Source organism: Agrobacterium pusense (assembly GCF_013285525.1).
In the GTDB taxonomy this organism is placed as follows: domain Bacteria; phylum Pseudomonadota; class Alphaproteobacteria; order Rhizobiales; family Rhizobiaceae; genus Agrobacterium; species Agrobacterium pusense.
In genome coordinates, this window is sequence record NZ_CP053857.1 from 978796 (window position 1) to 1035479 (window position 56684).

Consider the following 56684-nt stretch of genomic DNA (forward strand, 5'->3'; position numbering starts at 1 on the left):
TTCCTTCGAAGCGGGAGGTGGATTTTTTCGGGGATACCCATGGCCAACGACAAGCTTTCGACCTACAGGCAGAAACGCGATTTTCAGAAGACGCAGGAGCCAAGCGGAAAAACGAAGCTGAAAGCTTCAAACCGCCGGCGCTTTGTCATCCAGAAACATGACGCCACGCGGCTCCATTATGACCTGCGCCTCGAACTCGACGGCGTCTTCAAGTCCTGGGCTGTAACCAAGGGACCGTCTCTCGATCCCCAGGACAAGCGCCTGGCCGTGGAGGTGGAAGACCACCCGCTGGACTATGGTGACTTCGAAGGCACGATTCCCAAAGGCCAGTATGGCGGCGGCACGGTCATGCTCTGGGACCGCGGCTACTGGGAGCCGGAAGGCGACAGGACGCCCGAGCAGGCTCTCGCCAAGGGCGACTTCAAATTTACCCTTGAAGGCGAGCGGCTGCATGGCAGCTTCGTCCTGGTGCGGATGCGCAACGACCGTGACGGGGGCAAACGGACGAACTGGCTGCTGATCAAGCATCGCGACGACTTCTCGGTCGATGAAAACGGCGCCGCCATCCTTGACGAAAACGACACGTCGGTTGCCTCGGGCAGAACCATGGCCGCCATCGCTGCCGGTAAAGGAAAGAAACCAAAACCGTTCATGGTGCAGAGCGGCGATGTGCAGGCCGACGCCGTCTGGGACAGCAATCATGGACTGGCGGCAGACAAACGTGCGGGGGATGCGAAGAAAAAGCGCCCGGCAGCGCGGAAAGCAGTGAAGTCCGCGATGCCCGACTTCATACCTCCGCAGCTTTGCGAAACGCTCGAACGCCCACCCTCGGCCGATGGCTGGATCCACGAGATCAAATTCGACGGATACCGTATTCAGGCGCGCATTGAAAACGGCGAAGTCACGCTGAAGACGCGCAAGGGGCTGGACTGGACGGCCAAGTATCCGGCGATTGCGACGTCGGCCGCAAGCTTGCCTGATGCCATCATCGACGGTGAGATCTGTGCGCTCGATGAAAACGGTGCCCCGGACTTCGCCGCACTTCAGGCGGCGCTGTCAGAAGGTAAAACGGATGCGCTCGTCTATTTTGCTTTCGACCTGCTGTTCGAGGGGAGTGAGGATCTAAGGCAACTACCGCTCACGGAACGCAAGAAAAGGCTCGAAGCGCTGCTGAGTAAGGCGGGGGGAGATCCGCGCCTGCGGTTCGTCGAACACTTTGAGACCGGCGGCGATGCAGTATTGAAATCGGCGTGCAAGCTCTCGCTGGAGGGCATTGTCTCGAAGCAGGCGGATGCCCCCTATCAGTCGGGGCGTACCGATACCTGGGCGAAATCCAAATGCCGCGCCGGACATGAGGTTGTCATTGGCGCTTACGCCAAAACCGACGGCAAGTTTCGTTCACTTCTTGTCGGCGTCTTCAGGGACAATCACTTCGTCTATGTCGGGCGGGTCGGGACCGGCTATGGTGCCAAAACGGTGGATACAATCCTGCCGAAGCTTCGGGAACTGGAAACCTCAAAATCGCCTTTTACCGGAATAGGCGCTCCGAAAAAGGAACCCAACATCGTCTGGGTCAAGCCCGAACTGGTGGCCGAGATCCAGTTCGCTGGCTGGACCGCGGATGGACTGGTCCGTCAGGCAGCCTTTAAGGGTTTGCGCGAAGACAAGCCGGCGAAGGAGGTCGAGGCCGAAACGCCGGCATCGCCCGGGAAAACTGAAACGCCAACGCCGGCCCGGCCAAAGCCGTCGCGACCGGCACGCGGCAAGAACACCAAGGCAGAAGTTATGGGCGTGATGATCTCCAGCCCTGACAAGCCACTCTGGCCCGATGCAAATGACGGTGAGCCGGTCACCAAGGAAGATCTCGCGCACTATCATGAGGCCGTTGGTCCATGGCTGATCGACCATATCAAGGGACGGCCATGCTCTATCATCCGGACACCTGACGGCATCGGCGGTGAGCAGTTCTTCCAGAGACACGCGATGCCGGGAACGTCGAACCTGCTCGAGCTTGTCAAGGTGTTCGGCGACAAGAAACCCTATCTGCAGATTGATCGCGTTGAGGGCCTTGCCGCCATCGCCCAGATCGGCGGCGTCGAACTGCATCCCTGGAATTGCGAGCCCAACGAACCGGAGGTGCCCGGTCGTCTTGTCTTCGACCTTGATCCGGGTCCGGACGTACTCTTCTCCACCGTGGTCGAAGCCGCGCGGGAAATGCGCGACCGGCTGGAGGAGCTTGGCCTCGTCAGCTTCTGCAAGACCACCGGCGGCAAGGGCCTTCACGTCGTCACCCCGCTTGCGGTACCGAAGGGAAAGAAGCTGAGCTGGCCGGAGGCGAAAGGCTTCGCACACGATGTCTGCATGCAGATGGCCCGTGACAACCCTGACCTTTACCTGATCAAGATGGCGAAGAACCAGCGCAACGGCCGGATCTTCCTCGACTACCTGCGCAATGACCGAATGGCGACTGCTGTTGCGCCGCTGTCACCGCGCGCCCGGCCAGGCGCACCAGTATCGATGCCACTGACCTGGAAACAGGTAAAAGCGGATCTTGATCCGAAACGCTTCACCATTCGCACCGTACCGGCGCTTTTGTCGAAGACAACCGCCTGGGAGGATTACTGCGACGGGCAGCGTTCGCTGGAGCAGGCCATCAAGCGGCTGACGAAGTCGATGAAACAGGCCGCCTGAGAGCGGCCTGGATCAAGACCCGTAGCGCCGGTCAAGGTCGCTCAGCGCAGCCTGAACCTCATCGATTGGACAGGTTCCGGCGTTCCAGGCATATGGCGGAACGCCGGCCTTGAGTCGATCGTGTAGGGGTCCGAAGCCCAGGCGGCCAAAATGGTCCTTTTTTCGTCGACTTGGAGCGTGGTTGCATCCACCACATCGACCGGCCGCGCAATTTTCATACCCGTGGACAGGATTGTCGTGCCCATCAGTGCGATATCGCTCGCGGTAAGCTGCGGATTCTCATGCATGTCGGCTTCCTCAGCGAACGTGCGGATCCTTGTCGTGCGGGTGACGGGGCGCGGAGATGACATCAACGTCCGGGGCCAGCAGATCGTGTTTGGCGGCAAAGGCTGCAAACAGACCCCGGGCGGTGTCCGCTTCGATCTCACCGCGCAATGCCGCGCTGCAGGCCTTCAGCGCCATTGAATGCGCCGTATCGCGCATCGATGCCGGCCATTCCGCCAGATGCCGGTAAGCGTCGATGACGCTGCGAACCTCGGTCGGAAATCCAAGGCCGATAAGGATGGTTACGGGCTCTTTGAACATATCGGGTTTCATCGCGATCTCCTTCCTACCCCCGATGTTGACGGGCGCCGCTGCAGCGGCGCCCGTTTTTTAAAAATCGATCAGGCAGCCTTTTGCGCTTCGATCTGCGCCGGGGCAACCTTATGCTGAAGGGCCGGGCTGGTCTGGATATCGATCTTGCGCGGTTTCAAGGCCTCAGGAATCTCACGAACGAGATTGATCGACAGAAGACCGTTGCGGAGATCGGCGCCATTCACCCTGACATGGTCGGCAAGTTCGAAACGATGTTCGAAGGGCCGGCCGGCTATACCGCGATGAAGGTATTCATCGGCGGAAGCGTCCTGCTTCTTGCCGGTAACGGTGAGAAGGTTGGATTGAAAGGTGATGTCGAGCTCGTCCTCGGCAAACCCTGCGACCGCGACCGAAATCCGGTAGCTGTCATCGCCGGTCTTGACGATGTCATAGGGCGGCCAGTCGCTGATCGAGCGGGCGCGCTGGGCATTTTCAAGAAGATTGAAGATCCGGTCGAAGCCGACGGTCGAGCGGAACAGGGGTGCGTAGTCATAAGATGTTGCCATAGCCATATCCTCCTTGAAGCAACATGGGTACAGAAGCGCCGAAAGGCGGCGCTTCCAGCAAGTCCAGCCCTGTCTCAGCAGCTGGCGGCAATCGATTTGGTTTTCGGGAATTTACGATTCAAGTCCGTCGTCAAAAAAAAATTGACGTCCACGCGCCGGCCAAGACCAACTCAGTCGAGTTCATGGACCGCGGCATTGTCCTGTACCTCGCGCAGGCCTTTATAGGACGCATGACGCAGGTTGCCATCGTCGGTCCAGCCACGGAACTCGATTTCGGCGATGAGCGTCGGCTGCGCGAAGACGTAATTCCTGCCCTTGAGCGGAACGGCCGGTGTCTTCGTCTTCAGCCTATCCAGGGTCTTCTTCAGATACGCCGCATCTTTCTCCTTGAACCCGGTTCCAACGGCGCCAACATAGACCCAGTCATGTCCACGTCTCGCCGCCAGCAGCAAACTGCCAATCCCGCCGCGCGCCACCGCCGACTGCTCGTAACCGACAATCATGAAGCTCTCGCTTTGAACACACTTGATCTTCAGCCAGTCTCCGGTCCGGCCCGAGCGATAAGGGCTGTCACGATGTTTTGCGATGATTCCTTCCATGCCGAGGGAGCACGCGCTCGCCAATAATTCAGCGCCGTCCGCGTCTATTTCTTCGGACAGCTGGATTGCGCCGGTCGCGTCTTCCAGCAGGTCCCCAAGCAAGTGCCGGCGGACCGACAGCTCGGTACGCGTGAGATCGTGACCATCGAAATACATAAGGTCGAAGGCGAAGAATACGGCTTCTGTCGACGCCCGTTTGCCGCCTCGCCCGCCGAGCGAGCGTTGCAGAGCGCCGAAATCGGAGCGGCCCTCGCCGTTCATCACCACTGCTTCGCCGTCAAGGATGGCTGTTGCAATTCCAAGGTCCCTGGCCGCTGCGGCGATAGCGGGAAACCGGTGCGTCCAGTCGTGGCCGCCCCGGGTAATGATCCGTACACCCTTCGGCTCGATATGGACCGCGAGCCGATAGCCGTCCCACTTCATTTCATAGACCCACTCCGGGCCGGACGGCGGGGCCGTCTTCAGGAGCGCCAGACATGGCTCGACGCGATCTGGCATCGGGTCGAACGGCAGATTGGGCTGAGCCGGATCGCGCCTGCGGCGCGGCTGCGATTTTGCCGTCAGGCTGTCATTCTGCAGGAGCGGCTTGGCGGGGCGTTTCATTTGCCCGCCCGGTTCTCGGCCGCAACCGACTTCTTCAGCGCGTCCATGATATTGATGACATTGCTGGGTGCCGACTTCGTCGGTGTGGATGTCCCGGGTTTTGAAGACTTCTTCAGCGCTTTCTTCTTGGCGGCAATGATGTCAAGCAACCGGTCCTGAACCGGATCGATGACCATCTTGGGATCCCAGTGCTGCGTTTGCTTTTTGATCAGTTGCTGCACGAGACGCATCATCTCGCTATCGGCCGTTTCATCTTCTTCGATCCCGCCAAAGTAAGTATCCTCGTCACGGACTTCATCCCCATAGCGCAGCGTCCACAGAACGATACCCTTGCCGCGTGGCTCAAGCATGACGGCGCGCTCGCGGCGGGTAATTACCAGACGTGAAATCCCCACCATGTTCTGCGCTTCCATCGCATCCCTGATGACCGAGAATGCTTCCTGGCCGACGGCATCGTTGGGTGAAAGATAATAGGGCGTGTCGAGCCATATCCACTCGATGCTGTCACGGGGCGTAAACGTCGAGATGTCGATGGTCTTCGTGCTGTCGAGCGCAACGTTTTCCAGTTCTTCGTCTTCGAGGATGATGTATTCGTTCTCGCCACGCTCATAGCCCTTGACCTCATCCTCCTCCCTCACCTCTTTTCCGGTAACGCTATCGACGTAGTGGCTGACGACCCGGTTTTCGGTATCGCGGTTGAGGGTGTGGAAGCGGACCTTCTCACTTTCGGACGTTGCCGGCATCATCTGCACGGGACAGGTGACAAGCGAGAGTTTCAGATAACCTTTCCAATAGGGACGGACAGCCATGATTTCCTCCGTCAGCCGGCGCGGCGCGTCTGTGACGAGACCGCATTTGATTTGGCAGCAGCACCCGGTTTTGAAGCCTTCTGACGGCCACCACTCTTATTGGCGTTAGAAGCGGCGCGTTTCTGGCTGGATTTGGTGCCCATGCCAGCACTCTCACGCAGCGCCTGCAAAAGGTCGTTTTGCTTGGGGACCGCTGCGGCCTTCTTCTTCGGCAGGGCCCTGCCCTCGATCTTGGCCTTCACCAGCTCGGCAACGGCGGCCTCATAACGGTCGTCGAACGTGCTGGCGTCGAAGGTCCCCTTCTTTGTGCCGATAATGTGCGCGGCGAGCTCAAGCATCTCGCCTTCAATCTTCAGGTCCGGCAACTCCTCGAAGGCCTCCGCCGACGAGCGGACTTCATAGTCAAAGTTGAGCGTCGTGGCGATCAGGCCCTTCCCATGTGGCCTGATCAGCACCGTACGCAGGCGTCGGAAGAGCACGGTGCGGGCGATCGCAGCAACTTTGGCTCGTTTCATACCATCGCGCAACAGAACGAAAGCTTCCGTCCCCATCCTGTCGGGCGCCAGATAATACGGCTTGTCGAAATAGACGCTGTCGATCTCGCTGCAGGGGATGAAGGCGTCGATCTTCAGCGTCTTGTCGCTGTGAGGCACGGCGGCAGCCACCTCATCCGGCTCGAGAACGATGTACTGGCCGTTCTCGATCTCATAGCCCTTGACCTGGGCGTCCCGTTCCACAGGATCGCCGGTCTCGCTGTCGATGAATTCGCGTTTCACCCGGTTGCCGGTTCGTCGATTGAGGGTGTTGAAAGCGATCCGTTCCGATGATGATGCCGCAGTGTAGAGAGCCACAGGACACGCGACCTCTCCGAATTTGATAAAGCCCTTCCAGTTCGCTCGCGGGGCAACCATGACGCAAAACTCCTGCCACAACCAATGCGATTCAAGCGAATCAGCATGCATTTGTTCCGAGTCAAAACGAATCATTTTTCAAGGACTTAAGGCCACGATCATCACTCGCATTACGAGTCTGCGCTAGACTCTTGATTCCGGTGCATCTTTTTGCGGCGACGAACGTTTCCCCGTCACAAAATGCGAAGAGGAGGCCCGTTATGAGTAAGCGTGAACTGATCGATACCGGAACCGACAAGCGTTATGTCCGCCGCGATAAGGACGGCAAGTTCAAGGAAAGCGTCGACGTCTCGCGATCGCTCTCCGCCGACGCACGCCACGATGCGAAGCATGATGCGAAACCGGGCCAGGGTGACCGGGGTGATCGCAAGCACTGACGAACCCGGTGAAGCTCGCCACGTACAACGTCAACGGCATCAACGGCCGGCTCGAAGTCCTGCTTCGCTGGCTCGATCAGGCAAAACCCGATGTCGTCTGCCTGCAGGAGTTGAAGGCACCGGACGAGAAATTTCCGCGCCGCCAGATTGAGCGCGCGGGCTACGGCGCCATATGGCACGGGCAGAAATCATGGAATGGCGTTGCAATTCTCGCCCGGGGTCAGGAACCTCTCGAGACGAGCCGGGGGCTTCCCGGAGACCCTGACGACAGCCACAGCCGGTATATCGAGGCTGCCATCGATGGCATGATCATCGGATGCCTTTACCTGCCGAACGGTAACCCGGCACCGGGCCCAAAATTTGACTACAAGCTGCGTTGGTTGGAGCGGCTGCGTTCCTACGCAGGTCAACTGATTGAGCTGGACGTGCCATGCACCCTTGTCGGAGACTTCAACGTCATGCCGACCGATCTCGATGTCTATAAGCCTGAGCGCTGGCGAGACGATGCTCTGTTTCGCCCCGAGGTTCGCGCAGCCTATGCCGACCTGATCTCTATGGGCTGGACGGACGCCATCAGACTGCTGCATCCAAATGAGCGAATCTATACGTTCTGGAAGTACTTCCGGAACGCGTTTGCGCGGGATGCGGGTCTGCGCATTGATCATTTCCTGCTGACCCCTTCCGTGCGACAACGATTGCGGGCGTGTGGGGTCGACAAGTTTGCGCGTGCGTGGGAGCACACCAGTGATCACGCCCCCGTCTGGATTGAATTGGAGGACCGATAGAATATTTTACGCAAATCGGGTTAACCTGTGTTTAGCAAGGACCGTTGCGATGTGCGCTCTCGCTCGCGAATTCGGGCAAGCACGCATTAGGTAACGGGTCGCTACAGGTACTTGAGAACAGTCCCTGGTCATAAAAGAGGCTGCCCCCCTTTAACGACGCCTCGCTCCTGCGAGATTAGCAAGAATAGAGATCGAAAAAGATCGACACCTGTTGGTCTTCAGTCTAATTGGAAACCTGCTGGGCGAGTAACGTAGTCCGGTAGTGCTGATCCGACGCTTCTAAACCCGACTGGCATTGTCTCCTCGGACCTGAAAACGGCTGATAAGAATTGTCCTCAGGCTGGTAAGACCGATACCGGCTCATACACCAGGCAACATGGCCGTCGTTCAGCGAGGCGATTTGCGGTCGTTTTTCTGTCTCGACCAGATCTATCGGTGGGACGCAGCGCCTGCGCGGCCCGCCACTGAAGGGTTGGTAACTTTTATCGGCCTTCACATATGACCGGTATTTGCGGGAGCACCATTCATCTGATTTGTGCTCCGCAACATCAATCTCAGTCGCTTTTCCAAGCGGTAGACCGCCATCTTTTATGGATGGCTTGCTTCGCGGGACATCACTGGAAGCGAGTAACGCATCATCAATGTCAGACGGTAAACGCTCATAGGCTTGCTGGTTTGGATCAACACGCTTGACCTGCGTGGTCCACAAGGGCTCCTCATTTACATCAAGAATGACAGGTGGCTGGGACCTGAGATCGGACGCAATCCTCATTCCACCGCCAACAACGGGTAATGAGCAGAGAAACAGTAGGGAGCCGACGATAACGTTTTGCATGGCGCATCACTAAAAAGCATCGAAATATCGCCAGAGCAGCAAGACGGGAAATTTCGTGCCGCTCGGCACACGGATAGCCGATCAAACTGTTGGTCGCGCCACCGCGACCAACGCTGAGTCGCCGGGAAGGCTGTGAGATCGTAAAAACGATCTTACAGCCTGCAGGATCGATGAAAGACGACGTGACATCTTGCCTCCACCGATCACCGGGTTACCGGCTTAGTTCATGATCCTGATGACCTTGCGGGTGCCGGGATCGACGATCGCTGTCTTTCCGTTGACGACGACGTAGCTGTAGGTCACATCCGGTGCATCAATCCTGTGCAGCTCCACCGTTTCCGGAAGGGCAGTGCCAACCACGACATCGACATTTGGCACATCCACTGAGGTGACCGTGTGCGCAGTCACGTATTTCTGGATCACAACTTCCTGTTCCGGACTGATCACGACGGTCTGCGCGTGCAGAACGCTCGACGTGCCCATAACGATCATTGCAGCCGTCATTGCGAGGACTCGGGTTTTCATATCATTCCACCTTGGCAAGTGTTGCTTTTTGCCTGCGGTTGCAGGTGGGATTTCAAGCAAATTGGGCGGAAAGTGTTCCAGACAGGGTACAAAGTCCTATGTCCGGAACTGATGCAGATCGAAAAATATTGTTTGGCTGTAGAAATTCTGCCCGAAGGAGGAACACCCATGCAGATGAAACAGCTTTCTTTCCTGACGTTCGCAATACTGGTCGCCGGCGGAGCTCAGGCTCAGGAATCGACTGTGACCGGCGCCGCTGGCGGCGCGATTACCGGGGCAATCGTAGGCGGCCCGGTCGGCGCAGCCGTTGGTGGCGTCGTGGGCGCCGTCGCAGGCACAGCTATCGATCCGCCGCCACCGCGCGTCGTTACCTATGTTCGGGAGGCTCCGATGCCGGCCGAGACAGTTGTCGTGAAGGAAAAGGTCGTTGTCGGCGAGCCGCTTCCTTCGGCTGTGGTCATTCATCAGGTTCCGGACGAACCGAAATATTCTTATGCCATCGTCAACAAGCAGCGAGTAATCGTTGAACCGACCACGCGCAAAGTCGTGCAGGTTATCAACTGATGGCATTGCCTGCCGGGTTGTCTTCCCGGCAGGCCTTTTCCCGGGGGAATAAATTAGTATTTTCAGAAATAAAAATCTTCATGCCTTCAGGCTTCGCTTTCCGTCCCCGAGATCATAATTTACTGTTGTCTGAAGTTCGCTGGGCTGACCCTCGGCGGCAAAGTCACAGGCACGCGTGTCACTATGTCAGGTCGCACAATCACTCGTCTTTCATCGAAGACCTTGGGCTCATTGTCACTCGCCCAACAGTTTTTCCTCGCCGGCGGTCTTGTTACGTTGGGTGCGACGGTTTTGATTGGATTGCTGGTGACAGATCAGATTGTTGAGACTGTAACAAGGAATGCAGGCTCGACAACCGCGCTTTACGTCGACAGCATCATTGCACCTATCCTGCCGGATCTTACCCGCGCGACAAAACTGGACGATTCCATCGAACGAACGCTGGATGAAACTCTGGGACAGGGTGCACTGGGCAGACGACTGGTTTCCTTCCGGCTGTGGACGAAAGACGGAACCATTATCTACTCGAACGACAAGCGGCTGATGAACATGGTCGTGCCGCCTGGCGAAAACAGGACAAAAGCGTTCGCTGGCGAGCTCGTCGCAAATTTCGAAGAGGCAGGAGACCCAGAGAGCGACGCGGAGCGAGCGCTCGGGGAACCCCTCCTGGAGATATATAATCCCGTCTTGCAGCCATGGTCCGGAGAGGTGGTTGCCGTCGCAGAGTTTTATGAGCGGGCAACGGATCTCGAGAAAAGCCTGGCGCGAGCGCGCTGGAAGAGCTGGATCGTCGTCATCGCGGTTGCCTCTGCATTTTTCGCCGTTCTTTCCACAATTGTGCTCAAGGGCAGCAGGATGATCCGGCATCAACTGCGTGAGATCGAGGACCTGGCGCGCCGCGTGCAAAAAGGATCGCAGCGCACGGTGGCCTTGAACGAGCGGCTGTTGCGCAAGATCGGTGCCGATCTGCACGATGGGCCTGCACAGCTCATCGCCTACGCAGCACTGCGGGTGGACAGCGAGAAGCTCGTCAGCGACCAGACAAGTCGGAATGAACGAGAATCCGAGACGACATCGATCAAGGCCAGTCTGGATGAAGCTATCCGGGATATCCGCAACATCTGCCGCGGCCTTGTTTTGCCGGATATAGAAAATCTGCCCATCGAAGACGTTGTTGGTCGGGCGGTTGAACATCATCAGTCCCGTGCTGGTACGCGAATAACGACCTCAATTGAGGATGTGAACGCGCAAGTCGGAGTTCCCCTTAAAATCTGCGCTTACCGGTTCGTCCAGGAGGGTCTGAACAACGGTTGGCGCCACGCAGCATCAGCAAATCAATGCGTGTCACTCCGACAGGAAGGCACAGAGATCGTCGCTACTGTTTCAGACGGCGGCAGTGGCTTTTCGTTCGACGAGATTGGACCCGACTGCATCGGCTTGTCAGGCCTTAAAGAACGAATTGAAAGTCTGGGAGGCCGCTTCGAAGTGCAGACATCGGCACGCGGAACGCACCTCACCATGAGACTGAACACCGTGGATGTGAGCGATCCATGACAGAAAATATAAAGGTCGTCATCGTTGATGATCACCCGATGTTTCGCTCGGGTGTATCGCAGAGCCTGAAAGAGTGTGGTTTCGACGTCCTGGGCGAAGGAGAAAACGCTGACGAGGCACTAGCCCTTGCGACCAGATTAGCGCCGGACATCATCCTCCTGGATATCTCGATGCCCGGCAACGGCCTAGCGGCGATCAAATCCATATTGAGCCTGTCTCCGTCCATTCGAATTCTCATTCTCACAGCATCTGAGAGCGTGGATGATCTTCAGACAGCAATCCAGTCGGGCGCGGCGGGCTATGCCCTGAAAGGTGTCGGCTCTCGTGAGCTGGTACAGATGCTGCGGACCATCGCAGACGGCGGGCGTTACATTCCACCCGAATTGGGCGCCAAGTTGCTGGCTGAAAGAAAGGCCGCATCGGAACTGATGGAGCAGCGTCAGGATCTGAGCAGAAGAGAGCGGCAAGTCATGGACCTCATCGCCATCGGAATGAGCAACAAGCTTGTCGCCCGCAAACTGGGTCTCCACGAGAAAACGGTGAAGCATCACGTGACAAGGATTTTTGCGAAGTTAAAGGTCAGCAATCGCACGGAGGCGGCACTTCTTTGGAGAGATCGTATCTCTGCTCAGCGTGAGCCCTGAAACCTCAAACGATCCTTGACCGTCGCAAGCCGATCAACGATGACACGGCCCTTATTGTCGCGCATCGAATACCGGCCCTTTCGTAAAGTCTCGGTGATGCCATTGGCATGGCGCACTTCGAGAGCCTGGCCAGCCTGCTCAACGCCAGCCCGGTTCTGACCGGAATTTCCGGCTGCTCCAGGATCTGGTGCTTTCCCGCTTCCGCTCTCGTTTCCGTTCCCTTTGCCACCTCCATTTCCATGTCCGCCATCATTGCTGCCACCGTTGCCGCCACCGTTTGCGCTTCCGTTTCCGCCGCTGTTATTACCGCCATTTCCGTTTCCATTGCCGCCGCCGTTGTTTCCTCCGCCATTACCACCGTCATTCCCGTTACCGTTGCCGCCGCCGTTGTTTCCTCCGCCATTGCCACCGTCATTCCCGTTACCGTTGCCGCTGCCATTGTTTCCTCCGCCATTACCGCCGTCATTCCCGTTACCGTTGCCGCCGCCATTACCTTGAGCGACAGCGACCCGGACACCTGCGGCCTGCAAGAATTGGACAGCGATCAACGCAACCACGGGCCGTCCGGCCATGGGAAAGGTGAAGAGGTACTTAAGCATGTTTCTTCTTGTACGCACTCCGTTCTCCATATCTGCCGTCCTGCCGGAATGGACGCGAACCAATTATCTCTGCACAGGCTGCCAGAGTTTGGCTCGGTTGAGAACTGACCTGGGGTCGTCTTGAACCCGCTTGTTCTGAAATAATCGCCGTCTGAAAGCGACTGACGTGATGGGTGCACAAGAGCCGCGCGTAAAACAATGTGAAGAAACCCTGCACTTTCCCGCTGGTTCAGCGCGACTAAAAAAGCAACGTCGTCTCAAAAGTAAGCGTCAGCAGCTCCCGTCCGTATCGCTTTTCGGATGAGCGTCGAGCTGCTTCTGGTGGCATCTCTTCAACATTTTGTCGATCAGGGCCCTGTCTCCGTTACAGTGATCCAGAATGTCGACTGCCTTCGAAATGCTCAGAGAGTATTTTTGTTGAAGTTGCTCAACGGTGTAAGGCTCGGGTCGTAAGCTCTGGTCCATCTTATCCTCTTTACGTTCTGCAATCAGATGCTGTGCGATCGATTGCGTATCCGAGACGCCGCGCGAAATGCGCCCATGATTGGCTTGTGTCGAGTTCTCCGGATCGTTTCCGGCTGGAGCTCCTCGAGCGACAACTTCCAAACAATCAACACTCATTATGCGGAGGGGTTCATCGATTGGGACTTAGTGCCCAAATTTGGGTGGTACTTATTCGACCGGAACGGAAGGAGGCCTTTTTCCTCAAAGCCGATCCTCGCACGGTGCGGGTGACATTCGCACCACCCCCAAACCCAAAGCTTCCAGATCGGCAGGAAGCCCGCGCGGCGGAGATATCGCTCCGCGCGGTAAGCGAGCCTGGCACCAGTGAGGTCTTGACCCATGCCGCTGGCTGAATGCCAAGCTCCGTCGCTTTCCAGGCGCGCAAGCCGGCGGCAATTAGCAAACGGGTGATACGAAGTATTTGTACAGCAGGTAATTGCGGTGATCGCAACTGCGCCATGATTCGGGCTACTCTCGACAAAAATGGCCAGCACTTCTCGCATGTTGAGGATTGAATCGCGAGTGCCGCTGACCGGGATCTTGTCCTGAGGTCGGCAAAAACCTGCAAGGCTCCGGCTCGACCGTTGACAGGTCGAGCTCGCAAGGACAAATTCAGGCCTGATTACTTGAAGAGTAAATCGGACGGAGGCAGATTGCTGGTCATCGGCCTCCGCCCGTCTTCCTGTGTCACATTTCGGGAAGAACAGCGATGTCGCGGACTTCGTTGTCCGTGCCGGTGATAGCGCCTACTTCGGTAGCGTTGCCGGTGTCGAGATTAACGGTGTAGAGCATTTTGTTTGCAGCGAGATAGGCAGTGTTCTTTCCGGCTTCCGTGCCCTGAATGTCAAAAGCATAGGTGGCTGGCTTGTCTTTGAGACCCAGCTTGCCAATTGCTTTCAAAGTGCCGTCATTCGGCTTGGTCTGCTGGATCAAGGCGCCAATCGTCGCATCGATATTGTACATTGCGGTCTTTTCGGGCTTGCCGATGGAGTTGGTATAGGCGGCTGCGACAATGTTCGGCGTCTCGCCCTTGTGCATGTCACCATCTTCGAAGGCCAGGACACCGTCGACCGTCACTGCACCGGTGTCAGGATGGACACGGTGGTTGGTGGTACCAGTCATGAAACGAAGACGATCAGCCACCGGATTGAAATCGACGACGATCGGAGCCTGTGTCACCGTCAGCGTCTTGTCCATTTTTGCGAGATCCGTGGCAGCACCGCTTTCAAGGTTGATGGTAACGATACGATGGTCCGGGGTAACACCGATCACTGTCTTGTTGGCGGGGCGGTAATCAATGCCGACGAGCTTATCGACGCCAGTTACTTCCATGGTCCTTGTAACGGCGGGCTTCGCGGTATCGAACATGACAAGTGTTTTGTCACTCGTCAGCCCGAGAACGGGTGCCGAAAAGGCTGTCGATGCCATGGCAGCAAAGGCGGCGGAGGCGGTCAGTGCGAAAAGGATGGTCTTCATGTCTTTCTCCCGTGCGTTCAACATTCGAGAAGGCGTCAGGCACTCGGCGCTAGACCCTTCATCATTGAAGACACCGCAAGGGAGGCGATGGATGCAGGTCGTAAAAATAATTCTCAGGATGCATCCATTTGATCGCCGGATGGGTATAGTTCGTGAAAGCTGACGATTTTCACCGCTGGATCATGGAAGGATATTAATGGGTTCCGGGCCGGACGATCTGGATAAGGCGCTTGCTGCCTGCGCTAAGGGTGACCGTTCGGCATTACGCCGAATTTTCGATCAGGAGGCCGGGCGGTTGATCGCCGTGGCGCAACGCATCGTTGGACGTCGCGAACTTGCCGAAGAGGTCGTGCAGGAAGCCTTTATCCGAATATGGACCCACGCTTATCAATACAGCGCGGACCGTGGCTCCGCGCGCGGATGGATTTATGCCATCGTTCGAAACAGAGCGCTCAATCTCCTGCGGGATGGCAAACTTGAACATTCGGTCGAAGAGGTAGAAGCGCTTCAGGAAGCCGAACAGGCAGACGCGATCATGGGTGCGTGGCACCGTCTGGACACACAATCGCGCCTGCGCGAATGCCTGGGATCGCTCGATGAGACAAAGCGGCACGGTATTCTGATGGCCTATGTTGGAGGCTATTCTCACGGCGAGATCGCCGGAAGGCTGCGCGTTCCACTTGGCACAGCGAAATCCTGGATCAGGCGCGGGCTTCTGACGCTTCGGGAGTGCATGGGATGATCTACGACCGCAAGGATATACCGAACCTCGCTGACGAGTATGTGTTGGGCTTGACCGAAAGCACCGCCGCCGCGGAAATCGAGGACGCCATGGAACGAGATTCCGAACTGAAGGCCGCGATTGCTGCAAGCCGTGAGCGTTTCCTGCCGCTCGACACCGCTATCACACCGGCAACCGTCAACGAGAGCCTGTGGCATCGCATTGAATCTGGGCTGACTTCGCAGCCTGTGACCCGCTACATGTCTGTTTCCACGCGCGCGAATGACAATAACAGCAAAGGCTGGAAGATCGCTGCGCTTTCGTCAATTGCCGCCGCATTGTTGCTTGCCATCGGCCTTGGATACAGCTTCATTCACAAGGCGGAGCCGCTTGTCGTCGCCGTTTTGATCAATGAGGCTGGAGATATTCAGGCGGTTGTCGAAGACTTTGGCGATGAACGGGCAACGATCCGTATACTGGCCGACTTTGCGGTGCCAAACGATAAGACGATAGAGGTGTGGACGCTTCCGTCCCGAGAAATCGGACCTGTTTCGCTCGGATTGCTGAAAGGCGTTCGCTCGGCTCGCCTTGATGGACCCGCATTGCCCACCCCGCGTGACAACCAGCTATACGAGATCACGCTCGAACAAGCGGGAGGATCGCCGACAGGCAGACCGACCGGACCGATCTTGGCCAAAGGGCTGGCGAAATTTCCGCGATGAATCTTTCAAAGTGACATTTGAAGGTTGATGGGATGCATATTAAACCAGACGCCCGTCCCGCCAGATCAGGCACGGCCGCAACGCCGTGCTCGGGCCGCTCGTCGGGAGTACGCGGAAAAAGCGATCGTGCTCACTAGGATGAAAGATGTCGTGATTGGAGTGCTTCATCACAGAGCATGGCCGCAGTGACCATCAATGTGGTTGAGGTCTCGGAGAACACTAACGCACCCACTAGGCTTGCGATGGGGATGGCAGATTCATCCGCGTCAAGACGTTGGCATTGACCGAAATTAGTTACCGATGGAATGAATCTGGAACGAGGAGACAACCAGCTACAAGATACAGCACCTCGGGCTTGTGTTTGAAGCGCTCGCAGCAGCAAAGGCACCTAGTCCTGTACGATGCTCTAGCGAAAGAAGCTTCGAAAGCGGTCACCATCGGGGATAGTCGTCTTTGCGGGAAAAGGCGCCTCGTTGGAGCCGAACGGCATCTGCGCGCGCAACCGCCATGTCTCCGGTATGTCCCAATGCCGTTTGATCTTTGCGTCAACCAGCGGGTTATAATGCTGGAGACTGGCTCCGATACCCACGCCAGCAAGCGCGATCCAGACTGAAAGTTGCGCCATCCCAGAGGCTTGCTCGGACCAATCCGGAAAGTGATCAGCGTACAAAGGCCACTGATCTTGTAAAATCCTGACGACATTTCGGTCCTCGAAGAAAAGAACAGCACCTGCTCCAGCAGCGAAGCTATCGATCTTTCTGAAGGAGCGCATCTTCGCCTCTCCTTCAACGATATGACTCAACTCCGATTTTACGATGTTCCAGAGTTTCTGATTTTCACCGCGGTGCAGGATCACAACGCGCGAACTTTGCGAATTAAAGGCTGAGGGTGACAGGCGAACCGCCTCGCGAATAAGTGCATCAATCTCTTCGTCAGAGAACGCGATGTTTTTGCCCAGAAAATACTGCGTCCGACGTTTTGCAAGAAGTTGCACCATCATGCTGCGGCTATCGGGATTTTGCGTCGGGAGGTCCACTTTAATCTCCTGGCTTCTTTGTTGTGTTAATCATGCGACCAGGATCGTCGGAGTAATAGACTGCCAAGGCGAAACCCATTGTTGCGGAAAAAAGAACGATACCTGCGCTCTTTTACAGCGTATGCGATCCGCGGGATGAGGCCGATCTGACGAGGCTCGCCACTGATCCGCTGCAGTCATACCGATCGGCTTGAAGGGCGGTAGCGGACAGCGCCTTCTATCCAGCTTGCTTCGCTCGTTTATTCAGCTCGGCCTATAGGGCTGCTGTAGTACGTTAGTCCGAGCACCGGACGCGTTGGGAACTTGACAATATTGCGCACCCAGTGTTGCAGTAGCCGCGTTTACCGGAGTTCGGAGTTGCTAATGGCGGAACCTGAGTCTGTCGAGATCTTGGACTTGATCTCCTTCATTCGGGTGGTCGAAACTGGTAGTATTGCTGGTGCGGCCAGTCGTTTGGGGATCGCTAAATCGATCGTCAGTCGCCGCGTCAGTCGTTTGGAGAATTTTCTAGGCGCAACGCTCCTCACACGTTCCCAAAAAGGAACAACCCTTACAGACGTCGGCCGTGAGTATCATGTACGAGCAGCTTCCGGGTTGGCCGAATTAGAGTCCGCGCAGGAGATGGTTGTAAGGTCGACGACCGAAGCATCTGGTCAGGTTAGAGTTTCGGTTCCCGTCGCTTTCGGAGAGTTCTGTCTCGCTCCGCTGCTGGCAGAGTTCGCTCTCCTCCACCCCCGGATCCATTTCGATGTTCGCTTTGAGGACCGTCAGCCGGATCTTGTCGCCGAGGCGTATGACTTGGCGGTAAGGATTGGAAGCATCCCGGATTCCGTGCTGATTACGAGAAAACTTGCAAAGGTACGTTGGGCTGTCGTCGCCAGTCCGTCCTATCTGGAAGCCAGAGGGCGCCCCTCAAAGCCCGCTGAACTGGCTGCGCACAACGCCATACTCTACTCCTTCGATACGGTCAGCTGGCGTTTTCAAGGCCCGGATGGATGGGAACAAGTCCGAGTGAACTCACAATTTCGCACAGACAACGGTCAAATGATGCTTGCTGCCGCACGCGGCGGACTTGGTATCGTGGTACTGCCCCTCTTCATGATTGAGGAGTCGCTTGCAAGAGGTGAGCTCGAAGTCGTAGTCCCGGGCTATAGTCACGCGGGAGCAGATTTGCACATATTGATGCCACCAGCGCGCGCAGGCATTGCTCGAGTGCGTGCACTTGTGAACTTCCTGTATGAGAAATTCGAACGTGAGGTGTAATGACTGCCTCTCGTCGAGCTCGTTAATCGCGCCGGGATTTCAAGATGCGGCACCTTTAGGACCAACCAGGCAACGGCTCCGCAGTCACGATGGCTTTCAAGTGACCGTGCCAATAAGGCGGGCGATCGAGACTTTGGCCAAATCGGCGAAATCCTGTTCGACTTGCGAAAGTGGATCGGTGACGCTGGCACACGCTTCAACCGTCGCCGCCAGGCGATCACGCAGGTCCGGGTCGGAAATGCTCGCATGTTCGATCAGCGCACGGATGGCGGTATGAGTTGCGAGGTTCTGAGCGCTTTGGATAAGGGCAGATTCCTCGCGTCTCTCCCTTTCGAGCTCCGCATGACTCTCTGCCTTTCCGCGCCTAGACCGAAATCCGTGTTCTTTTTCCCAATACCGGGCTGTACCGCGCCCCACATAGAGTATGTCCCACGCGCGCTCTGGATCACCACCCTTGGCCGTATCCGCATCCGCACCACACAGGTGCAAAAACAGTCGACGCATGGCGACGTCGGCAAAGTAAGTTTGGGCAGTAGTTCGTGATCCACCTGACGGAAATGCAGCCTCCGATTCCACTGCCGCCTGGCTGATAGCTGCATTTATCGCATCCATCATAACTCTTTCCGCCCGCTTAAAGGCGTCAACCCTGTCCTGCAAATTATTATCCTTTCGGAGGTCCCTTATCCAATTCGGGGATGCCGGCCGAGTAGGCGAGACATCTCCATCGAGATGCCAAATTGGATTGGCAACATTAAGTGAAAATTACGCAAGACGACCGAGTGCAAACTTCCATTGAAGTTCCAGCTCTCCAAGCCTGCGTCGAGGAGTTGCACTTTCTACCAGCGCGTCTTTCACCACATTGTCGACACGGGCGACGTTCTGTTTGTCGATTAGCGGCCCCATGTCGCTTGCCGGGTCGGATGCCGGTCCGACTTTGACAGCACGCAGCCTTTTGGGCGAGGCCGTGACGGACCCGTTCGTAGATTGAACTCTGTACGAGCAGCGGCGAGCCTGTCTTACAGAACTGGCCGGCAAAGATGGTCAGTGCCTTTTCGAGAACCGGTAGCATCGCGTCAATATCAGCATCGTCAAATACGATCATCGGAGCCTTGCCACCGAGTTCCAGCCCGAACCGCTTCATCCCGTAGCACCCTTGCAAGAAGCTCAGCATCGTCGCGCTGGCGCGCGAGTTCCGGCCCGCCCTTTGAGTGGCGACCTCCGGACATACCGGGGCAGGCCTTGCCCGCCCGGTTCCGGGTTGGGGTGGAGGACGATCCCGGTCAGGTCAGGAACGGTGGTGAATTTTCGCCCCGCAAACGATAATTCGGCCGCGGCCTTTCCAAGCGGATAGACTCCAGCACGGTATAAGCGTGGTACTTCGTCTGGGTCGTCACGCCGGCAAGCCGCTCGGACCATAGCTGGCCATTGCTGCTCTTCTTTTCCAGGACGTATTTCGTGGCAAAATTGGCCATCGAATTGATCCAGTTCTCGGTGCCGGAAAACACCTGGTCCCAACCGGCACCCTCCAGGATGCTGACGAGCACATCCGACCGGCTGAATCGATCCACGGCCGCCTGTGCTCCGTCGAGGACATCCTGGAAATATTCGATTGAAGCCGCGACCGTTTCCGGCGTCCCGTACTTCATGTGATGACCAGCGACGAGGAAATCAAAGTCATATTCCATTAGTTGCTTCTGGGCTTCGTACCAGCCAGTGATATTTTGCGATGCGTCGCAATGCATGAAGGTGGCGCTGCCTGGACTCACGATGTCGATGACGGTCAGCACCTTTTGCGCCGGCGCATAGATAAAGATGTTGCCCGGGCAGTGGTTCTCGCCCTTGTAAGACAGTTCCAGCGTCACCCCGCCGACGACAAGCAGATGATCCTTGTCGAATGTCAGGGTTGGCACCGGTCGGTTCGGATCGGGGAACCGCTCTAGCAATTCCTTGGTGATGTCGTGCGCGACGATCTCGACATCCGCCCCGAAAACCGAAGCGGCACCGATATGATCCGTATGCCAATGGCTATAGATCAAATGCGTGACCGGCTTGTCGGTAACGTCTTCGATGGCAGCCAGCATGTTTTCACCGATCGTCGGCGGTGCGTCGATGGCGACGACGCCGTCGCTGGTCACGACGAAGGCCGCGTCATAGCCGCCGCTGGTGACCCAGTAGAAGCCGCCACGAAGCTCCTCGACATGGTAGCCGAACCGTTGGAAGCGTTCGGAGGAGAAATACTCAGGATAATATCCCGGTGGATCAGCCGGGTGCTCCCCGGCCTCCGGAAAGCCGTAATGGTCGATCCCGAAAAAGTTTGGCTCGTCGGTCGCTCTGATCAGCTTCTGGTGTCGGTCGCACATTTGCTCAATCCTCAATGTTCGCGATATCGAAAGAAAGTGGGTGGTTAATCGGCTTGCGGGGGAAAGCGCAGGACGGCCTTGATCACGCGCCCCGCCGCGACATCGTCAAATGCCTCGTTGATGTCGGCGAAGTCGTAGAAGGTGAGCAGCCTGTCGAAGGGGAAACGACCGTTTCGATAGAGACCGACCAGTTCAGGGATCATCAGGCCGGAAATGGCATCGCCCTGGATAATCCCGATGAGGCTTTGCCCTACAGTGAGCCGGGAGGCATCGACAACCGCGCCCGAATGATCGTTGAAGGCGACGAAACCAAACTGCCCCATCGGTGCCAGAGCGCCTATGCCGGCGTCGAGGTTCTCCTTCCGGCCGCTCGTGTCGAGGACGTATTCGGCGCCGCGAGAAGCGATATCCCTGATCGCCGAGGCAACATCGGTTTGCTCACGCGGGTTGACGCAATGCGTCGCGCCGAGGTCGGAAGCGAGTTTCAGCCGTTCGGTATTGACATCGATGGCGATAACGACGGCCGCATCGGCAACTTTTGCAGCCATGATCGCCGCCAGCCCAACTGCCCCTACGCCGAAGATGGCGATCGAAGCGCCTACCGGCACTTTGAGCGCCTTCAAGACGGAGCCGGCGCCGGTCTGAAAGCCACAACCGAGCGGCCCAAGCAGTTCAAGCGGCACGTCGTCCGGGACCTTGACGGTATTGCGCTGGTGAGCGAGCGCATATGTGGAGAATGAGGACTGACCGAAGAAGTGCGCATTGAGCCTGTTCCCGTCGGGCGCTGCAACGCCGATCGTTCCATCGAGCCTGGCGCCGGCGAAATTCGCTTCCCATACGTGGTCGCAGTAGGCCGCATGGGAAGACATGCATGGCTTGCAGTGGCCGCAGGAGTGATAGGAAAGAACGACATGATCGCCGGGTTTGAGATGCGATACGGTTGATCCGACACGTTCGACGATGCCGGCGCCTTCGTGGCCGAGGATCGCGGGGAGCGGCGTCGGCATGAGCTGTTGCCTGACATGCGCATCGGTCGCGCAAATGCCCGTAGCAACCATGCGGATGAGCACTTCATCGGGGCGCGGTGCCTCAAGCTTCACTTCACGAAGGATGAAGGGGCCGTTTTTTTCTTCCAGTACGGCTGCGGTGGCGGATTGGGTCATCTGTTCCTCCATGGGCTGATTTCGGATACTGTGACGAGTGATCCCGCTCACGGACCAGGGGCGATCCATGTTCGGAGGGCTTGATGCAATCCGCTTGAGTTTCGGACGAGTGGTGGTGAAGCGGCTTGTTGTCACAGCCCGTTTGCGGGCCTGCTGTTTGCAAACATATCCGTGCTGTCGAACGGCTAAAGACAGCAATGGCGGAACGTCGGGTTGCTGATAACGAAACCCTTTGTGGTTTCATGGCAGTTGGACAGCCAGATCAGACAGGTCGCACCGTGCCGGCTTTCGGGAATTTGCCCTGGCGGTATGCGGCATAGTAGCCAGCAAGCTCCTCTTTGGAGCCTGCGATAAACGGGCCTTGTGCGACGACATGGATATTTTGCGGTTGGCCTGCATACAAAAGCACGCGCGCGCCGTTCTCACCCGCCTTCAGGCTCATGGCGCTTTCATCGTCAGTTGCCAGCGGATTGGTCCAACCGACCCTATCCGTAGTTAGAGCCGTAGCCCCGTTGCCTGCCTCGATTTCGCCCGCGATGACCACGACGAAGCCATTATATGATGACGGCAGACCCTGCTCAAACTCGGCGCCTGCCTTAAGCCGAATGTCAACCAAGGTTACAGGCACGGCATTCTTCGTCGATGCGATGATCCCTGCGGAACGACCGCTGTAGACCCTTGCCTCGAAGCCGTGACCGCGGTGTACCGGCATCTCCTCACGTCTCAGGATCTGCACCCTTGGCGCCACGTTGCGCTCCCGCTCGGGAAGAACGAGCCATAGCTGAAACAAACGCATACCTGCAGAAACCCGGGCATCTTCCGAATGCACGATACCGCTTCCGGCTGTCATCCATTCCACGTCGCCTTCGGCCAGGCGTCCGCCGGCGTCCTCCATGGTGCCATGAAGCATGAACGTGACGGTCTCCAGGCCGGCATGCGGGTGGGCCTCGCCGAATTGCCCCTCGCCGGTCACGTGATCGTCCGCCATCAGGAAGAACGGGTCGGTCGCGGAAAAATTTCCAGGGGCAACGACGAGGGCTGCTTTGTGTCTCTCACCGGCAAAGCCGGGGCCGAGAGGCGGTGTGGTTGTAATGCTGTCGATGGACCTTTGAAACATCTTTGCTGCCTCGCGAAGTTGAGCGGTGAAACCTGTCCGCTCTGTCAACGAACATGCGGAGATTTTGAACGAGGCACCGCTCGCAGCAAGTCACGATCCCCCGAACCCTGTGTTGCCAAACCAGCAACGCCCGTAGCGACGGGAATTGCGGTACGCTGCTGCGGATCGATGCCGGCAAGCCAACAACAAGAGCACGATGATGAGACTGACGCAGCGTGTTCGCAGCTTTTTCCGTGAGGAAGCATGGGACTTTCCCGAGCCTGAAAGACCAGTGGTCGCTGGGTCGCCGGCGACGCCAGACTTTTGAAGGCGTTAGGAGGCAGCGACGAACACCGCAGGGCACTCTCGATCGTCACCCTAGGGATATCCACGGCGTGGATGTTTGCTCATATCATTTATCGATTTCGTCGCAGTGCCGGGGGTCAATTACATCTTGCACAGGACGCGGGGTAGCGTTCGGTAACGTGATTTGGAGCATTGCAGATGTCGGATAAGAAATTTCGTGTGGGTATCATCGGAGCAGACACTCACGCAAGTTGGGCGGGCGCATCGCATGTGCCAGCCCTGGCGTCACAATCTCACCTGAAGCTGGCGGCAGTCGCGACCCGACGCGAGGAAAGCGCCAAGGCGGCGGCCGAAGCATTCGGCGCAGAACTCTGGTTTGCCGATCCCTACGCGATGATAAGAGATGAGAGCATTGAGGTCATCACGGTCGCCGTCAAAGTGCCGGCGCACAAGGACCTCGTGATGGCCGCCCTGCAAGCGGGTAAAGCTGTCTATTGCGAAGCACCTCTGGGCGCAACGCTGGAGGAAACGGACGAGATGGCTGCGGCAGTCGGGTCTTTGCATACCGCGATCGGCCTGCAAGGCCGGCACAATCCCGCCGTCCGGCGTGCGGCGGAACTGGTCGCGTCAGGAAAACTCGGGCGCGTGATGTCCGCGCGTGTCGGCGCGACCACATTCGGCTACGGTCCGCAATCTCCAAGCATGTACGACTATTTCAACAAGGCCGCTTCTGGCGCCAGCTTCATGACGATTACGGCAGGCCACGTGCTGGACGTCATCGAGGCAGTGCTCGGCAACATTACCGAGGTCGATGCGCGCACGGAGTTGCTCTGGCCGGAGATCGAGATCGTCGATACAGGTGAAACTTCGACGCGAGAGATTCCGGATCATCTCGATCTGATCGCAAAGACGGCAAGCGGTGCGCCTGTATCCGTGCAGATTCTGGCCGGCGTCCCTGCAGATGACGCGAGTTTCGTTTTCGAGATCCGTGGCTCGCAGGGCTGGCTAAAGCTCACCGGCAATCATCTGGCAGGCGTACAGGTCGGAGACATTTCGATTTCATCAAGCCTGGAATTTGCTGCGCCGGATAGGCCGGTCGCCAATGGTGTCGGCCCAACAGCCGCCGATTTCTGGGCAGGAGCCGCTATCAATGTCGGGGAGGTTTATGCGTCCCTGGGGCGCGATCTGACGAGTGGGACATATACCACTCCCGGTTTCGACCGTGCCCGCCATAACAGCCGTTTGATCGCAGCCGTCGAGCTTGCGGCAAGAACTGGCGAACGGCAACACCTCGTTTGAGGTGTCGCAGAATGGCTCGGCGTTCACACCGGATGTCGAGCCGGCCGTTAGCGCAAGTTCAAAAAGAAGGACGACATCATGCAAATGCGCAAGCTGGGTGAAAGCGGGTTGTTCGTGTCGGAGTTGTGCTTCGGCGCCATGACATTCGGGGGAACCGACGGGCTATGGGGAAAAGTGGGGAGACTTGACCAGGAGGATGCCGATGCACTGGTCAAGTTCGCTCTCGACGCCGGCATAAATCTGTTCGATACAGCAAATGTCTATGCGCACGGACGCAGCGAAGAAATACTGGGACGCTCGCTGAGGAACCTTGGCGTGTCGCGCAGAGATGTCGTGATCGCCACCAAAGTCGCCTCCGCCATGGGTGACGGACCGAACAATCGCGGCGCTTCGCGTGGTCATATAATCTCCGAATGCCGGGCAAGCCTCGGCCGGCTGGGTCTGGATTACATCGATCTATACCAGATCCACGCCTTCGATTCCGCGACGCCGATCGAGGAAACGCTGGAGGCGCTCGATACACTCGTCCGGGCCGGCGATGTTCGCTACATCGGCCTTTCTAACTGGGCCGCGTGGCAGGTCATGAAGGCGATCGGGATAACACGCGCCAGAGCCCTCGCGCCCGTCACCTCACTGCAGGCATATTATACGCTTGTCGGGCGCGATCTGGAGCGCGAGATTGGCCCGCTGCTCTCATCGGAACGTGTTGGCCTCATGGTGTGGAGTCCGCTTGCCGGTGGCTATCTCACCGGAAAGTATTCCGCCGGTGGTAACGCAGCAGGCGGCCGACAGACGGAATTGGATTTTCCACCCATCGATCGCATCCGGGGAGAGCCCCTGATCGCGGTCCTTAAAACTGTCGCGGAGAAACACGGCTCCAGCCCGGCGCAGATCGCGATCGCCTGGTTGCTGAAGCAAAGCGTTGTCTCGACCGTCATCGTCGGTGCCAAGCGCGTCGAGCAATTGCAGGAAAACATTCGGTCCGCATCGATTGAGCTGGACGATAGCGACATGGCGAAGCTCGATGAGGTCAGTCGTCTACCCGTCGAGTATCCGGGTTGGTTGCTGAACGACGGAAACGGACATTCACGCTGACACGGAAAAGATGCTTGAGATCGATGAAGGATGAGTTTAATTATCCATTCCATGAATTTACACGGTATCGATCTCAATCTTCTTGTTGCCTTTGATGCCCTCAATTCCGAGCGCAATGTGACACGTGCCGGAAGCCGTATTGGCCGGACCCAGCCGGCCATGAGCGCGGCATTGTCGAGATTGCGGTTTCTACTGCGTGACGAATTATTCGTTCGCGGGCCGAACGGACTTCAGCCCACACCGCGAGCGGTAGAGCTTGCCGAACCGATCTCACTTGCTCTGCGGGAAATTCAGCGGACATTGCAATTCACGCAGGGTTTTGATCCCGGCAAATCGACCGTATCTTTTTCCATTGCCGTTTCGGCACATGCAGGTTCAGTCATATTGCCGCGCCTCCTGTCGCTGCTTGAGGAAAAAGCCCCCGGAATTGATATCAAGGTCAGGGATTATAGCAGCCGTGACGACGCGGTTTCCCTGCTCGACAGCGGCGGCGTCGATCTAACGGTTGGCATTCCCCCCACGCCCACGAGCCGGATCCTGAGTGCCCGGCTTTTCCAGGAGCGGTTCGTTTGTATCCTTAGGAAGGATCATCCAATCCTCGGCCGCCCTTTCGATCGCGAGACGTTTCTGTCTCTGAGGCATATCCTGGTGGCGCCCGATAATGAGGGTCTGGATGTCGCCGATGCCGCACTGGCTTCGAAGAATTTCAGGAGGCGGGCGGCCGTGACCATTCCCCATATGCACGCCGCGCCGGCATTGGTTGCATCGTCGGATATGGTCGCGACCGTCATCGAAAGCGTGGTTGCTCATTCAGGCTTTGCGGAGCGTCTAGAAGTCTTCGATTTCCCGCTCCCCCTAAACCCTGTCCCATTCGTGCTGTCTTGGCATCGTCGCAATGACGGGCACCCGGCCCAGCAATGGCTGAGAAACGGTCTGCTCGCGGCGTTTCCCCACGTGTGGCTCTCTTCAGAAAATATCTGCAGCGATCTTGCCCCGCAGTATTACTAGGCGGCCATCGTATCGCGGCAAGCAGCTTAGAACGCGTAATGCTCAATTTGCCATCACACGGCCATCGGCGTCTGATGCACGACGATTGGCGCGTGGAACGGAACGCGGTCGTAAAGGTCAACGATGTCCTGGTTCATAAGGCGGACGCAGCCGGATGAAACAGCCTTGCCGATGGATTGCCATTCGGGATTGCCGTGGAGACGATACAGCGTATCTTTTCCGTTCTGGAAAATATAAAGAGCGCGAGCGCCGAGCGGGTTATGCAGTCCAGGATCCATCCCTCCGTTTGCGACGGAGTACTTTTCCAGTTCGGGTTGCCTTGCAATCATCTCGCTTGGCGGCTTCCATCTTGGCCAATGCTGACGCCAGTGGATATATCCGTTCCCTTCCCATGAAAATCCGTCGCGCCCGATGCCAACGCCATATCGTAACGCAGTTCCGCCGTTTTCCACCAGATAGAGAAATCGCCTTGGCGTATCGACGACAACAGTTCCCGGCGCCTCCCCGGTCGGGTCAGCAACACGCTGCCTGAGATATTCCGGGTTCATTCGCTGAAAAGGAACTGCAGGAACGACATGTCCCCCGTCCTCAAATGCAGCGTAACGGGAAGCGAGATCCGGGTCGACCGGTGAAGGCTGCGGAGTGGCAATGGGCTGGGACGAGGCAGACGCCGATCTTTCTTGGACTGTTGTGCATCCGCCGAGTATGACCGGCGCGGCTAAAGTGCCGACTATGAACGTACGACGGGATATGAAACTGTTTCGGTTCTGCATCATGGAAGGCGACTTTCGGGTTGCGGCTGGCACACGTGCTGCATCGCACGATATCCTCCAACAGACGGAATATTCCATATCTGCATGAGTGATAGCCGTCATAACCGTTGGCTATGCCATGCGCCGCTACCGCTGCACCGGAGAGATCCCGTCAATGTTCCTGAGCCGCGGCATAACAAAGTCCGTAAATGCCCGGACGACCGGTCGCATGAACTTTGTGGACGGATAAGCGAGAAATGCTTCGGTAGATCGCAGCCAATATCCGGGAAGTACCCTTGCAAGCTCGCCGCTGGCCAACAAGTCCAATACGAGGTTCTTCTGCACAAGTCCCACACCCCGTCCTCGTAAAAGTGCTGCAATCATGACATGCGCATTGTTCGTTATGAGCAATGGCCTGACGGTGACGTCTTCGGCGCGCGCATCAGGGCCCAACAGGGAAATAGTATTGCGCTGGGCAAGCATCTTCGGAGTGCCAATAACCTCAAGCTCTGAAAGCCGTCCCGTATCATCAATCTGCCCTACCTGTTGCAGGTAGAGAGGGGAAGCGACGAGAAATCGCTCCACCCATCCGATGCGTCGTGCGATAACGTCCTGATCCTCGATTTTCCCGTAGTGAACTGACAAATCGAAATTATCATAGACCAAGTCGACTGTGCGCTCGTCGAGAGCCAGTTCGACGGAAATCCCGCAATACTTATCCTGAAATTCCCCGACTATCCGTTCGAGATGACCAACACCAATGCAGGATGGGGCGTGAATTTTTAGATTGCCTTCAATTTCACCTGTGTTGATGCGAACGCCCTCCAGCGCCGCGTCGATCGATGCGATCGCAACACGGCTGGCCTCGTATAATTCGAGCCCATGCGCCGTCGGGCGAACGATTTTCGACGAGCGCTCCAGAAGCCTGGCTTGAACGTGCCGTTCGAGGTTCGAAATATGCTTCGTAACCGCCGGCTGCGTTACCCCAAGGTCCCGTGCCGCAGCAGTAATCGACCCCTTCTCGACGGTGCGGATGAAGGCTTTTAAAGCAACGTTGATATCCATGATATTGCTCTTGGTTATGATTGACCACAGCCATAACCATGTTTGGAATATGGCGTGATGATGTCTGGGCCGGGACAGGGGCGCATTTCAAGGTCATGGATCCGCGTGCCGCCCGCGACCGGTCAATCATCTCACGACTATCAGCGCAAACCACGCAATCACCGCTTGGATTTCAGCCCGCTTTTGATTTCCCTCAGTAATTGTTTCTGCTGATCGTTCGTATTCTCCAGGGCATGAAGCCAAAGCAGCGTTGCCGCCTCACGCTTCCTGCCGCCGCTCAACGCGTTGTCGAAGTCTCTCATCCATGATCCAAAATGGGCGATGTAATCTTCGGCAAGCGCTGAAATCTCGGCGTCGTCGCTACCGGGCCCCAATGCATCGAATCGATGCCCGAGCTCTCGCACGGTAGCATCATGTTCGATATTCGCCAGTTCGTCATAGAGCTGAGCCAGTTTTGCGCGCTGCCCTTCATCCAAAAGGTGTGACAGGAGTACAGATTGCTCCCGACCGGCTCGCACCGCTTTCGGCTCTCGCCCCGCCTCCAGAGTCATCAGAGACGCAGCAAATTCCGGTGCCATGTCGGGCGGTGCTTTGCCGTCACGCAGGGCTCTAACAGTCCGGCGTTGACGCTCGAGAAGTTCGATCTGCCGCGAGAGCCCTTCAAGGAGAGCGTCCAAGCTGTCCTCGCTTATTTCGGCACGACCGTCGAGAAACGCTGGGATTTGCGAGAGCGAGAAACCGAGCGCTGTCAATTGACCGATACGCAGCAGTCGGATCAAATGCGGCACGCTGTAAGCGCGATACCCATTGTTCTGTCTTGGCGGCTCCGGCAAAAGTCCGATCTGGTGATAGTGCCGCAGCGTGCGGATGCTCACGCCCGCCAGTCCTGCAATCTCCTTACTGCGCATGCGCCGCCCTCATTATTCGGCCCTCAAATACCGTGCAAGAAAGCGCTCGATCCTCCGATAAAGCTGAATATTGCTATCCTCGTTGATGAACCAGTGCCCTTCGCGCTCGTTGAGAAGATAGTCGACCTCCACACCATTCGCACGCACCCTTTCCACCACCAGATCCGCCTGTTCCTTTGCGACACGCACATCGTTCGCGCCGTGAACCACCAAAAGCGGTTTGGAAATGCAATCAAGCCGGCTGACCGGCGAGCGTGCAAGCATGTCCCGGTTCTGCGTCTCGATGTCAGGATCGCCCATGTAAGAAAGGTAGGTGTTGATCAGCGCAGGTCGTACGAACGGGACGGCCCCATCCACCAGCATCCGGAGATCGGACATGCCGGAGTAGGAAATGGATGCGGCGAAGCGCTCCGGCGTGAAGCTGGCGCCCACCAGCGCGGCGTAACCGCCATAGGAGCAACCGTAGATCGCCACCCGCGCCGGGTCGGCAATGCCCTGCCCGATTAGCCAGTCGAGCCCGTCGATCAGGTCGTCATGCATGCGCCCGGAGAACTCCCCTATCGCGGCTTGCATGAACGCCTTGCCATAGCCGGTCGAGCCGCGAAAATTCACCTGCAGCACGGCATAGCCGCGGTTGGCGAGGAACTGGACTTCCGGATCATAGATGCAGGCGTCGCGATACCATGGCCCGCCATGGACCAGAAGCACGGTCGGCAGCGCACGCGGCTCATCCTTGGCATCGAACCAGACGGGCAGTGTGACATGGCACGGCAACGTCAATCCATCGCGCGACATTACATCGACGGGTCGCACGCTCGCCAGCCTCTCGGCTTTTACCGCTGGGAATCGCTCGCCAAGCACATGCGCTTCACCGCTCTCATGATCGTAAAACCATGTCGTGCCGGGATGCCGGTCATCCCAAAATTCCGCCACCCATTGTCGCCCGTCGGCATCGCAGGAAATGGACCCTATTTCCCCCTCTGACAGCCGCTGTAGGCTGTCTAGCACGGCGGCAAAATGCACGTTCAGAGGCCGTATCAGCTGTCTTTTGCCAAGATAACGTAATCCCAGCAGCTCGCCTGTCACAGGATTGGTTATCAGGCTCGAGGGAAAGCGCGGATCGGCCTCTGGCCGCGGCGTATCGAGGCTGAAATCGGGCTGGCTGTCGACGACCCTGTGTGTACCCGTCGCAAGGTCGATGGCAGCAAGATAGGTGTGGTCGTTGCCCGCGTTGCAGCCAACCAAGATGCTCTTTCCATCCGCCGCCGCCATCAGCGGCATCGGGCCGATTGGCTGGTCGCGTCCGCTCAGCTTCGCCAACGTGGTGAAAGCACCGTTCTCGTACCGAGCCAGTTCGTGGTCACCCCCGTCGTTGATGATGAAGGCATGCGGTCCGTTCGGCGTAATGATCCAGCGTACGAACCGACCGGGACTAATGGCAGCGACCCTGGTTTCAGCGCTTTCGATATCGACCTCGTACAGGTCGATCAAACCCGGACTTCTGAGGTTCATCTGCACGAAAGCCTTACCTGGAAACGCAGCGGACAAGTCCAGTTCCATTACCCGCACGCCGGAATAGGGCGTCAGGTCGACAGTCCTGGCCTTCCCGCCCACCGTCTCTGCCCCGTCCACCTCCACACGATGAAGGTGCCAGTTCTCGTCGCCCTGGGTGTCTTGTACGAAGAGGATGTAGCGAGCATCACGCGTCCAACTGAAGCCGTCGATATTGCGCATGTCATCGCCCGTCAGTCGCCGCGCCGCGCCTTGTCCGACTGGCCGCACCCAGATATTCAACCGCCCATGCCAGGGCGCCAGATAGGCCACCAGCCGGCCATCGGGCGAAATCTGCGCCCGCGAAAATTCTGGCATTCCAAAAAGCGTTTCAACCGGGATGAGATCAGGTGCAGTCATGTCGAACCTCGCATCGTCGACGGCGCCATCGCGGGCCGCCACACTCAAACAATATCGACATACTGCCTGAACTATGACGTCGCGTCGGGGTCAACCGTGAAAACCAGCTTGGTCCGGAATCACGTAATTTCTGCGTAACTGTGAGATTCCATATCGGTTTGGCGGGATCGCACTTCGCTCTCGCAATTGACTGACTTGCCTAAAAAGAAGGTACATCAAATGAGCAAAGCCTCCCAAAATCACATCGTCATTCGACGCCTCTCTGTCGGAACAATGTTCGCAGGCCTCCTTATCCTGACCGGTTGCCAGACACCGGAACAGGAACGCTACGCCGATCTCGACACCTGCTCTGGAATGGGCGCACAATACGGATCATCGTCTCATACCGCATGTATGCTCCAGCAGCAGCAGCGTCGTGACGACGCGCAACTGCGGACCCTTGAGTCGGCAAGGCTAAGCCAGATCATGGCAGAAGATGCACGCCGGCAGCATGAACGTATGAGAAGAGAGAGACGACGGGACTAGTTCCGAGTTCGGTGTGAGGCTCGAGCGGAGACGCTTGCGCCCAGCCTCTCACCAATGATGCGCGCCTTTACGTAAACCGGAACTGGTCAAAGCCATAATATCGGAAAGCGGTGGCCCAATTGGATCTGATCTTCGTATTCGATAAAGGCCCGCGGCGTGTTGAAGTCGCTCTCTAACCCCGGACACACGCTGGAACCCGACCACACCACCATACCGAAGTCGGACTTCGATTGCGTTGCCGGGGAGAGCCCTTCCTGGGTTTTAGGGGTCGAGGCTGCCTATATCGCGGAGGAGAGATGCTGGCGATGACCCGTCACATTGGCCTGTGTGATCGCCTCGAGCACCCGGTGACGATCGAGCGCGACCGCGAAGTCTGGCGCATCTGCGGTTCCGTCACGAAGGTCGGCGGCGAGCTGGGCGTAGAGCCGGGCGACACCCGCCGCGGGCGCTTCGAGTTGCAGGTCGGGAGCCGCATATACTGTTGGGACCTGTAGCTGCTGGACAGGCTCGCTGCCGCGGCGCAAGGTGATGGTCATATCACCGAAGTGGATGTAGCCCGACGCCGTCTCCACGCGCAGACTGCCTTCCGTGCCCTGGATCTCCCACACCAAGCCGGCAGACTGTCCGGCGCTGTAGTGCAAAGAAGTGACGATCCCGCCTTCGAGAACGCCGGCGACGATGATCTCGTCCGGCGAATCCTTCGGAAGAGACGAGCCATCCGAAAGGCGGACGCCGTCGCCGCGCCGATTGGTGACGACGGCGGACAGGCTCTCGAATCCGCCGAGCACGTGGGCCAGTGGTTGGAGCGCGTGGCCGAGCATGATGCTTTGAAGCGTCGCGCCATTCGCCGCGCGAGCCATGTACTCGAATGGCGGGTCGTATCGGCCGACCCACATGTCGTCATTCAGATGCGCTCGGATGCTCGTGCTGAGCGGCATGCCGATCACGCCCTCCCGGACGAGGTCGTGAAGGTAGCGGATCGGCGGGTGCAGGCCGCCCTGCAGGCCAATCACCGTACGCAGCCGCCGTTCGCGGGCAAGCCCACCCAGCGCTTGGGCTTCCGATAGGTTTCGCGCGAGCGGCCATTCGCAATAGACCATCTTGCCCGCGGCGAGCGCGTCGGAAACGATCTGCTTGTGATCCGGCACCTTGACGGCAACCACCACCAGGTCGACCTCCGGCCGAACGACCAGCGCCTGATGTGTGTCAAAGGCGAGATCGGCGCCCAGCCGGCTAGCGGTCGCGTTCGCACTGTCCATACGCGTCGTGCTGACGGCGCGGATCTGGAACGCATCAAGCGCCCGCAGTGCCGGGACGTGAGCAATTCCGCCCCAGCCTCGATCGGCACTGGCGCCGACGATGCCGACGCCGATCCGGGTGTTTGGTGAATTGGTCATGTAGGCGTGCTCCTGTCTGGTGCAGCCCGGGCAATGCTCGCCTTGCTGCGTCACATGGTTTCGTTTCCGGACAAGTGCCTGGGCGCAAGCGAGTGACCAAGCATTGCCGTTCACGTTGCGGCTGCGTCGGTTTGAGCCCAAGTGACGCAAGCCTAGGGAGTTAAGCGTGTGTCCAATGGGCCTCGAGTTCGCGCGCGACATCGGCCGGACGCTCAATCATCGGCCAATGCGAGGCGCGCAGCTTAACGACGGCGCGTGCGTGCGAGGCATTGCCGAGCTCGTCGGCGAAGCGGTGCGGCAGAAACGGATCGTCCAGGCCCCAGATCACCAGTGCCGGCGCCGTTATGCTGCTCAAACCCGGCTTCCACTCCGCCCCGACCTCGATTGCGGAACGGTAAAGTGCGAGAATGCTTGCCCGCATAGTGACATCGAGATGCCGAACCGATTCATCCGCCGCATCTTTCGGCATCTGAGCCTCGACCAGTTTCGCCGCAAATTCCGCGAGGTCGAGATCCTTCATCCATTGCTCGCCTTCACCTGGCGTCTGCCAGATCTTGGCAAGATAGTGCCACGGATATTCCGGATCGATCGGCCCACTGATACCAGTCCAGGTCCGCACCAGATCCGGCCGGATCGACGTCAGACGGCCTGTCAGCAGGCAGCCCCAGTCATGACCGACCAGATCTACGGGTTCGCCGATCTTATCGATCCGGTTGATAAGCCAGTCGAGATACTCTTCCTTTGTTGACCTGAAATCCGACGGCAACGGATGACCGAAGCCGGGAAGATCGATCGTGACGATGTCACTGCGTTCAAGATGAGAGCGAACGGTGTCCCAGATCCGGTGGGTGTCGGGTACGCCGTGGACGAGAACTGCAGGCATGTCGCGATCTCCTTGGTTGTTGTCAGGAGAATAGGGACATGGTGGCATCGCGGAAGTCGGCATCAGAGAAACCTGGCGTTGCTATTAGCGCAACCCCTTGCCGTTGTGCGCTCTAAGCCGCGCCGCTTTTCCCAGGACGATAGTCACGCGAGCCGCTGTTTTGGTCCTCGAGATGATAGACCGTCGGTTCCCCCGAGAAGTATTCCCGTATGCCTCCCATGAACTGCTCATGGTCTTCGCTCGCGTCGAAACCCGGAGTATGATCGTCAAGCGACCGCCATCGCACGATCAGATTGAATACCTCCGGCGTTTCGATCCCCTGGGCGAGGACATGACCGCGGTAACCCCGCGCACGCGTGAGCAGAGGAACAACACCTCTGAACGCTTGCCTGAACTCGCTGATCTTGTCCTTTTGGACAGGCAGCACAGCGATCTCGTAAATCATGATTGCACCTTTGTGTCGGCCTGCGGGTCAATGGCAATCGCGATCTTGCCGCGCAAACCGTTGTTTGGTTTCTCGAGCAGCGCATGGGCAAGCGGAAGGTCGGCTAGCGAATAGACGGCGCCCACATGCGGCCTCAGCTGACCGCGTTCCACCAAAGTGCTCAGCTCGTTGAGCTTGCCCTGGTTCTGCCTCGTGAAGACGAAGTGGTAGCTCGCGTTCCTGCCCCATGCCTCAATGAGATTCTGCGGCTGTGCGATGTCCACGATCGAGACGACGCGACCGAGTTGTGCAAGCGCCTTCGGGCTGTGGGACAATGTTTCGCCGCCGAGGGTGTCAAACACGACGTCTACTCCGAGGCCTTCAGTCTGGCGCATGATGGCGGCGACATAATCCTCTTTCCTGTAATCAATGACGACGTCAGCTCCGACACTTCGCGCAAACTCGAAGTTTTCTTCGCGGACAGTCGTGTAGACCTTTGCTCCGATCGCTTTCGCAACTTGGATAGCGACGTGCCCCACCCCACCCGCGCCGCCATGGATCAATATGCTTTCACCCACCCTAAGGGCAGCACGCGAGACAAGCGCTTCCCAGGCGGTTCCGCCAACCAGGCTAAGGCTCGCGGCCTCAAGATGGGTCAGCGAGCTGGGTTTGCGCCCGATGATGTTTTCGTTCGCAACGTGGTATTCGGCATAACTGCCTGGCCCGTCGAAGATCTGTGGCGTGTACCAGACCTCGTCCCCTGGGGCGAACATCGTGACCCCCGGACCGGTCGCTTCGACAACGCCCGATACGTCATGGCCGGTAATTGCCGGCAACGCTACCAGGTCGCGATAATCGCCTCGCCGAACCTGGTAGTCGAGGGGATTGATCGATGTGGCGTGGACCCGTACCAAAACCTGTCCCGCCTTCGGAAGAGGCTTTGGAACTTCGACGAGATCAAAGGCTTCTGGACCGCCAAAGGATTTGAGTGACATCGCTTTCATTTTTCAGGCTCCTCTTCTGTCGAAGGTAATGATTCTGGTCGCCGGGGTCGGCGTAGGGCGAGAAACATGCTCCACCGTTGGAGCATTGCCGGCCTCAAAACGTTAGCCGCCGTTTCAATAGCTCCTATGTGATTTATCGCGATTGCTTTCGGTAGTGGCCCGGATTAAGGATCACTTTCAAAAAAAAGTTGAAAGCCAGCGAATGGACGTGGACGAATTAAATCTCTTCGTGCGGATTGCTCAACTGCGCAGCATCAGTGCCGCAGCGCGCGACTTGGGCCTGACGCCCGCTGGCGCTAGCGCCAAACTGTTGGTTCTCGAGCGAAAACTCGGTGCAAGGCTCGTCCATCGCACCACACGGCAAGCAACTTTGACCGAAGATGGTCTGGCGTTCCTGCCGCATGCGGAACATATTGTCGTCGCTGCGGAGGCTGCCCGAGCGGCACTTGGGCGAGAGCAAGCAGCGCCTCGCGGCACATTGCGAATAGCGGCCCCCGCCTCGTTCGCGCGAATGCATATTGTGCCGGGTCTGGCTGACTTCTGCAGGCAATATCCCGACTTGGCAATTGATTTGCGCATTTCGGACAGCATCGTTGATCTAGTCGAAGGCGCCTTTGATGTGGCGGTTCGTTATACCGAGCTCAGCGACTCATCCTTCGTCGCGCGGCGGCTTGCTCCCGACAATCGGGTGCTGGTCGCGTCGCCCGAATATCTCGAAAAACGCGGCCGGCCCAGCACGCCCGACGACCTCGCGGAACATACCTGTCTCGTCGTCGGCACGCTCGATCTCTGGACATTTCGGGGGAACGGTTCGATGGTGATCGAACGACGTGTTACTCCGGGTCTCCGCATCAATGACGGCACTGCAGTGCGCGATGCCGCTTCTGCCGGGCTGGGAATTGCGCTGATGGCCACGTGGTGCGCATCGGAAGAGCTACAGTCCGGCGCGCTGGTTCCGGTCCTTCCGGACTACCCGCTGGTCTCAACCCAGACGCTTTGGGCCTTGTATCCAAGCTCTCGCGAACTGGCACCGAAAGTGAGAGTGTTCATCGACTGGCTTGTCAATCGGTTCGGCAATCAACCCTACTGGGATAAAGGACTGGAAAACATCCTCGATCACCGTCGATGATACGTGATTATTGTCCGGTTCCAATACGTGCGCGAACACTAGTTCATGTGGAACGGTGCGGATTTGCGCTCGAACGGCGGCTGGGCGCGCATTCCAGATCGAGATCGCAACGGTGAAACCACCGAAGGCGACCCCTTGTTTTTGATCGCGCCAAGCCGCTGCGGCGTCTTGCAACCGCGTCGTTCAAGCCCGCCTTGAGCCGTTGATTATTAGTGAGGCGTCGAATTCGCTGCGCTTGGCGCAGCAATTTTGCATTTCGCCCCGGCTTTTTCAGGATGTGAAGCCACCATCCGCCCGGATGTCGGCACCTGTTACAAACGAGGCTTCCGGACTTGCAAGAAATGCGACCACGTCCGCAATTTCCTTGGGCTTTCCATAGCGACCCACCGCGATACGCGAGATCTGCATAGCGGCAAACTCGCCATCAACAGGGTTCATGTCAGTGTCGGTTGGACCTGGATGCACCGTGTTGACTGTGATGCCGCGTGGCCCGAGGTCGTGAGCCAAACTCCGGTTGAAACCGGCGACGGCCCCTTTTGTGAGGCCGTATGCTGACAGCCCGGGCACCCCGGCATATTTCGTGATTGAACTGCCGATCTGTATGATCCGGCCGCCATCCTTCATATGGCGCACGGCCTCCTGCGTGGCAACGAAAACGCCGGTTACGTTGATTGCGAGCATTGCCTGATAGTCATCGAAGGCGATTTCGTCGATGGGACCGGCAAAGGCAATACCGGCATTGTTCACCAAAATGTCGAGGCCGCCGAACTTATCGACGGTCGCGGCAACGGCGGCGCGTATCGCGTCCGGATCAGCGGCATCCGCAGCAATAGCCAGCGCACGCGCGCCCATTTTTTCTATGGCGACGGCAACTTCCTCGGCTTTCGCAGGTGATCCACGATAGGTGAAGGCAACCTGAGCGCCACCCGCTGCGAGACGCTGGGCGATTGATGCGCCGATAGATCGCGATCCACCGGTGACAAGTGCGATCTTTCCGCTCAGTGGAAGATATCGAGGCGAGGTTAATTCAGTCATTTTTTCACTCCTTTTACGTGTCCGTGGAGTGATATATTTGCCCGTTCATGTCCTAGAATATTAGCATCATATCGGTTGGATCATCTTCAAGCATGTGTTGAATATGAGATATTCGCCGCAGTCAAACGACCACGGCTTTCAAAGAAGCTAACACAGCGTGTGGACCTTAGCCGAGACTGCCTGCGAACCGGGCACTGAGGCGCTCGCGACGGAAATACTCAGTGTAGAAGTCGATGAAAGCGCGCGTTTTTAGCGGTTGGAGCGCGCGGCCCGAGTAGTAGAGCGAGATAGATCCGGCATCGGCATACCACTTCGGAAGGACACGTTCGAGCGCGCCACTTTCCATATGCGGCAGCACATCGGGTACAGCCAACAATGCAATGCCCAACCCCGCAATTGCCGCCTGCACCATGGGCGCAGCGTCGCTCATCACAATCGTCTCGTCGAGGAGCGCACGCTCTTCTCGCCCTTGAGCGTCCCGCATCATCCATTGCCTGATCCGGCCCGAATTCGAGGACCGCATCAAGATTCCGGCATGATCGGCCAGATCGGCGGGACTGGCCGGCCGGCGGCGTGCAGCAAAATAGCTGGGCGATGCGACCGCGATAACGTGTACAGGTGCGAGCGTCGTGGAAACGATGCCAGGATTGAGTTCGAAACCACCGCCGATCGCGGCGTCGAAACCCTCGGCGATAAGATCGACCTTGCGGCTGTCGAAATGCCAGTCAGGTCGGACGCCCGGATAACGGGCCAGAAAGTCGGGCAGTGCGGGGAGAACGTATCCCATCGCGAACGACAAACTCATGCTGAGCTTCAAAACGCCAGCGGGCTCGCCCTTCGTTTGTGATGCCCCGTCGATTGCCCCCTGAAGGTGGTTCAGGCTGTCGCCGATGCTTGCCAGAAAGGACTCCCCCGCCTCGGTCAGGGTCAACTTCCGCGTTGAGCGGTGAAACAGCCGTATGCCGAGGTTGCGTTCCAGCATTGCAACATTCCGGCTGACTGCGGCCGGTGTGATCGAGAGACGCCGTGCAGCCCCAGAAAAACTGCTCGCTTCTGCGCTTCGAACAAACGCTTCGAGGTTTGCCAGTGTCTCCATAAAACGTGACCTTCAAACATTGATTGAAACTAAAACAATTCATCTATGACTTATGCTGCGTGTATTTGCCAGCCATATTCCGGTCAACAGCAGCGTCGGTTTTCCGCAACACCAACCGCATCAGCCCAGGATGCAGCGGGAAAACCGAGCGTGCAGACAGAATTCTCACGAACCGAAAGGAGTGGGTCATGACCGTAGGAATTATCGGCGCCGGCAATTTGGGCGGTGCATTTGCCACTGCGCTCGCCAAGGCGGGAATCAAAGCCGTGATCGCAAACAGCCGAGGACCGGAAAGCCTCACGGCGCTTGTTTCGAAGCTTGGAACCACAATTCGGGCTGGAAGCGTCCAAGAAGCCGCGGCGCAAGCCATCGTTCTCGTGGCAGTCCCGTGGTCAAAGATACCTGGCGCGCTCGCCGGTTTGAACTTTGACGACAGGATCGTAATCGACGCCAACAACTCCATCGAAGCGCCGCTTTACAGGCCGGCGGACCTTGGCGGCCGCACCTCTACGGATATTTTCACCGCGCTTGTGCCAGGCGCACGCGTCGTCAAGGCGTTCAACCATCTGGCGCCAAGCCAACTGTCGGGCGACCCCCGTTCGGAAGGAGGCAGGCGCGTCCTGTTTTACTCGGGCGACGATATGAGGGCGAAGGTTGAGGTCGCCGCCATCATTGATCGAATCGGCTTTTTCGGGATCGATCTCGGCGGGCTTGCGGTCGGCAGCCAGCTGCTTCAGTTCCCAGGCGGCCCCCTGCCCGCTCTCAATCTCGTCAAGTTCGACTGAACATCGCGGCGCTCCAGCCGTCTGCAATCGGAGCGCGGCGCGCCATCTGAAACCCGGAGACAATATCGTGACAAAATTCATTCAAATGCAGTCGGCCGGCGGACCGTCGGTTTTGCAAGTTATCGAGAAAGACCTGCGCGTGCCCCGTGCCGGCGAGGTCAGGCTCATTCAAGACGCGATCGGCCTCAACTTCGTCGATACGATGGTACGAAAGGGTCAGTATCCGATGGCGTTGCCAGCGATCCCCGGTTTTGAAGCGGTCGGGACGATCGCCGAGGTCGGATCCGGCGTCGAGGGGCTGTCGGTCGGCGACCGGGTCGCTTACTTCTTTTCGGAAGGCGCCTATGCCACCGAGAGGATCATTCCGACAGCGCCGCTCATCCGGCTGCCCGCCGATATTTCGAACGAGACTGCGGCAACCTTCCTGGCGAAGGGTGCGACAGCCTGGATGGGGATGCGTGGTCTCCACGATCTCAAATCCGCCGAGACAGTGCTGGTACTTGGGGCATCGGGAAGCGTAGGCGCTATCCTGTCTCGCTGGGCAAGGTCGCTGGGCGCAACCGTGATCGGCGTCGCGGGATCGCGGAACAAATTCGACAGGGTCGCGGCCGGCTCCACCCATGCCTTTCACGCTGGCGAGCCAGACATCGCCGCCAAGATCCGTGCAATCGCACCTGACGGTGTCGACATCGTCTATGATTTGGTTGGCCGGGCGACCTTTGCTCTGGGCGCGTCGAGTGTCCGTGATGGTGGCGTGATTGCCGCGATTGGAGCCGCGACGGGTCAGCCAGCGCCGGCCCCAGATCTTGTGCGTCGGGGGGTAGCTGTCCGCAGTGGTGGAACCCCTCAATATGTGCGGGGACCAGCAGTTGAGACCGCGACTTCCGAGCTATGGGATGCGCTGCGCTCAGGCATTTTCAGTGATCTCGAAACGACGCGCTATCCTTTTGATGAGATAGCCCGAGCGCATGACGACATGGACAATCGCCGCTTGAGCGGTCTGCCGGTCCTGATCGCTTGAACCGAAATAATCGTTCGGCGGCAGGCCGCACGACGCCCTGCGCAATGCGGCCGGGCGAACATCTCCCCTATCGATAATGAAAGGAATGATCGATGAGTGAACTAGCAGGTAAACGTGCGCTCGTGACTGGAGCGTCCCGCGGCATTGGCGCCGCGATAGCGATAGCTCTGGCAGAAAAAGGCGCCGACGTTGCGATCACGTACGAACGCGCCGCTGATCGGGCAGCGCAAGTCGTCGCAACAATCGAAGGCAAAGGCCGCAAGGCATTGGCTATCCAGGCTGACAGCATGGACCCAGAGGCGGTCAAGCGGTCGGTTGATCAGGCGGCGCAAGCGTTGGGCGGCCTCGACATCCTGGTGAATAATGCGGCTATCGCGATCTACAAGGATGTGGCGGATTTCACCGTTGCCGAGATCGATGCTCTTTTCGCTGTCAACGCTCGCTCTCCCATCCTGGCATCGCAAGCCGCTATGCCTTATCTTGGCAAAGGTGGCCGGATCGTCACAATCGGCTCCGCAGGCGCAGAACGCATTGTCGGACCATCGACGGTTTATTCCATGACCAAATCGGCACTTCAATCGTTTACCCGCGGCTTGGCGCGAGAACTTGGTCCCCGTGACATCACTGTCAACCTCATTCAGCCAGGATCAACCAACACCGAAATGAACCCGGCCGAGGGCGAGTTCGGAGATTTTCAGCGCGCTTTAATACCGCTCGGCCGATACGGCGAGCCGGAGGATGTCGCGGCTGCGGTAGCGTTCCTCGCATCTGGCGCGGCCCGACAAATCACCGGAACCATCCTGACCGTTGATGGTGGCACGCTGACCTGAACACACTCCCGCGGGTCCACGATTTAAACATGAAGAGAGTGGGAGCTAACTGGATACTACCACCTAGTGGCTCTCCTTTCTCATTCCACTTTGCACCAGCATAGCGTGGTCGAACGGAGTGCAGATCGCATGTCTTTCAAGCGCGGATTGGCACTTCGCGCTGAGGATCGAGCCAGAGCGGCGGACCCAATTGGAATTCCACAACGGCAATGGCCACTGCTATTCTTCACTACGCCATCACGCATGCTTTTCACCCATCAGTCGCGCGCCAGGGCTTCGATCGGGTCCAGCTTTGCCGCATTGCGGGCGGGCAGGAAGCCGAAGATAATTCCGATCACGGTGGAGCAGGCGAAGGCCACAAGGATGGAGCCAGGAGAGAAGATCATTTTGAAGTCGGGGCTCAGCAAATTAAAAAGAGCGCTGATCCCGAGGGCGAGCATCACTCCCATGAAGCCGCCGACAAGGCAGACCATGACGGCCTCGATCAGAAACTGGGAGAGAATATCGCTGCGGCGTGCGCCAACGGCCACGCGAACGCCGATCTCCTTGGTTCGTTCGGTCACGGACACCAGCATGATATTCATCACGCCGATGCCGCCGACAATCAGCGAGATCACGGCGACTGACGAAATCAGCAATGTCAGGGTTTGCGTGGTGGTCTCGATAGTCTCGCGAATGGTCGCTGAGTTGGTGAGGAAGAAGTCTTTCGCGCCATGCCGTCGCTCGATAAGGCGCGAAACTGCGGCCTCGACATTGCCCGGGTCGACATCGTCCCTGATACGGACCGTTATGCCCTCGACGTTAGAACGACCCAGCATGCGGCCCATAACGGTTGTGTAAGGCGCATAAACGGTCAACGTATCAACCGCCGGGCCGAAGGAGTTGTCCCGTTTCGTCACGCCTATGACCCTCGCCGGCATTGTGCCCAGAAGGATGACCTGCCCCACCGGGTTTACCCGGTCTGAAAACAGGTCTCGCGCGGCGTTTGCATCGATCACCACATTCTGGCTGTAGGCGGTAACGTCCTGGGCGTCGAACAGTTGTCCATGCGCCAGCTCAAGACCCCGTACACGAAAGAAGTCCGCGCCAACGCCGGTGACTGACGCATTGACGGCCACGGCGGCGCGCTTGACAGTTACGCTCGTCGTGACGGTTGGTGTCACGCTGTCGACATAGGGCTGGTTCACCAGCGCTTCTGCATCGGCGGGAACCAGCGTCCGTATCTTGCCCGCTTCCAGATCGCCGAAGCCTTTTCCGGCCCGCACCTCGATCGTGTTGGTGCCGAGCGAACTGATACTGCTGAGGATTTGTTGCTGCGAACCGGCTCCCAGTGCCGAGATTGCCGCTACCGAGGCGATACCGATGATGATACCGAGCATGGTCAGAAGCGAGCGCATCTTGTGCGCCCAGATTGCTGCGCCCGCCATACGAAAGGCCTCAGTCATCCGGTCAATTGCACCACGCCAGCCAGCGCCCGGCGCGTGTTCGCGGATGGGACGGGCCTTTGCGTCGGATTTGGATATATTGCGCTCGTCGGAAATGATAACGCCGTCGCTGATCTCTACAACCCGATCCGCATGTTCGGCGATCTTCTTGTCGTGAGTGACGAGAATGATGGTGTGCCCCTCGGCGTGAAGCTCGCGCAGGATCTTCATGACTTCGGCGCCACTGTGTGTATCCAGCGCTCCGGTCGGTTCGTCGGCCAGAATTATCTCGCCGCCATTCATCAGGGCGCGGGCGATCGACACCCGCTGCTGCTGGCCGCCAGAAAGCTTGCCCGGGATATTGCCCGTCCGCTCGGCGAGCCCCAGCCGGGTCAACAAGGAGATCGCTCGCTTGTGCCGGTCGGATCGGCTGCGTCCGGCATAGATGGCCGGCACCTCGACGTTGCTGGCCGCGCTGAGATCGCCAAGCAGATGATAACGCTGGAAGATGAAACCAAAACGCTCACGGCGTAGCGCCGCCAGTTCGTCCACGGACATCTTCGAGGTCTCGCGCCCTTCGATCCAGTAGCTGCCCTCCGTCGGACGATCGAGGCAGCCAAGAATGTTCATCAGCGTCGACTTGCCGGAGCCAGAAGCACCTATGATGGCCATCATCTCGCCGGCCTCAATGTCGAGGTCGACGTCTTTCAGCACCCGCACCATCTCGTCGCCTGCGGGGAAAGCGCGGGATACCCCACGTACCCGGATCAGTGGTTCCGTCATAGCGCGCCCTACCGCTTCGCCGCGGCCAGTTGAGCCTGGCCATCCGCGCGTTCGTCGGTGGACGCTCCCAGGACGATGGCCTCGCCGGCCTGAAGACCGCTCAGGATCTGGATGTCCGCGCCGTTATCGATGCCGACCTGGACCTGTCGGATCTGGACCTCGCCCATCGCGTCCAGTATGCGCACACGCGCCGCATCACCGGCCCGGGGCGCCCCTTCCACCGCGCTGAGCGGAACCAGCACGGCGCCACTGACGCGGCTCAAGACGATGGACACCTGCGCCGTCATGGACGGCCGCAGGACCCCGTCCGCATTCGCCACGTCGATCAACCCGGTGTAATAGACCGCGCCATTGGTCGAGCTAATCCGGCTCGCGGCGGCGTTGCTCTCGTTGGCGATGGAGGCCGGGGCCGGTTCCACCTGTCGCAACTCCCCATCGAAACGGCGCTTCGGATCGCCAAGAATGCTGAACCAGACTGGCAGGCCCCGCCGCACACGCACGACGTCAGCCTCGGAGATATCAGCGCGCACCGTCATTGTGTCCAATCGTGCGATCATGACGATGGTCGGCGCGGTCTGCAGGGCATTCACGGTTTGGCCCTCGTCAGTGACGATCGCGACCACGGTGCCGGCGATTGGGGAAGTGATGCGCGTATAGTCCAGTTCTATACCCGCAGACTCCAGCGCGACCTGCGCTTGGGAGACCTGAGCGTCCAATGACTGAACCTCAGCCCGCGCGGTGTCTCGCATCGCAACCGCGGCGTCATACTGGGCGCGCGGCGTGGAACCACCCGCCAGCAGGTCACGCTCACGCTCGAAATCCTTCTCGGCTTTCACCAGACCGGCGCGGCGCGCGGCGTGAACGGCGCGGATGTTGGCCAAAGCGGCCTCACGGTCCCGCAAGGTGTTGCGCCGGGTCTGGGAATCGATCTCGGCCACCAATTGGCCCGCCTCGACGATGTCACCGATCTTGACAGCCAGATGCTCAATGCGACCCGAGGCCTGAGCGCCGACGCGCACCAGCTCGAGCGGTTCGAGAACCCCGGTCGCCAGCACCACCTCTTCAATGTCACCCGTTCGCGCCGGCGCCGTCACAAGTTCAGGCTTCGCCGGCGGACGCAGAAACAGCAACCAGACGACCAGCAGACCGGCAAGGGTTGCCGCCGCCAGTATGAAACGCTTGCGGGTAATGTGTCGTGTCATTCAGTCGTGGCCCATGCTATTGAAATTTGCGGGCTTTCTCTGTCACAAGAGTTACCTGAAAATTACGGGGAGCCGTCGTCTCGCCTCCTCCGTTTTGCATGCACCGTAAAATCAACCGATCGGCAAAAAGTGTTTGCAGTGTGGGTGGCGTGCCAGAGATTGCCCGCCATACATCAAGCGATCGCGCCCGTGCTCAGCCAATGTCGACGGATGAAAACGCCTTGACCTGTTGACGCAGGCGACGGACCTACCGCTGCCGGAAAACGCGCTTTTCGCGCCAGCGCACGGCAAATGTGCTGCCCTTGCCTGGAGCGGACGAAAGCTCGACGTAACCGCCGTGACGGGTCACGATCTCGTTGACCATGCTGAGACCCAGGCCCGCGCCTGAGCCGTGAGGGCTGACCCGGTAGAAAGGCTCGAATATGCGCGATTGCTTATCGCTGGCAATTCCGCAGCCCTGATCGGCGATAGTCACGCTGCCGTCAGCCTCGATACCGACCGATATCTGCCCTCTTCCGCCTCCGTACTGAACTGCATTACGGACCAGATTGACGAAGGCGCGCTCCAGAGCTTCGGCATCACCAGGAACGGACAGGTTTGCCGCATCGCTGTCGAACGAAATCTCGTAACCTTCGGCAATCGCCAGGGGAGCGAGGTCGGCGACCACCTTCGACACAACGCTGTTGAGATCGACAGGTGCATTCTGCTGGGGCTTCTGCCGATACTTCTCGGTATCCAGGAGCTGGTTCGCGATCGCTGTCAGTCGCTTGATCGCCGTCTGCAGGTGTGTCTTGTCCTCACCTGGTGAAAGCGTGTCTATCCTCACCTGCAGGACAGCGATGGGCGTTCGGAGTTCATGGGCCGCGTTGACAAAAAAACGCTCTGTCGCCTCGAAGCCACTATCGAGACGACGAAGCGCCCCGTTGATGTCGCGCACGAGGCGAAGCACCTCGGTGGGCAGTCCCCGCTCTTCCACCAGGGAGCCGCGTGTGTCGAGATCTATCCTGTCGAGACGCGTCGTCAGATCGCTGAAGGACCGTAAAGCCCAGCGTGTGACAAACGGGGTGCCAATAAGCGAAATGGCGACGAGGATCAGCGCCGGCACGCCGATGGCAAGGTTTCCCAACAGCATTGTCACACCATATTGGGACATTGAAACACCGCCGGCAAAAATCGTCGCCTCACCGGCCTGCGTGTCGAAACGCTCCATGCGGGCGACACTCAACGGATCGTCTAGATCACCATGAAGTTCGACACTTCTAAATGTCCGTAAGAATGGCATGTTGTCGGCAATTTTCCCGGGGGGCACGCCATGCGCTAGAACGATATCTTTGCCCAGGTCTGCCACGAACCAAAGGTTAGGCGAGTCTTCCATAATCTTTTTAAGTTCAGCCGTCGGCTTCAGACTTGCTTGGCCATTCGGCTCGAGACGGACTGAATCTGCGATTTCCTGAGACAGCCAGATGGACGTGATCGCCACATCGGGCTTGAGGCCGGAAAGGAGATGGAAAACCAGGCTGAGCGAGGCGATGACCGCACAGAGCTGGAGGACAATAAAACCGAAAGTGAAACGCCAGCGAAGGGATGTGCTGGTCATCCTATTTCTGCTCATAAAGGTAGTAGCCTATGCCTCGAATATTTTTGATAACGATGTTGGCCTCCGCTTCGCCAAGCTTTCGGCGCAGACGCGACATGTTGGATTCCAGTGAGTTCGACTGGATCTCATCGTCAAAGGAATAGACCTGACCCTCAAGGGACGAGCGCAACACGGTCCGACCACGGTTTCTCAGGAGCGTTTCGATGATCAGCAGTTCCCTGCGGGTGAGCGCAAGCCGGACGCCGTTGACATGTACATCGCATGACACGCGATTGTAGGTAACGTTGCCGGCAGCCAGGACGGAAGATCCCGTTGTCGGGGCCCTCCTCAACACAGCGCTCATTCTCGCGACCAGTTCGGGGATTTCGAAGGGCTTCGGTAAATAATCATCAGCACCGTCATTGAGCCCGGATATACGCTCGTCGGTAGACCTCAGAGCGGAGATGATGATCGATCGCGTGTTTGAACCTGCGCCACGCAAATCCGCAAGGAAGGTACTGCCATCACCATCAGGCAATTGCCGGTCGATAAGGACGATATCGTAGTCCGCCATGGCGATCGCTTCCCGCGCCGTTGCCAGATCGCCAACCGCATCGAGAACGATGCCATGCTGCGAGAGGGCCACCCTCAAGGCATCCGTCATTTCTGGATCGTCTTCGATAAGTAGAAGTTTCATAGTCGCCTACTCAGTCAAGTCGGACTATCGTTTCCGATAATCCTTACAGCAAAACGACGGCCATTGGTTGAGATAAACTCGACGTTCGTGACGTCGTGACCATCAGATTACCGGATGTCATAAAAATGCTGCGGACGCGGAGACTGAAGAACCGGAGTTCGTCTGTATCACTCTCACCTTTGACGTGCGGCAGCCCGGCTGCAATCTCTAGCGGCAGCGGCCGTAATAATCCCGATATCTGCAGCCGTAGTCGCGGCGATCCCGTTGTTCCCAGCGGTCGCGGCGGTTCCTGTCGTTACGTTCGCTGATGTTGCCTATCACAGCGCCACCCGCGCCGCCTGCGGCAGCTCCCACTGCGGCGCCTTCCCAGGTACCGCTTGCCAGCCCACCGATGATAGCACCGCTCGCCGCACCAATGCCGGCGCCCTTTTCCGTCTGGCTGCACGCGGTCAGTGCCACGCAGACGAGTACGCCCAAGATGATCTTTTTCATGCCTGTCCTTCCGTTCACCGCCACGGCGGCCGTCATCGACCGCTGAGGCAGAGACGTATTACCTCCGAAAATTACGGGGAAGTTACGCAGAACCGTCGCCATCAACACCTGTCGAAAGAACGATTGCCTCTGGGACGCGTGTCTTAACCGCCGCCCATTTATAGACTGTAGCTGTCTTCACTGCCTTTCAGGATGAAGAGCCGAAATGACTAAGCGCAGTCCTTCGCCAACGTTCTTGCGCCCCGACCGAAGGGCTTATCTTCTGATTTTGTGCGCTTTACGCTGGAGTGCGGATTGTCAATCAGCAGGTCTCGTTCGGACAGGCTTTGACCAGCGCCTACTAGTCTTTGTCGCCCAGGCCCTTTTACAGCGCCCCATTCGTCAACTGATGAACCATGGCAGTGTCGGGCAGCATAAGGATGTTGTGGGCAAGTGTCATACGATGACAATACTCAAGACTGGACGACCGCCCGGCAAGGCTTATTGGCGCTCAGGCTGTAGCGCCTGCGTAAGGGTCCTTCGGCCATCGGCCCGAAGAGATTTCCGCTCCCGCCGTCCTAATAATTCGAACGATCAATTCCTAAGCAGACGAGTAAACGCTTTTGACACAAATTCTCATAATAAATCAATGCAGTAGTGCCTGCGTCGCTTGACGTGGCACCGAACTCAAGCCAATCCTGCTTAATTTTGAGGCGCATACAGAATTTCATCAAAACTCTTGCGAAGAGCAGCTCTTGCGTGAGACAAAGGCTTTGCGAGTAGAAGCGGTCTGAGCCTTGGTTCTGGACATTGCTCGACGGGTAAATCTGTCGAGGAGATGTTAGAATGTGCCGAAAAATCAGTGACCTCGCCCTCACAGCAGCAGAGCCCGACGTCGGCTCCGATCAACTTCGCGCGCACCGTCGCCTTACATGTCTGAGCTGCAACCGGCCCGAGAAACGCGACTGCACAACTGCGATGTTCAGTCCAAATGGTTGCGATCCAGAGCGCATCAGCAATCGCTATCCGTCCTTAAAAACCGAACACTAATTGCGAAAGGTAGACCTATGTCTCGCACCAAGATTGCCCTCTATGCACTTGCCGCAACCCTTTCCTCGGGTGCCGCATCCGCCGCCGACAAGGTGATCTTTCAGCTCGACTGGCTGCCCGGCGGCGACAAGGCGCCGATTTATGTCTGCATCCACGAAGGCTTCTGTCCGGAGGCCGGGCTGGACGTCGAGATCGCTTCCGGCCGCGGCTCAACCGACGCCATTTCGCGCCTTGCCGCGGCATCCTCCGACGTCGGCGTTTCAGACATCGGCGCCTTGATGGCTGCCCGCGCCAATGAAGGCGTGAAGGTCACTGCTATCATGTCGGTATTCAACAAGGGGCCGCACGCTTTCTACGTTGCCAAGGGCGGTTCGATCGAAAAGGTTGCCGACGTCAAGGGCAAGACGATCGCGACCTCGCCTTTCACATCGTCCAATGTCTATCTGCCGCTGGTGCTCAAGGACGCTGGCATCGGCATGGCGGATATCAAGCTCATCAAGGCCGATCCGGGCGCGCTCGGCCCGATGCTGATGACAGGCAACGCCGACGGCATCATCGCCTGGATGACCGACCTGACGCGCTACAGCAATCAGGGTAAAGAGGCTGGCAAAGAGATCGTTGCCCTGCCTTGGTCCGCAGCCGGCCTGGAGCTCTACTCCGCATCGCTGATCGCCAGCGACAAGTTCCTTGCCGAACGTCCCCAGGTTGCCGCCCGCTTCGTCGCGGCCTACAGGAAATCCGTCGAATTTGCGAAAGAAAATCCACAGAAGGCTGCTGCGGCTGTCACCGCCATCGTACCGGAACTCGGCTCGGAAGATGTCGTGGGTTCGCTCAAGGATACGCTGCCTCTGATCTTCAACGAGGTGACGGACAAGGACGGCCTTGGTGTCTTCGAGCCCGCTCGCCTCGCCGCGACATGGCGCCGGGTCTCCGAAGCCCAGAATATCGATCCGGCCAAGCTCGATCCGGAAACGATGGTCAACCGCACTTTCGCGGCAACGGAGTGAGCGTCATGGCGACGCCCGCTATTCGTTTCGACAGGCTTGGACAGGTTTTCGAGACCCGGTCTGGGCGCACAGAGGCCCTGTGCGACGTCAGTTTCGATGTCGCCCGGCACGAGTTCGTCTCGATCCTTGGCCCCTCGGGCTGCGGGAAATCGACCCTGCTGCGCATGATCGCCGGACTGTTGGAACCGACGTCCGGTTTGGTGGAGGTTTTCGGTCTGCCGGTGACGGCCCCACGCGACGATATCGGCATCGTCTTCCAGAAGCCGACGCTGCTTCCCTGGGCGACAGTCGAAGACAATGTCGTGTTTCCCGCCCGCCATAAGACCGGCCGGGTGACGGCAGAAGAACGCGAACGGGCGGGCGAACTTTTAGGGATGGTCGGGCTTTCCGGCTTCGAGAAACGTCTGCCCGACGAACTGTCCGGCGGCATGCAGCAGCGCGTCGGCATCGCCCGCGCATTGCTGATGGACCCGGATATCCTGCTGATGGACGAACCGTTTTCCGCGCTGGACGCGCTGACCCGAGAGGTCATGGGTTTTGATCTCCTGCGCATCTTTTCGGAGCGCCCAAAGACCGTCGTCTTCATCACTCATTCCGTCAGCGAAGCAGCACTTCTTTCCGACCGTGTGCTGGTGATGACAGGCCGACCGGGCTCCATTCTCACTGAAGTGAACGTTCCCGTGACGCGGCCGCGTGGCCCGGAAACTGCAAAGGACAAGGCGATCCATGAGCTCTCAGACTATCTCCGCGATCTCCTCCTCAACCGCCGTGCCGCATAAAGGCGGGACGTCTCGCACGCAGCCTGCCTTGATGAAGAGGCTGTCTGCGTGGCCGGGTATTACAACGGCGGCAACCTTGATCGGCGCCGTGCTGTTATGGGAAGCTGCGGCGAGGCTACTCTCGATCCCCAGCTATCTGCTCCCGCCGCCAACCGCGATCCTCGGTTCGTTTTCGTCCATCGGCTTTGAACGTTGGGCAGGACATATCGGCGCCACGTTGCGGGTGGCCTTAATCGGTTACGCACTGTCGATCGTCATCGCCATTCCGCTCGCCGTCGTCATGATGCGTTCGCCTTTTCTGTCGCGGACGCTCTATCCACTGCTCGTCGTCGTCCAGTCGACGCCGGTCGTGGCGATCGCTCCGATCATCATTGTGGTGCTGGGTGCCGGCGATGCGCCGCGTGTTGTCATCACCTGCCTTATAACCTTCTTCCCGCTTGTCGTGTCGACGGCCACAGGGCTTGCAGCGACGCCACCGGAGCTCATCGAATTGTCACGAAGCCTGCGTGCGTCCTGTCTGCGTGAGATCACTCAAATCCGTCTACCGTTTGCCGTGCCCTATATCTTCTCGGCGCTGAAAATCTCCATCACGCTCGCTGTCATTGGCGCGGTCGTCGCTGAGTTCTGTGCCTCGGAGGCAGGCGTTGGTTATTTCATCCAGTTGTCGACCTCGCTGTTCAAGCTACCCCAAGCCTGGGCCGGGCTTTTAGTGCTCGCGGCGATGTCTCTCTTCCTCTTTCAGATTGTGGTTTGGGCCCAGAAGCTCCTGTTTCCCTGGAGCCTGCCCAAAAACCGCTGAACCCCTCCGGAGTAGAAGCAGTCGGGCTCTGGCCCGGACATTGCTCCTCAACCGCCGGTCTGCCGGCTATTACCAAGGAGAATGCTTGTGAATATGCAATCAGACAATCTTGCCGAGCTCGCCAAGGAAGCGACGATCGGAGGTATGGGAACGACCGTGGATCGGGAAATCCCGGTTATCGATCTCTCCGATTTCGAAAACCGCAAGCAGAAAATTGCCGACGAGCTGTGGCAGGCTTCGGTCGATATCGGGTTCTTCCAGGTTTACAACCACGGCATCCCCCAGGAAGACATAGACGCAGCCTTCGACACCGCATGGACCTTCTTCGAACTTCCAGCCGCAGTGAAGGCCAAAACCCCGATGCCCAAGGGTGTCAACGCCGGCTGGGAGTTCAAGGCGCAGGTCCGCCCTTCCACCGGCACGCCGGATAATAAGGAAAGCTTCCAGCTTACCCGGCCTGACATGATTCGCCTCAATCTTTGGCCAAGTGAAGAGGATCTACCGGGCTTCCGGGAAAAGATGCTCCGCTTCGAGCGTCAGAACTGGGAACTGGGCATGCGTATCCTGTCGTGCTTCGCACTGAAAATGGGTTTCCCCGAGGATTTCTTCACCAAGGCCCATGATCCGTCATCGGCAGAATATCAGTCTACTTTGCGGCTGATCCACTACATGTCGATGGAGGACGCCAAACCTGAAGATTTCCAGTCCTGGCGAGCAGGTGCCCATTCTGACTTTGATTGCCTGACCATCCTTCACCAGAAGGAAGGCGAAGGTGGCCTTCAGGTTTGCCCGGGGAAGGATGCGGCACTGAAGCAGTGGACGGACGTTCCGCCACGCAAGGGTTACATCACCTGCAACATTGGGGACATGCTGATGCGCTGGTCGGATGACCAGTTACAATCCACGTTGCACCGGGTGCGTATGCCACGCGAGGGCGAATATATGGGTCGTCGTCTGTCCCTGCCCTTTTTCTGTCAGGCAAACCGTGATGCCGTCATGCAAGGGCCACTTGGGAAATACGAGGCGATCACGGCAGGCGAATATCTGACCCGTCGCATCAACGCCAATTTCGCCAAGAAGTGACATTGAAGATGGTCCGTTGCAATGACATCGTGGAACAGTCAATCCGACTCCCGTCAGGCAACGGACCAATCATGCTTCATGGACGCGCGCTGCGCTACATCGACGAAGTGGCCCGGCAGGGCTCGATCCGCAAGGCGGCGAAGACATTGCATGTCGCCGCCTCCGCGGTGAACCGCTACATACTGGAGCTTGAAGAAGAGCTGCAGGCGCCAATTTTCGAGCGCCTGCCCCGCGGCTTGAAACTGACCAGTTCCGGCGAAATCCTGATCCAGCACATTCGCGAAACCCTGCAGGCGCATCAGCGCATGCGTGCGCAAATCCAGTCACTCAGGGGGCTCAATCGCGGAGAGGTGGTGGTTGCGACCATGGCGACACTTGCCGCCGGCCGGCTCGCCGATATCGTTGCCGCCTACCGCGAGAAACACCCACAAGTGAGCCTGCGGATCATGGTCGGCGACCGGGCGACGGTAGCGGAGATGGTGGCGCTGGGCCAGGCCGACCTCGCCATCGCCTACAATCTGCCGGAGGATAACCGGCTGCAACGCGCCGCCGAATTTCGCCATGCCTTGGGGGCGGTTGTCTCGCCCGGCCATCCGCTCGCAACCCGCAAGACCGTGCGCATGTCGGAGTGCCTGCTCTATCCACTGGTACTGGCGGACCGGTCTCTGTCATTGCGGGAGGTTGTCGAGGCAACGGTTCCGGCGCGTGCCACCCTCGCCCCGGTCGTGGAAACCAATTCGATGGAACTAATGAAGCGCCTCGCCCTGACGGCGCCGCATATCACCTTTCTCAATCGGCTTGATGTCGATCGGGAAACGGCGACCGGTGAGCTGATTTTTATCCCACTGACCGGAACCGGCTCGCTGCAAAGGCTGAATATCCTCCACCGAGCCCGCGGCTCGCTTTCGCACGCAGGCAGTCATTTCCTGCATTTCGCGCAGGAGCGTCTGCTCGCTTCATTCGATGAAAGCCGACCGCCCGGCGAACCAACCGATAGAGACCCACCATGAACGATCTTTCCCCTTTTCCCAGTCTTGCGGCCCGGTTAGCGAGAACCGAGCGCATTCGCCTTACGAAGGCGTGCGTGCCGGTCGCCTTGCTTGCCGATGACGTACCTGAAGGTGCAAAGACGGACCGAAACGGCTCAGCCCTCGTCGATATTCTGATCGAGGACGGCAAGATCGCGGCCATAATGCCCGCTCTCGCCGATGGCGGTGACGATTCAATCGCCCTCGATGGCCGGCATGTTTGGCCACTTCTGATCGACGCGCACGCCCATCTCGATAAGGGCCACACCATGGGACGAGCCCCAGATTCCGGCGGCACGCATCCGGGCGCACGCGCTGCAACGACTGCGGACCGTATAGCCCATTGGAATACAGAGGACCTTCTTCGTCGGATGGAATTCGGCCTCGCGGCGGCCGATGCTCATGGCGTCGCCGCTATCCGCACCCATCTAGATAGCCACGAGGGGCAAGCGGAAATCACCTGGAGTGCTTTTGCCAAGGTGCGCGAGCGCTGGAAAGGCCGCATCACCTTGCAAGCCGCCGGCCTCGTGCCGCTCGATGCCTACAGCGGCGACTATGGCGCGCGTCTTGCCGATATCGTTGCCGGCCACGGCGGCCTGCTGGGTGGCGTCACCCGCCCCGCGGGCGGAACGCATGGCTCAGGCCTCAACGACATCGATCTGCTACTTGATCGGCTGTTCGTGCTGGCGAAAGAGCGGGGACTAAATGTCGACCTGCATGTCGATGAGGCCGCTCAAGCAGATGCGTTGCCGCGTGTCGCACGCGCCACCATCCGCCATGGCTACGAGGGCCGCGTGACCTGCGGCCATTGCTGTTCGCTTGCACTTCTGAGCGAGGAGGAACTGCGCGACAGGATCACACTCATCGCGGATGCCGGCCTTTCGATCATCACGCTGCCGACGGTCAACATGTATCTCCAGGATCGTGAAGAAGGCCGTACGCCACGCTGGCGCGGGGTGACGCCAGTGCAGGAGTTGCGGGCAGCCGGAATTTCCGTGGCTGCGGCTGGCGACAATTGCCGCGACCCGTTCTTTGCCTATGGCGATCACGACATGCTGGACACCTGGCGGCAGGCCGTGCGCATCCTGCATCTTGACCACCCATATGCAGACGCGCCCGCGCTTGTCGGCCCGACCCCGGCCAAGATCATGAGCATCGATGGCGGTACGATCGGCGTTGGACGTTCGGCAGACCTCATGATCCTGGAGGCCTGGAGCCTTGATCAAGTCATCGCTCGCCCACATGCCGACCGCGTGATTCTCCGCAAGGGTACCCTCGCCAACAGCGCATTGCCCTCTTACAGCACGCTTGCAGATTTCCAGCTGGCCGGAGCCTCCCCCATATAGAAACGATAACAATGCGCTGGCGAAACTCGTCGGATCCCTTGGCAATTCGGATAAGCTATCAGTGCTCAGCCGACAAGTCGACGAAATCGCAAGTTGCTTCAGGCGTGGTGCAATCCGCCGATGGCTCTTTTGATCGTGTGTATGCCTCGTTGCGCCTGGTGGGAACGGACCTGAGACAAGAGCATGATGTCGCGAGGTGGCAATGGGGGAAGACCAAAGGTCTCGCCAAGATCGTGCAGCTCGTCCTCTGTCGCTGCAACGGAAAGCACTCCTACGCCGAACCCAGCAAGGATCGCCGCTCGAAGGTTTGTGGCGGAGGTAGCAATGAAAGCTTCGCGCCATCGGACATCTGCAGCACCCAAGGCGGTAATGGCCATCTCTCGCATACTGCATCCTTCGGGATAAATAACGAGAGGAAACCCTTCGCCAGTTTTGTGCTTAACCTCGGACCTTCCGAACCAGCCGAAACGTGCAAGGCCAATCGTCTCTCCATGCCGCCGAACTGCTGCATGCTTAAGCAGAATGACAGCATCCAGCTCGCCCTTTTGATAAAGGGCAAGAAGCGATTCCGACCCATCGACGGTCAGATTGACGATCAGATCCGCGTTCTCGCGCGCGACCGAAGCCAAAACGTGTGGAACATTCGGCCCTGACAGATGGTGACTGATCCCTATTCTCAACTGGGACTGATGGGTTTCAAACACGCCCATGGCCCGATCATGCGCAATCAGGAAGTCGCGCGCCGGCTGTAAAAAGGCCTGTCCGGCCGAGGAGAGTTTCAGGGTTCGGGTGGATCGCTCGACCAACAGGAGGCCCAACTGTTCTTCAAGCCGGCGCAAACGCATGCTGACGGCTGATTGAGTGGTGTTGAGCGCATGCGCCACCTTGGTGAAACTCTTTTGTTCGCTCACCAGAATGAAAGTCAGCACCGCCTGGGGATCCAACATCCGCAATGTCATATATTCGTGCTCGTGATCACTGAAATCTGTTTGACCCCACTTCTAAAGGCCATACCGGACTGCGTAAAGCGCGTATCTAATTCTCAAAATAAGAGGGCCGGAAGCCGCACGCATCTGGACCTGACGGAGCTTGAAAAGTGGCTGAAACCGCAGAGCAGGAAATCCAATCCGCCCGCAGCCGGGTGACGTATAATTTCAACCTCGTTGGCATCCGTATCGTGACGGCCGTCACGCTCTTTGCGGTGTTGGGCGAAGCTAATATCTGGCTCGATACTACAACGAATACCGTGCTGGCCCTCGGCTATCGCTTCGGCCTCGTTTTGCTGCCAGTGACAATTCATCTGTTTGGTGGCCGGTCCTTGCTGGTCTCACTCGCCGCAATGGCGGCAGGCGCCGGCTTGCTGTCTCTCAATGGCGGCCTGATGCAATCGCTTTTTGCGGCATGCCTCTTTTCCTATGGGGCAGCAAACAGCGGATATCTGATCAAAAATGTTGCCGCGCAGACCAAGCGCGGCTCGGCCAACAACCGAATTGCCATGAATACCGGCGCCTTCATTGCCGGCCTTGTCGTCATGCTGCCGTTTCTGACAAAAGACGTGCTCTTCTGTGGAGCTGCTGGGCTGATTGCGGTATGCGCCTTCGTCGCCTTGCCGCGGCGCTTTGACACGAGCCTCATTCACGTCAAGATATTTCAAGGGCAACCGGCCGTGGCCATCGTCGCATGGATAGCTGTCGGCACAGCAATGGGAATGTTGCTGTTCGGCGTTTTCTCGGTGCTGCCACAGACAATCTTGAAATCGGGGCAGTCGCTTCCTGCCTGGTACGGCCTTATGATTATCCTCAACAGCGCGGTGGTCGTTCTTGGGCAGATACCGACGTTAAAACTGATCGAGATGACCGGGCGCTTCCGTCTGATGGTGATCTTCACATGTATTTTCTCCGGCTTTATGCTTCTGGCGCTCCCCGAGAAATTTCAAATCCATACGCTCGCCGGCGCAGTGGTCTGGGTGTTCCTGATTTCTCTGGCG

55 protein-coding genes and 1 pseudogene (1 of these 56 running past the window's edge) are annotated in these 56684 nt (G+C 58.3%); 24 read left to right on the forward strand and 32 right to left on the reverse strand.

What is annotated here, in order from left to right; translation table 11 throughout:
• Positions 1-39 precede the first annotated feature (39 nt).
• Positions 40-2691 carry a DNA ligase D gene (gene ligD / locus HQN82_RS18105; RefSeq protein WP_173615468.1) on the forward strand — a complete coding sequence of 884 codons (2652 nt, stop codon included), beginning with the start codon at positions 40-42 and terminating at the stop codon, positions 2689-2691.
• A gap of 41 nt (positions 2692-2732) precedes the next feature.
• Here the strand turns inward: ligD (HQN82_RS18105) and HQN82_RS18110 are convergent, their stop codons facing one another.
• The 6 genes from HQN82_RS18110 to ku (HQN82_RS18135) all read right to left on the reverse strand — a co-directional run bounded on the left by HQN82_RS18110 (position 2733) and on the right by ku (HQN82_RS18135) (position 6755).
• A complete protein-coding gene (locus HQN82_RS18110; protein ID WP_373968668.1) occupies positions 2733-2978 on the reverse strand; it encodes a hypothetical protein in 246 nt (81 codons plus the stop codon).
• 10 nt (positions 2979-2988) lie between these two features.
• Complete coding sequence (locus HQN82_RS18115) at positions 2989-3288, reverse strand: DUF982 domain-containing protein (protein ID WP_022557679.1); 300 nt, start codon at positions 3286-3288, stop codon at positions 2989-2991.
• A 68-nt stretch (positions 3289-3356) separates the two neighbouring features.
• The gene (locus HQN82_RS18120) at positions 3357-3833 is read right to left on the reverse strand and encodes an Hsp20 family protein (protein ID WP_003585428.1); all 477 of its coding nucleotides are present in this window, start codon (positions 3831-3833) and stop codon (positions 3357-3359) included.
• Between the two features lie 170 nt (positions 3834-4003).
• Positions 4004-5035 (reverse strand): non-homologous end-joining DNA ligase, encoded by a 1032-nt coding sequence (gene ligD / locus HQN82_RS18125; RefSeq protein WP_173615469.1) that lies wholly within the window; start codon positions 5033-5035, stop codon positions 4004-4006.
• A complete protein-coding gene (ku, locus tag HQN82_RS18130; RefSeq protein ID WP_173615470.1) occupies positions 5032-5844 on the reverse strand; it encodes a non-homologous end joining protein Ku in 813 nt (270 codons plus the stop codon). Before ku (HQN82_RS18130) ends, ligD (HQN82_RS18125) begins: the two co-directional genes overlap by 4 nt.
• Positions 5845-5855: 11 nt before the next feature.
• On the reverse strand, positions 5856-6755 hold the full coding sequence (gene ku / locus HQN82_RS18135) for a non-homologous end joining protein Ku (RefSeq protein ID WP_173615471.1): 900 nt from the start codon (positions 6753-6755) through the stop codon (positions 5856-5858).
• Between the two features lie 200 nt (positions 6756-6955).
• Here ku (HQN82_RS18135) and HQN82_RS18140 point away from each other — a divergent pair, with 200 nt between their 5' ends.
• Positions 6956-7132 (forward strand): hypothetical protein, encoded by a 177-nt coding sequence (locus HQN82_RS18140; protein ID WP_080823558.1) that lies wholly within the window; start codon positions 6956-6958, stop codon positions 7130-7132.
• 8 nt (positions 7133-7140) lie between these two features.
• Positions 7141-7917, forward strand: coding sequence for an exodeoxyribonuclease III (gene xth / locus HQN82_RS18145; protein WP_173615472.1), 777 nt, complete (start codon positions 7141-7143; stop codon positions 7915-7917).
• Positions 7918-8140: 223 nt separating this feature from the next.
• On the opposite strand, the gene HQN82_RS18150 is transcribed toward xth, so the two are convergent.
• A complete protein-coding gene (locus HQN82_RS18150; protein WP_173615473.1) occupies positions 8141-8752 on the reverse strand; it encodes a BA14K family protein in 612 nt (203 codons plus the stop codon).
• A 219-nt stretch (positions 8753-8971) separates the two neighbouring features.
• A complete protein-coding gene (locus HQN82_RS18155) occupies positions 8972-9277 on the reverse strand; it encodes a DUF1236 domain-containing protein (protein ID WP_034497513.1) in 306 nt (101 codons plus the stop codon).
• A 168-nt stretch (positions 9278-9445) separates the two neighbouring features.
• Here HQN82_RS18155 and HQN82_RS18160 point away from each other — a divergent pair, with 168 nt between their 5' ends.
• From HQN82_RS18160 to HQN82_RS25715, 4 genes are all read left to right on the forward strand, one after another.
• Complete coding sequence (locus HQN82_RS18160; RefSeq protein WP_006697878.1) at positions 9446-9841, forward strand: DUF1236 domain-containing protein; 396 nt, start codon at positions 9446-9448, stop codon at positions 9839-9841.
• 183 nt (positions 9842-10024) lie between these two features.
• Complete coding sequence (locus tag HQN82_RS18165; RefSeq protein ID WP_113381390.1) at positions 10025-11395, forward strand: sensor histidine kinase; 1371 nt, start codon at positions 10025-10027, stop codon at positions 11393-11395.
• Positions 11392-12039, forward strand: coding sequence for a response regulator (locus HQN82_RS18170; protein ID WP_173615474.1), 648 nt, complete (start codon positions 11392-11394; stop codon positions 12037-12039). Before HQN82_RS18165 ends, HQN82_RS18170 begins: the two co-directional genes overlap by 4 nt.
• Positions 12040-12146: 107 nt before the next feature.
• Positions 12147-12746: a hypothetical protein gene (locus HQN82_RS25715; protein WP_173615475.1), complete on the forward strand. Its 600-nt coding sequence runs from the start codon at positions 12147-12149 to the stop codon at positions 12744-12746.
• A gap of 1083 nt (positions 12747-13829) precedes the next feature.
• Here the strand turns inward: HQN82_RS25715 and HQN82_RS18180 are convergent.
• Positions 13830-14618, reverse strand: a complete 789-nt coding sequence (locus HQN82_RS18180) for a DUF4394 domain-containing protein (RefSeq protein WP_173615476.1) — start codon at positions 14616-14618, stop codon at positions 13830-13832.
• 196 nt (positions 14619-14814) lie between these two features.
• Here HQN82_RS18180 and HQN82_RS18185 point away from each other — a divergent pair, with 196 nt between their 5' ends.
• Together HQN82_RS18185 and HQN82_RS18190 are read left to right on the forward strand one after the other, a co-directional pair.
• The gene (locus HQN82_RS18185; protein WP_173615477.1) at positions 14815-15360 is read left to right on the forward strand and encodes a sigma-70 family RNA polymerase sigma factor; all 546 of its coding nucleotides are present in this window, start codon (positions 14815-14817) and stop codon (positions 15358-15360) included.
• A complete protein-coding gene (locus HQN82_RS18190; protein ID WP_173615478.1) occupies positions 15357-16061 on the forward strand; it encodes an anti-sigma factor in 705 nt (234 codons plus the stop codon). The genes HQN82_RS18185 and HQN82_RS18190 overlap by 4 nt, the downstream gene beginning before the upstream one ends.
• 406 nt (positions 16062-16467) lie before the next feature.
• On the opposite strand, the gene HQN82_RS18195 is transcribed toward HQN82_RS18190, so the two are convergent.
• On the reverse strand, positions 16468-17061 hold the full coding sequence (locus HQN82_RS18195) for a nitroreductase family protein (RefSeq protein WP_210259566.1): 594 nt from the start codon (positions 17059-17061) through the stop codon (positions 16468-16470).
• 399 nt (positions 17062-17460) lie between these two features.
• Between HQN82_RS18195 and HQN82_RS18200 the strand changes: the two genes are divergently transcribed.
• Positions 17461-18360 (forward strand): LysR family transcriptional regulator, encoded by a 900-nt coding sequence (locus tag HQN82_RS18200; RefSeq protein WP_107341891.1) that lies wholly within the window; start codon positions 17461-17463, stop codon positions 18358-18360.
• Between the two features lie 96 nt (positions 18361-18456).
• On the opposite strand, the gene HQN82_RS18205 is transcribed toward HQN82_RS18200, so the two are convergent.
• From HQN82_RS18205 to HQN82_RS18225, 6 genes and pseudogenes are all read right to left on the reverse strand, one after another.
• Complete coding sequence (locus tag HQN82_RS18205) at positions 18457-18975, reverse strand: hypothetical protein (RefSeq protein ID WP_173615479.1); 519 nt, start codon at positions 18973-18975, stop codon at positions 18457-18459.
• 147 nt (positions 18976-19122) lie between these two features.
• On the reverse strand, positions 19123-19263 hold the full coding sequence (locus HQN82_RS25545) for a hypothetical protein (protein WP_234904915.1): 141 nt from the start codon (positions 19261-19263) through the stop codon (positions 19123-19125).
• 16 nt (positions 19264-19279) lie between these two features.
• A pseudogene (locus tag HQN82_RS25765) lies at positions 19280-19531 on the reverse strand (aldehyde dehydrogenase family protein); the annotation flags it as partial.
• A 109-nt stretch (positions 19532-19640) separates the two neighbouring features.
• Positions 19641-20720 carry an MBL fold metallo-hydrolase gene (locus HQN82_RS18215; RefSeq protein WP_173615480.1) on the reverse strand — a complete coding sequence of 360 codons (1080 nt, stop codon included), beginning with the start codon at positions 20718-20720 and terminating at the stop codon, positions 19641-19643.
• Positions 20721-20764: 44 nt separating this feature from the next.
• Positions 20765-21883, reverse strand: a complete 1119-nt coding sequence (locus HQN82_RS18220; protein WP_173615481.1) for an NAD(P)-dependent alcohol dehydrogenase — start codon at positions 21881-21883, stop codon at positions 20765-20767.
• Positions 21884-22145: 262 nt separating this feature from the next.
• Positions 22146-22871 carry a pirin family protein gene (locus HQN82_RS18225; RefSeq protein WP_223215999.1) on the reverse strand — a complete coding sequence of 242 codons (726 nt, stop codon included), beginning with the start codon at positions 22869-22871 and terminating at the stop codon, positions 22146-22148.
• A gap of 612 nt (positions 22872-23483) precedes the next feature.
• On the opposite strand from HQN82_RS18225, the gene HQN82_RS18230 reads away from it, so the two are divergent.
• The 3 genes from HQN82_RS18230 (at position 23484) to HQN82_RS18240 (ending at position 26687) form a co-directional block, all read left to right on the forward strand.
• The gene (locus HQN82_RS18230) at positions 23484-24584 is read left to right on the forward strand and encodes a Gfo/Idh/MocA family protein (RefSeq protein ID WP_173615483.1); all 1101 of its coding nucleotides are present in this window, start codon (positions 23484-23486) and stop codon (positions 24582-24584) included.
• A gap of 78 nt (positions 24585-24662) precedes the next feature.
• Positions 24663-25679 (forward strand): aldo/keto reductase, encoded by a 1017-nt coding sequence (locus HQN82_RS18235; protein ID WP_173615484.1) that lies wholly within the window; start codon positions 24663-24665, stop codon positions 25677-25679.
• Between the two features lie 30 nt (positions 25680-25709).
• Positions 25710-26687, forward strand: coding sequence for a LysR family transcriptional regulator (locus tag HQN82_RS18240; protein WP_173615485.1), 978 nt, complete (start codon positions 25710-25712; stop codon positions 26685-26687).
• A 53-nt stretch (positions 26688-26740) separates the two neighbouring features.
• Here the strand turns inward: HQN82_RS18240 and HQN82_RS18245 are convergent, their stop codons facing one another.
• The 8 genes from HQN82_RS18245 to HQN82_RS18280 all read right to left on the reverse strand — a co-directional run bounded on the left by HQN82_RS18245 (position 26741) and on the right by HQN82_RS18280 (position 35556).
• Positions 26741-27460: a L,D-transpeptidase gene (locus tag HQN82_RS18245; RefSeq protein ID WP_420913928.1), complete on the reverse strand. Its 720-nt coding sequence runs from the start codon at positions 27458-27460 to the stop codon at positions 26741-26743.
• Between the two features lie 126 nt (positions 27461-27586).
• Positions 27587-28504 carry a LysR family transcriptional regulator gene (locus HQN82_RS18250; RefSeq protein WP_173615487.1) on the reverse strand — a complete coding sequence of 306 codons (918 nt, stop codon included), beginning with the start codon at positions 28502-28504 and terminating at the stop codon, positions 27587-27589.
• A gap of 158 nt (positions 28505-28662) precedes the next feature.
• Positions 28663-29412, reverse strand: coding sequence for a MerR family DNA-binding transcriptional regulator (locus HQN82_RS18255; protein ID WP_173615488.1), 750 nt, complete (start codon positions 29410-29412; stop codon positions 28663-28665).
• A gap of 12 nt (positions 29413-29424) precedes the next feature.
• Positions 29425-31323, reverse strand: coding sequence for a S9 family peptidase (locus tag HQN82_RS18260; RefSeq protein WP_173615489.1), 1899 nt, complete (start codon positions 31321-31323; stop codon positions 29425-29427).
• Between the two features lie 803 nt (positions 31324-32126).
• On the reverse strand, positions 32127-33245 hold the full coding sequence (locus HQN82_RS18265) for a Gfo/Idh/MocA family protein (RefSeq protein WP_173615490.1): 1119 nt from the start codon (positions 33243-33245) through the stop codon (positions 32127-32129).
• Positions 33246-33405: 160 nt separating this feature from the next.
• Positions 33406-34128, reverse strand: a complete 723-nt coding sequence (locus HQN82_RS18270; protein ID WP_173615491.1) for an alpha/beta fold hydrolase — start codon at positions 34126-34128, stop codon at positions 33406-33408.
• 112 nt (positions 34129-34240) lie between these two features.
• A complete protein-coding gene (locus HQN82_RS18275; protein ID WP_173615492.1) occupies positions 34241-34573 on the reverse strand; it encodes an antibiotic biosynthesis monooxygenase family protein in 333 nt (110 codons plus the stop codon).
• Positions 34570-35556, reverse strand: a complete 987-nt coding sequence (locus HQN82_RS18280) for a zinc-dependent alcohol dehydrogenase family protein (protein ID WP_173615493.1) — start codon at positions 35554-35556, stop codon at positions 34570-34572. The genes HQN82_RS18275 and HQN82_RS18280 overlap by 4 nt, the downstream gene beginning before the upstream one ends.
• A 202-nt stretch (positions 35557-35758) precedes the next feature.
• Here HQN82_RS18280 and HQN82_RS18285 point away from each other — a divergent pair, with 202 nt between their 5' ends.
• Positions 35759-36685: a LysR family transcriptional regulator gene (locus HQN82_RS18285; protein ID WP_173615494.1), complete on the forward strand. Its 927-nt coding sequence runs from the start codon at positions 35759-35761 to the stop codon at positions 36683-36685.
• Between the two features lie 270 nt (positions 36686-36955).
• Here the strand turns inward: HQN82_RS18285 and HQN82_RS18290 are convergent, their stop codons facing one another.
• Both HQN82_RS18290 and HQN82_RS18295 read right to left on the reverse strand, forming a co-directional pair.
• Positions 36956-37720 (reverse strand): 3-oxoacyl-ACP reductase family protein, encoded by a 765-nt coding sequence (locus tag HQN82_RS18290; RefSeq protein ID WP_173615495.1) that lies wholly within the window; start codon positions 37718-37720, stop codon positions 36956-36958.
• A 166-nt stretch (positions 37721-37886) separates the two neighbouring features.
• The gene (locus tag HQN82_RS18295; protein ID WP_173615496.1) at positions 37887-38816 is read right to left on the reverse strand and encodes a LysR family transcriptional regulator; all 930 of its coding nucleotides are present in this window, start codon (positions 38814-38816) and stop codon (positions 37887-37889) included.
• A gap of 188 nt (positions 38817-39004) precedes the next feature.
• Between HQN82_RS18295 and HQN82_RS18300 the strand changes: the two genes are divergently transcribed.
• The 3 genes from HQN82_RS18300 to HQN82_RS18310 all read left to right on the forward strand — a co-directional run bounded on the left by HQN82_RS18300 (position 39005) and on the right by HQN82_RS18310 (position 41452).
• The gene (locus tag HQN82_RS18300; RefSeq protein ID WP_173615497.1) at positions 39005-39601 is read left to right on the forward strand and encodes an NADPH-dependent F420 reductase; all 597 of its coding nucleotides are present in this window, start codon (positions 39005-39007) and stop codon (positions 39599-39601) included.
• 67 nt (positions 39602-39668) lie between these two features.
• Complete coding sequence (locus HQN82_RS18305) at positions 39669-40622, forward strand: zinc-binding dehydrogenase (RefSeq protein WP_234904916.1); 954 nt, start codon at positions 39669-39671, stop codon at positions 40620-40622.
• A gap of 92 nt (positions 40623-40714) precedes the next feature.
• Entirely contained in the window at positions 40715-41452 is a 738-nt protein-coding gene (locus tag HQN82_RS18310; RefSeq protein WP_010974439.1) for an SDR family NAD(P)-dependent oxidoreductase, read from the forward strand.
• Positions 41453-41709: 257 nt separating this feature from the next.
• Here the strand turns inward: HQN82_RS18310 and HQN82_RS18315 are convergent, their stop codons facing one another.
• From HQN82_RS18315 to HQN82_RS18335, 5 genes are all read right to left on the reverse strand, one after another.
• Complete coding sequence (locus HQN82_RS18315) at positions 41710-43659, reverse strand: MacB family efflux pump subunit (protein ID WP_173615498.1); 1950 nt, start codon at positions 43657-43659, stop codon at positions 41710-41712.
• An 8-nt stretch (positions 43660-43667) separates the two neighbouring features.
• A complete protein-coding gene (locus tag HQN82_RS18320) occupies positions 43668-44861 on the reverse strand; it encodes an efflux RND transporter periplasmic adaptor subunit (protein ID WP_173615499.1) in 1194 nt (397 codons plus the stop codon).
• 247 nt (positions 44862-45108) lie between these two features.
• Entirely contained in the window at positions 45109-46458 is a 1350-nt protein-coding gene (locus tag HQN82_RS18325; protein WP_173615500.1) for a sensor histidine kinase, read from the reverse strand.
• 1 nt (position 46459) lies between these two features.
• Entirely contained in the window at positions 46460-47134 is a 675-nt protein-coding gene (locus HQN82_RS18330; protein ID WP_173615501.1) for a response regulator transcription factor, read from the reverse strand.
• Between the two features lie 207 nt (positions 47135-47341).
• Positions 47342-47626 carry a YMGG-like glycine zipper-containing protein gene (locus tag HQN82_RS18335; protein WP_173615502.1) on the reverse strand — a complete coding sequence of 95 codons (285 nt, stop codon included), beginning with the start codon at positions 47624-47626 and terminating at the stop codon, positions 47342-47344.
• A 1046-nt stretch (positions 47627-48672) separates the two neighbouring features.
• On the opposite strand from HQN82_RS18335, the gene HQN82_RS18340 reads away from it, so the two are divergent.
• The 6 genes from HQN82_RS18340 (at position 48673) to HQN82_RS18365 (ending at position 54697) form a co-directional block, all read left to right on the forward strand.
• Positions 48673-49662 carry an ABC transporter substrate-binding protein gene (locus HQN82_RS18340; protein WP_173615503.1) on the forward strand — a complete coding sequence of 330 codons (990 nt, stop codon included), beginning with the start codon at positions 48673-48675 and terminating at the stop codon, positions 49660-49662.
• Positions 49663-49667: 5 nt separating this feature from the next.
• On the forward strand, positions 49668-50441 hold the full coding sequence (locus tag HQN82_RS18345) for an ABC transporter ATP-binding protein (RefSeq protein WP_173615504.1): 774 nt from the start codon (positions 49668-49670) through the stop codon (positions 50439-50441).
• A 31-nt stretch (positions 50442-50472) separates the two neighbouring features.
• Positions 50473-51240 carry an ABC transporter permease gene (locus HQN82_RS18350; protein ID WP_173616005.1) on the forward strand — a complete coding sequence of 256 codons (768 nt, stop codon included), beginning with the start codon at positions 50473-50475 and terminating at the stop codon, positions 51238-51240.
• A gap of 87 nt (positions 51241-51327) precedes the next feature.
• Positions 51328-52323: an isopenicillin N synthase family dioxygenase gene (locus HQN82_RS18355; protein ID WP_173615505.1), complete on the forward strand. Its 996-nt coding sequence runs from the start codon at positions 51328-51330 to the stop codon at positions 52321-52323.
• Positions 52324-52394: 71 nt separating this feature from the next.
• Positions 52395-53333 (forward strand): LysR family transcriptional regulator, encoded by a 939-nt coding sequence (locus HQN82_RS18360; RefSeq protein ID WP_420913926.1) that lies wholly within the window; start codon positions 52395-52397, stop codon positions 53331-53333.
• Complete coding sequence (locus HQN82_RS18365) at positions 53330-54697, forward strand: cytosine deaminase (RefSeq protein ID WP_173615507.1); 1368 nt, start codon at positions 53330-53332, stop codon at positions 54695-54697. Before HQN82_RS18360 ends, HQN82_RS18365 begins: the two co-directional genes overlap by 4 nt.
• A 98-nt stretch (positions 54698-54795) precedes the next feature.
• Here the strand turns inward: HQN82_RS18365 and HQN82_RS18370 are convergent, their stop codons facing one another.
• Positions 54796-55656 (reverse strand): LysR substrate-binding domain-containing protein, encoded by an 861-nt coding sequence (locus HQN82_RS18370; protein WP_173615508.1) that lies wholly within the window; start codon positions 55654-55656, stop codon positions 54796-54798.
• A 137-nt stretch (positions 55657-55793) separates the two neighbouring features.
• Between HQN82_RS18370 and HQN82_RS18375 the strand changes: the two genes are divergently transcribed.
• A protein-coding gene (locus HQN82_RS18375) for an MFS transporter (protein ID WP_210259565.1) crosses the window boundary here: on the forward strand, positions 55794-56684 show its 5' portion. 213 nt of this gene lie beyond the right edge of the window; only the first 891 of its 1104 coding nucleotides appear in the window; the start codon lies at positions 55794-55796; the stop codon falls past the right edge of the window.

Coding starts and splice junctions, on each gene's coding strand:
- HQN82_RS18115 (WP_022557679.1), bottom strand. CDS start 3,288: ATGAAACCCGATATGTTCAAAGAGCCCGTAACCATCCTTATCGGCCTT.
- HQN82_RS18290 (WP_173615495.1), bottom strand. CDS start 37,720: ATGACTGAATTAACCTCGCCTCGATATCTTCCACTGAGCGGAAAGATC.
- HQN82_RS18190 (WP_173615478.1), top strand. CDS start 15,357: ATGATCTACGACCGCAAGGATATACCGAACCTCGCTGACGAGTATGTG.
- HQN82_RS18285 (WP_173615494.1), top strand. CDS start 35,759: ATGGACGTGGACGAATTAAATCTCTTCGTGCGGATTGCTCAACTGCGC.
- HQN82_RS18185 (WP_173615477.1), top strand. CDS start 14,815: ATGGGTTCCGGGCCGGACGATCTGGATAAGGCGCTTGCTGCCTGCGCT.
- HQN82_RS18350 (WP_173616005.1), top strand. CDS start 50,473: ATGAAGAGGCTGTCTGCGTGGCCGGGTATTACAACGGCGGCAACCTTG.
- HQN82_RS18205 (WP_173615479.1), bottom strand. CDS start 18,975: ATGATGGATGCGATAAATGCAGCTATCAGCCAGGCGGCAGTGGAATCG.
- HQN82_RS18195 (WP_210259566.1), bottom strand. CDS start 17,061: ATGATGGTGCAACTTCTTGCAAAACGTCGGACGCAGTATTTTCTGGGC.
- HQN82_RS18345 (WP_173615504.1), top strand. CDS start 49,668: ATGGCGACGCCCGCTATTCGTTTCGACAGGCTTGGACAGGTTTTCGAG.
- HQN82_RS18335 (WP_173615502.1), bottom strand. CDS start 47,626: ATGAAAAAGATCATCTTGGGCGTACTCGTCTGCGTGGCACTGACCGCG.
- HQN82_RS18215 (WP_173615480.1), bottom strand. CDS start 20,720: ATGTGCGACCGACACCAGAAGCTGATCAGAGCGACCGACGAGCCAAAC.
- HQN82_RS18315 (WP_173615498.1), bottom strand. CDS start 43,659: ATGACGGAACCACTGATCCGGGTACGTGGGGTATCCCGCGCTTTCCCC.
- HQN82_RS18320 (WP_173615499.1), bottom strand. CDS start 44,861: ATGACACGACACATTACCCGCAAGCGTTTCATACTGGCGGCGGCAACC.
- ku (WP_173615471.1), bottom strand. CDS start 6,755: ATGGTTGCCCCGCGAGCGAACTGGAAGGGCTTTATCAAATTCGGAGAG.
- HQN82_RS18360 (WP_420913926.1), top strand. CDS start 52,395: ATGCTTCATGGACGCGCGCTGCGCTACATCGACGAAGTGGCCCGGCAG.
- HQN82_RS18160 (WP_006697878.1), top strand. CDS start 9,446: ATGCAGATGAAACAGCTTTCTTTCCTGACGTTCGCAATACTGGTCGCC.
- ku (WP_173615470.1), bottom strand. CDS start 5,844: ATGGCTGTCCGTCCCTATTGGAAAGGTTATCTGAAACTCTCGCTTGTC.
- HQN82_RS18240 (WP_173615485.1), top strand. CDS start 25,710: ATGAGTTTAATTATCCATTCCATGAATTTACACGGTATCGATCTCAAT.
- HQN82_RS18255 (WP_173615488.1), bottom strand. CDS start 29,412: ATGCGCAGTAAGGAGATTGCAGGACTGGCGGGCGTGAGCATCCGCACG.
- HQN82_RS25545 (WP_234904915.1), bottom strand. CDS start 19,263: ATGGGGCCGCTAATCGACAAACAGAACGTCGCCCGTGTCGACAATGTG.
- HQN82_RS18150 (WP_173615473.1), bottom strand. CDS start 8,752: ATGCAAAACGTTATCGTCGGCTCCCTACTGTTTCTCTGCTCATTACCC.
- HQN82_RS18230 (WP_173615483.1), top strand. CDS start 23,484: ATGTCGGATAAGAAATTTCGTGTGGGTATCATCGGAGCAGACACTCAC.
- HQN82_RS18370 (WP_173615508.1), bottom strand. CDS start 55,656: ATGACATTGCGGATGTTGGATCCCCAGGCGGTGCTGACTTTCATTCTG.
- ligD (WP_173615468.1), top strand. CDS start 40: ATGGCCAACGACAAGCTTTCGACCTACAGGCAGAAACGCGATTTTCAG.
- HQN82_RS18155 (WP_034497513.1), bottom strand. CDS start 9,277: ATGAAAACCCGAGTCCTCGCAATGACGGCTGCAATGATCGTTATGGGC.
- HQN82_RS18225 (WP_223215999.1), bottom strand. CDS start 22,871: ATGGCGGACGATCACGTGACCGGCGAGGGGCAATTCGGCGAGGCCCAC.
- HQN82_RS18275 (WP_173615492.1), bottom strand. CDS start 34,573: ATGATTTACGAGATCGCTGTGCTGCCTGTCCAAAAGGACAAGATCAGC.
- HQN82_RS18265 (WP_173615490.1), bottom strand. CDS start 33,245: ATGACCAATTCACCAAACACCCGGATCGGCGTCGGCATCGTCGGCGCC.
- HQN82_RS18295 (WP_173615496.1), bottom strand. CDS start 38,816: ATGGAGACACTGGCAAACCTCGAAGCGTTTGTTCGAAGCGCAGAAGCG.
- HQN82_RS18340 (WP_173615503.1), top strand. CDS start 48,673: ATGTCTCGCACCAAGATTGCCCTCTATGCACTTGCCGCAACCCTTTCC.
- HQN82_RS18170 (WP_173615474.1), top strand. CDS start 11,392: ATGACAGAAAATATAAAGGTCGTCATCGTTGATGATCACCCGATGTTT.
- HQN82_RS18120 (WP_003585428.1), bottom strand. CDS start 3,833: ATGGCAACATCTTATGACTACGCACCCCTGTTCCGCTCGACCGTCGGC.
- HQN82_RS18365 (WP_173615507.1), top strand. CDS start 53,330: ATGAACGATCTTTCCCCTTTTCCCAGTCTTGCGGCCCGGTTAGCGAGA.
- HQN82_RS18110 (WP_373968668.1), bottom strand. CDS start 2,978: ATGCATGAGAATCCGCAGCTTACCGCGAGCGATATCGCACTGATGGGC.
- HQN82_RS18220 (WP_173615481.1), bottom strand. CDS start 21,883: ATGACCCAATCCGCCACCGCAGCCGTACTGGAAGAAAAAAACGGCCCC.
- HQN82_RS18245 (WP_420913928.1), bottom strand. CDS start 27,460: ATGCAGAACCGAAACAGTTTCATATCCCGTCGTACGTTCATAGTCGGC.
- HQN82_RS18260 (WP_173615489.1), bottom strand. CDS start 31,323: ATGACTGCACCTGATCTCATCCCGGTTGAAACGCTTTTTGGAATGCCA.
- HQN82_RS18270 (WP_173615491.1), bottom strand. CDS start 34,128: ATGCCTGCAGTTCTCGTCCACGGCGTACCCGACACCCACCGGATCTGG.
- HQN82_RS18250 (WP_173615487.1), bottom strand. CDS start 28,504: ATGGATATCAACGTTGCTTTAAAAGCCTTCATCCGCACCGTCGAGAAG.
- HQN82_RS18165 (WP_113381390.1), top strand. CDS start 10,025: ATGTCAGGTCGCACAATCACTCGTCTTTCATCGAAGACCTTGGGCTCA.
- HQN82_RS18140 (WP_080823558.1), top strand. CDS start 6,956: ATGAGTAAGCGTGAACTGATCGATACCGGAACCGACAAGCGTTATGTC.
- ligD (WP_173615469.1), bottom strand. CDS start 5,035: ATGAAACGCCCCGCCAAGCCGCTCCTGCAGAATGACAGCCTGACGGCA.
- HQN82_RS18310 (WP_010974439.1), top strand. CDS start 40,715: ATGAGTGAACTAGCAGGTAAACGTGCGCTCGTGACTGGAGCGTCCCGC.
- HQN82_RS18325 (WP_173615500.1), bottom strand. CDS start 46,458: ATGACCAGCACATCCCTTCGCTGGCGTTTCACTTTCGGTTTTATTGTC.
- HQN82_RS18200 (WP_107341891.1), top strand. CDS start 17,461: ATGGCGGAACCTGAGTCTGTCGAGATCTTGGACTTGATCTCCTTCATT.
- HQN82_RS18235 (WP_173615484.1), top strand. CDS start 24,663: ATGCAAATGCGCAAGCTGGGTGAAAGCGGGTTGTTCGTGTCGGAGTTG.
- HQN82_RS18300 (WP_173615497.1), top strand. CDS start 39,005: ATGACCGTAGGAATTATCGGCGCCGGCAATTTGGGCGGTGCATTTGCC.
- HQN82_RS18330 (WP_173615501.1), bottom strand. CDS start 47,134: ATGAAACTTCTACTTATCGAAGACGATCCAGAAATGACGGATGCCTTG.
- HQN82_RS25715 (WP_173615475.1), top strand. CDS start 12,147: ATGGCGCACTTCGAGAGCCTGGCCAGCCTGCTCAACGCCAGCCCGGTT.
- HQN82_RS18280 (WP_173615493.1), bottom strand. CDS start 35,556: ATGAAAGCGATGTCACTCAAATCCTTTGGCGGTCCAGAAGCCTTTGAT.
- HQN82_RS18180 (WP_173615476.1), bottom strand. CDS start 14,618: ATGAAGACCATCCTTTTCGCACTGACCGCCTCCGCCGCCTTTGCTGCC.